Below are 57,089 nucleotides of genomic sequence, written 5' to 3' on the forward strand. Positions count from 1 at the left end.
CGTGGGCCGCGAATTGGCCAAGTATGGCATGAGCGAGTTCGTCAACAAGAAACTCATCCGCACCCCACTTTCATAGCCACAAAAGAGCAGCGGCCCCACTCCCGGAAGGGGAGTGGGGCCGCTGCTCTTTTGCCATGCTGAGTACTACAACGCCGTTGTCGCCAACCTTGGACTGGTCCATCAGCGAGTGAAGAACCTGGCCGGGCATGACTCCACCAATATGAAGGACATTGTTCCCACAGTCATGCTGTTTGTCCCCTCTGTGGATGGCATCTCCCACAACGAACATGAGTACACGCATGACGCGGACATCGTCTCCGGTCTCCCCATGCTCACGGATGTAGTGGGTCGCCTGGCCGAAGGTGAACTTAGCTAGGCTGCGACTTATGGCCGCCGGCTCTCTTCCAATGGGCAAAGCGTTGATGTGGATATGCCTTCTGGTGTGGCACGGTGGATGTCGTCTCAGGACCATTGCGGGAAAAACTCCGGAGAAACTGACACCCACGTTTTCTTCGTGGAACTCAAGGAGCCGGCCCGGGACCCGTTTCAGGTCCCAGGCGACTCTTTGGGTCCGCAGAGAACCTGAAGGGAGCCAGGTTTACCTTGGCATGAGTGCCCGGATGCATCCATCGTCGGGTTAAGGTCTTAGCTGAGGTAGGAGAAGACGCCCATCATGCCACGTTCGGCATGGTAGGCGTTGTGGCAGTGGAAGAGCCATTGCCCGGGATTGTCGGCGTCGAATTGGACGGTCACGGTTGTCATGGGGCGGACGATGACGGTGTCCTTGCGGGCGCCTTCGGTCCCGATTTGGAACGTGTGGCCGTGGATGTGCAGGGGGTGCCACATCATAGTTTCGTTGATGAATTTCACCTCAACGCGTTCACCGTCTTTGAGGTCGAACGCGTTCGCAAAGGGTTTAGTCATGTCAAAGCGGTGGCCGTTGATGCCCCAGTCGTACTTCATCATTCCACCACTAAGCCGCACTTCATGGACCCTGTAAGGGTTCTTCGCGGGCAAAGTCACGGACGGATCTGCGGTGAGCTGGCCGCCGTCGACCACTGTTCCGGTCAGGGCGGTTGGCAGGCTCTCCCGTGCCGGCGCAGTCCCGGTTCCGGTGGAGATGAGCCCGTAAGTCATCTGGCTTTTCCCTTCGGCTAGGGCCAGCAACGGCGTGTAGCCGTCCTGGACGGTCAGGAGCGCGTCGATGCGTTCGCCCATTCCCAGTACGACGGCGTCGACCTTGGTGTGCTGGACGGGGAACCCATCGGTGTGGGTCAGGGTTAGCTGCTGGCCCGGGACACCGATCCGGTAGGCGGTGTCACCGGCCGCGTTGATGATGCGCAGCCGGATTTTCTCGCCCGGTTTGGCTGTGAACGTTTCCGGATTTCCCGGGTCCTTGCCATTGAAGAGATGGAAGGGGTAAGCGACGTCCCCGGCGTCACCGCCCAAAAAGTCGCTGGAAGCACCCATGGCATGTGGCCCATGGGCATGGCGCCGTCCTGGCTGGTGTTGCCGTGGTCCATGCCCTTCATTCCGCCCCCTCCCATGTTGCCTATGCCTTGGGAGAGTTCCTTCAAGACGTCCGTTGGTGTGCCGTTGATGCCGTCGAGCCAGTCGTCAAGGACGATCACCCACTCCTTGTCATAGACGAGAGCCTCGTTCGGGTCCTCGATGATGAGCGCTCCATAGAGGGCCTGTTCGCGTTGCATTTCCACATGCGAGTGGTACCAGTACGTGCCCGGGTGGGGGAGCTTGAAGTTGTAGCCGTTCTGGGAGCCGGATGGGAAAGCGTCCTGCGTGAGGCCGGGAACGCCGTCGTCATTGTTGCGCAGAGCCAAACCGTGCCAGTGCACACTGGTGGCGTCGCTGAGTTTGTTGGCAATAGTGACGTTGAACTGATCGCCCACCGTACCGCGCAGGGTTGGTGCCATGAGGGAGCCGTTGTAGCCGGCAGTCGTGATCGTTTTGCCTGACAGCGTGGTGGTCAGCGGTGCCGGTGTCAGGGTGGTCGTGATGGTTTTCCCCGTGGCGGCCCGGCTGGCTTCGACGTCCGCGATCAACGGATCCGTGGGCTTGATGCGATTCTGGCCGGATGCTGCTGATGGGGGAGTGCAGGCGGCTAGGGCCGTCATGGTCGCAGCGGCCACGGACAATCCCAGGAAGGAACGCCGGGTGGGTGTGTTGGTCATAATGAAATCCTTTGTTGGTGGCCTGTTGGACCGTCGGCGGCGTTGGTGGTGGACTGTTCTCGGATATCCACGGCGTTAGGGTGTGGCCGGGGCGAAGGAGGCTCCGCCGTCGGACGAGCTCTGGACGCCAGCGGCCGTGGCCACCCAGATCTTGGGTTTGCCAGCCGTGCCAGCTACGGCGGTCACGGCCTGGACCTGTCCCTCAACCTTTCCTGCTGCCGTCCACGTCAGCCCGGCATCAAGAGAGACATGGACATCGCCTGCAGGGGTGACGCCGACTACCTGCGTGGGGGCAGGCCCCGCCTCCGGCGTTCCGGCGGCGAAGGACACTAACTGCATCAGTGGGGCGCCCGGGACTGGTTGCCACGTTTTCCCGCTGTCGGTGGAACGCTGCAGTCCTTCTTGAGTGGTGGCCAAAACGACGGACGTGGCCGGGTTTCCCGCCACGGTTGCCGGGCTGAAGCTGGCCGTAGACGCTACCCAGGTGACGGCGTCGTTGCTGGTACTCAGCTTCCCATCGAAGCCGATCAGACCGTGGTCGGTGGAGGTTAGTGCGTGGAAATCTGACTGGCCGCCACGTGAGATCGGTTCCCATGTTTTGCCAGCATCCGAGGAACGGATCAAACCCATGGGCTCAGGCAGCGAAGATTCGGGGCCGGGGTGGCCGGAGGCGTAAAACACTTTCGGATCGGCAGTTGCGGTGAATCCCATCAGGTCAATGGTCTCGGTGCCGACTTTGGTCATGGTGGGGCCGGTGGCGTCGTAAAGGCCGTCGTGGGTGGCAAGGAGGATCTGCGTTGATACAGGATCCACAAAGATCCCGTGGACATGCGCGGCTGTAGCTGGCACTGCTTCGGGAGAAACTGCAGCAGTTGTTGCTGGTGTGCAGCCGAGCAGAGCCAGTGGGAGGAGCAGGGCTGAGCCGAGCAGCGGAAAACGGGTACGCAAAAAGAGGGTTCGAGGGGTCATCAAGGTTCTCCAAGGGAAAGAGGGAAAGAGGGGAAGGCAGAGATCGGTGGCGGCCCAAAGCTGGGTTCGCCACCGATCATGAGAGCAGTCGGCTTTTTACAGAGTTGCCAGGAGCTCTGTCATGGCCTTGATTTCAGCTTCTTGGCTGGAAACAATTGACTTGGCCAACGTGACGGCTTCGGCATTCTTGCCGCCGCTGACTTCGATCTTCGCCATTTCCAGAGCGCCTTCGTGATGGGCGGTCATCTGCGTCAGGAACATTTTTGCGGCTTCGGTTCCCTGGCTTGCCTTGAGCTTGTCCAAATCCGTGCCGGCCAGCATGCCAGCCATGCTGTGATTGCCGGTCATGGTGGTGGATTCACCCCAGGAGTTGAGGAAGTTCGTCATCGTGGTGATTTCAGGTCCCTGGGCGGCTTTGATGTCCTTGGCCAGGGATACAATTTTTGCGTCCATGCCGGGCTTTGCCAGCATGATATCGCTCATTTCAACGGCTTGGGAGTGGTGCGGCAGCATCGATTGGGCAAACATCGCATCCGCGGCGTTGTGGTCGGCGCCGGTTTCAGTACCGACGTTGGTTGGCGGCGCGGTGGACATGGCCGAGCTGCCGTGGTCCATGCCCGGCATTGAGCTGCCATTGGTGTCCGTGGAGCAACCGGACAGGGCAATTAGGGCGGCCAGGGCAGTGGCGGAAAGGGGCAGAATCTTTTTCACAGTAAACAGTCCTCAACTCAAAATTTTCACGATAGGTGGACGTCACCCTTTTTATGGGGTGCGTTAACGAGGACCCGTCACACGGTGACAGGTCAGGATCGTTGGTTTACGTCCGGCTGATGGAAAGTTGAGTCAAGGACGGCGGGTCCAGGAGACGCCCGATGAACTTGTATCCTGCACGGTCCGATGAGGTGGGACCGGCGGAGGGATCGGGGGCAAGCCCTGGTTGTGGGGCCGCTGGTGTTGCAGCCCCAACGGCAGGGATACAGGACCCGTGACTGGCCATAAGCATCTCGCAGCCCGAGGGCGAACACGCACATACCGTGGCGCTGTCCAAATGATTTGATGCATCCGGAACTTTCGCATGGTCCGCGATTGACATAGCTGGTTGCGTTGCGCGGTGTGCCTGTGATGCCGGTGCCATTGATGACGCCGGTGACGCCTGTGCCATCGGTGCCATCGGTGACGCCTGTGCCATCGGTGCCATCGGCGACGCCTGCGCCATCGGTGACATTGATGCCGCCTGTGCACCGCCGATCATGTGCATGCCCAGAAGGCCGGCCATAATGACAAGACTGAGGGTGAGCAGCCCGGCCCAGTGCGGAAAGAATCCCGGTAGTCGCAACGTGCTTGATGTGTTCATGGCGGGATCCTTTCTGGTGGTTTGTCGGTGCCGGTCGCTGTGTAGTGTACCGGAGCGCACTGGGAGGTACGGGTGTGCTGGTGCTTAGCTCACTTCAGCTGGGTTGAGCTTGAGCCGGCGCAGCAGTTGGGCATTTAGTGCCACGACGATGGTGGACAGAGACATGAGCACAGCCCCCGCCGCGGGTGAGAGCACGAAGCCGACGCCGGCCAGAACTCCGGCAGCCAGTGGGACAGAGATGATGTTGTAGCCGGTGGCCCAGATTAGGTTTTGCCACATCTTGCGGTAGCTGGCTTTGGAGAGGTCCACAGTGGAGAGGACCGCGCGGGGGTCGTTACCTGCCAGGACTACCCCTGCAGATTCCATGGCGACGTCCGTACCGGCGCCGATGGCGATGCCGACTTCTGCCCTGGCAAGTGCGGGTGCGTCATTGACGCCGTCGCCGACCATGGCAACTTTCATTCCACGGCCCTGGAGTTCAGCAACTTTTTGATCCTTATCTTGGGGCAGGACTTCGGCAAAGACCTCATCGATGCCGAGTTCGGTGGCCACAGTGGCCGCGACCTGATGGGCGTCACCGGTGATCATGGCAACTTTGATGCCATGGGCCTGCAAGGCGTGGACTGCCTGCCGGGATTCCGCACGGATTTCGTCTTCCAAGGCGACGGCGCCAATCACGGCGCCATCTTTGATGACGTGAAGCACTGAAGCTCCTCGGCTCATCCATCCGGTAGTCGCTGAAGAGACCCGCTCCGGTTCGCTCAGATCAAGTTCCTTCAGTAGCGCCGGACCGCCGACGGCCACGGTGGAACCATCAATGGTGGCTTGAACTCCCCGCCCGGTCATCGACTGGAAACCGGTTGCTGCCATGGCCGGTGCACCGGTCTTTTGTGCAGCTGCAATGATGGCGCGGGCCACGGGGTGTTCGCTGTCGGATTCCACGGCGGAAGCCAGTGCCAGCAGCTCATCCGCGCTCACACCTTCAATGGCAGCGACGTCGGTGAGAGCGGGCTCTCCCTTGGTCAAGGTGCCGGTTTTGTCGAAGAGGACGACGTCGATGGTGCGCATCCGCTCCAAAGCCATCCGGTCCTTGATCAATACCCCTGCCTTGGCTGCGCGTTCGGTGGAGATGGCAATGACCAATGGAATGGCTAGACCCAGTGCGTGCGGGCAGGCGATGACGAGCACTGTGACCGTGCGTGTGACGGCATCGGGAATGCTGCCCAAGAGCGACCATACGATGAAGGTGATGACGCCGGAGCCAGCGGCGAAGTAGAACAGGAATGCCGCAGCCCGATCAGCCAGTGCCTGTGCCCGGGACGTGGAGGATTGGGCCTCGGACACCAGCCGCTGAATGCCCGCCAAAGCTGTGTCATCTCCGACGGCCGTGACTTTCACCCGCAGGGAGTTATCCGTGGAAACTGTACCCGCCACCACGGAGTCTCCGACCGTACGGGAGACGGTCTTGGACTCGCCGGTGATCATGGACTCGTCCACTTCCGAGGAGCCGTCGGTAATCACGCCGTCGGCCGGCAGCCTGGCGCCTGGCCGGACCAGGACAATGTCGCCGGGGTTCAGCTGCGCGATGCTGATGGTTTCGGTGCCTTCATCGACAACCCGCTCGGCCTCATCGGGCAACAGGGCAGCGAGGGCATCGAGCGCACCCCTCGCCGAACCGAGTGCGCGCATTTCGATCCAGTGCCCCAGCAACATGATGGCCACCAGCAAGGCCAGTTCCCACCAGAAATCCAGGTCGAAGCCGCCAATGCCCAAGCTCGTCACCCAGGAAGCGATAAAGGCGACCGTGATGGCCATGGAGATCAGCAACATCATGGCTGGCTGGCGGGACTTGATTTCCTGCCACCCACCCTTGAGGAACGGCTGGCCGCCGTAGAAGAAGATCACGGTGCCCAGCAGCGGCGGGATCCAGGCCGAGCCCGGGAACTGGGGCGAGGTGTAGCCCAAGAGGTGCCCGAACATGGGGCTGAAGAACACGACAGGGATGGATAGGAGCAGGGTCAGCCAGAAGCGGTTCTTGAACATGGCGGTGCTGTGCCCTGCGTGCTGGCCCTCGCTGTGCACGGCATGGTCATCATGGTCCATGCCGGTTGGACCCATCGCCGGGTGACCCGTCATGGGATGCTTTGTGGTCGAGTGCGCTCCGGGAAGCGCCTGCTTCGGTGCGGTGTCGGTGGGGTTGCTGTGCTTGTCCATCTCACTCCTTGCTGGGCCGTGCAGAAATAACCGGTAGCTGGTTAGCTTCGGGTCAGGGTGTAGCCTGCTTGTTCGACGGCGGACTGTACCGTTTCCCGGCTGGCACTACCGATGATGGAGAGCTGCGAGACGCCGCCGGCCACCAGTTCAACGGTGGCTGATTCCACTTCCGGAAGGGCTGAGAGCGCCGTTTCCACGGTTTTCACGCAATGCCCGCACGTTAGGCCCTCCATGCCGTACCCCACGCCAGCGGCTTGGGCTGGGGCAGTGGGGGTCCGGGCAGTGGGGGTCCGGACAGTGGGGGTCGAGACTGCGGCGTTCGAGCCGGTTGAGGCCGAGTCGGTGGAGCAGCACGCGCAGCTGCTGTCGGCTACCGGTGTCAGGTTGAGGTCTTTGCGGGTGTCGGTTCCACACATGTCAGTTGACTCCTTTTAATGAGGATGAAGGGTGCGTTGGGGTTGAACGGCAGTGGCGGCCGGAATGCTCCTCAGCCGGGACAAACTACTTCATTGACAACAAACCAAATATACCCCCTAGGGGTATCCATGGTCAAGGTGATATGAAACTCATCCTCCACTCTGCATGCGGCTGGATCCCGGCCGGGTTGAGGACCTTCGACTCTGTTCTGCCAGGCGACGGAAGCCATACACTCCACTCAAAGGCCGCACAGCACACAAGGACGGGATGAAGTCATGATGTATGGATGGGACGGAATCGGCTGGGGTGCAGGTGCCTGGGTGGCGATGATCGTGATGATGTTGGTGTTTTGGGGAGGTGTGGTGACAGTCGTAATTCTTCTGCTTCGACGTACTCATCCGCATCAAGGCCCTGACCCTGTGCGGCCTCCGCACTTCGATGCGGAGCGGATTCTGCACGAACGGTTTGCCAGGGGTGAGATCGACGAACCAGAATTCACTGCACGACGCTCCGCGCTCCGGCGTCAGGATTGAAAGCGATCTCGCATCGCATCGCATGCAAGTCACTTTCGGCGGCAAGGCTGTGATGGGAGAGTCCCTGCAGTCCGATACGTCCTGCAGCGCTGTTTACGCTCTATTCAGAATAAGAGTGGTCTGCATCCCAGCCCATCGCTAAAAGTTACTGATTAAGCACTGGCCAGGTCGACGCCGTCGACTGTGCCGCAGCCAAATCTAGCAACTTAGCCCGCGCCTCATGACTTCGGTACGCAGAAGGGCAATTGTGAGAGCAGTTTGGTCCGCTAGCCCAGAATCATTGAACGGAACTTCGGGAGATGGGCGGGCATCGCCAGTCTTGGTGAATTTCTCTTCAAACATGAGTAGGTTTTCCAGCGCATTGAGAAGCTCCCCATCTTCCATAGCGGAGAGTTCCTTGGAGGACAGCGCTGCAGAAGCTGAGCGCCTCCGCGAGAACCAAACCCAGCCGCCGATCAAAACGGCCAATGCCACGACGATGGCTAGGCTGACAAATGGAAGCCAGCCTGTCTCGGCAGCAAAAGTCGCTGGCTTTAATCCTGATGCAATCATTGGGAGCGATTATTCCACGTCATGGATCAGCTACAAGCTCAGAGACCATGGCGACAGATACCGCAGGCCGGACCCTGCCCAGTGGATCGCCCACGAGATCTGACGCCAGGCCAGCACCAGGCCAGCACCAGGCCAGCGCCGGACCAGCGCCGGACCAGCGCCAGGCCGGGACGTGAGTCAGCGCCAGCATATGGCCAGCACATGGCCCCCACACCAAGGATTCCAACTTGCGGGGAATTGATGATGGGAGTGTCAAACAATGCTCCCACCGATCCAATGTTGGTGATGGAGAAGGTGCCACCGCTGAGCTCGTCGGCCTTGATGGTTCCATTGCGGGTGCGGGTGCGGGTGCGGGTGCGGGACGCGACGTCGGAGATACCTGCATCCAGTCCGGCCAGGCTCAACGTTCCGGCGTCACGGACCACCGGAACCAGCAGCCCTTTGCGCGAGTCGACGGCAAAGGCTAGATGCTCGGCGTCGTGGTAGGTGATGGTGCCGGCGGCCTCATCAAAGGACGCGTTCAGCATGGAATACGCCTTGAGCGCCTCGGCAACTGCCAATGCAATGAAGGGCAAATACGTCAGATTCACCCCATTGGTGGCAACAACTGACGCCTTTGTACGCGCACGCAATCGCACAATTGCACTGACATCCACCTCGTGAACCTGCGTGAGCTGGGTGGAAGTATCCAGCGATTCACGCATTCGAGCGGCATTAACCGAACGGATCCGATGGGCTTTCACGGTGGTTCAGCGCAGAGTTGCCGAAGATGGAGCGCTAGCTGGCGCAGGAGGCACGACGCCGGACCGCGCTGGGTCTCTAACTGAGAGGCCCTGCCGGAGGCAGCAACAATATGGAGCTTGTTCTCTGATCCCCATCAAATACGCCACCTTAAAGGGTCGGTGCTTTCGCAAGTTGCACATGGTGTTATCACGCCAGTACTAGTTGGAGAGCATTCCGTCCAAAAGGTCAGCCGACCTTGCTGCGATCTGCATCGCCGCAGCGGCGGAGTCTTCGTCGTAGCTTCCCGCGGCATCCAGGAAGTTAATGGATCCGATAGTCAGGCCATTCTTGACCACTGGGACATTGACAATGGCGCCGCAGCCCAACGACTCTATGGTTTCGTGATCGTAAAAGAAGGACTTCACCGCAGCTTCATCCTTACCAAGAAAGGGTCGGTGTCCTTCAACAACTTGTTCTAGCCAGACCGGGTTGGTGTCCGCGGCGAAGGTCTTTTTACCTCCCACCGGGTACACGTCTGGGTGCGTCGTGTACACGCGCGCCATACTGGTACCACCATCAGCAATCAGCGAAACGGTAAACAAGCGCGCACCGATACTGGTTTGAACATAGGCGAAAACGTCTTCAAGTGAGGTGAATTGTTCCATTATGGGGGTCTTTCTGCTCGGTGGTAGAACCTTGAAGGGTTCTTTTCAATACGGTGAGAATGAGGTGCAAGGGTAGGATCTGCTCCGGTTCGTCAAGGATTATGCCCACGTCCCTGATCCTGTTGATCCTTTGCTGCAAGGTGTTTCTGTGGATATTGAGTGCCTTGGCTGCCAGCGTCATGGAGTTTTGATGCTCGAGGAAGGCGAGGGTGTCTCGGATAATCTGTTCCCGATCCGGAGCTGCCATAAGTGCTGGAAGCGTCAAACCGGCTACCAAGGAAATGGCGGCGTCGTCCATGTAGGCGGTCACCGCGCCCATGCCAAGGTCCCCAAAGGACGTGACGGTGCCCGGAGCGATCCGAATGCCGTAGTCGGCAGCCACGCGCGCTTGCTGGGCCAGGGCAGGCAAATTATTAACTCCGGACTGCCGCATTGAAGTCCCGACGGAAAATCCGAGCTCGGCCAAAGAGGAACTGACTTTCTCGCCAATACGTGATGGCAGTTGGCCAGGATCTTCACTCTCATCAACCGGGATCAGAGAAAGCCAACCGCCGCGCACTTCTGCCAGTGGTCGCCGGGCAGCCACTTTTCGCCACAGCAACCGAAGGATCGCCGTTCTTCCCATTGAGTGCTGCTGGTGAGCCGGGTGAGCAATCCAGACGGCTTGATAGCTGTGCTCGGAATGCCACCCTAGCTTGGCCAAGAGGTTGGGACGAGCCTTGTCAGCCAGCTGGGCATCAACTTGTAGGCAATCACTGACGTCTGTAAGTGCTAGGGTGGGGGCGCTCGCAGCGGAATCGTTGATCTCCCCGGCCATCCACACCGACTGGATGGATGGGACTGCCACCTCTAAATACGTTCTCACATCCAAAGCGTTCAGTTCGGTGGTCTTTGGCCCGCTGGCACTGAGTTTCAGCTGCCCCCAGTTAGCCGCCGACGGTAACTCGAGCTGGACAGTTGGCCCACCGTCAGCGGCAGGGCCGGCAGCTGCTAGAACGATTCCATCGTGTTCTAGAGTCAACCGGAAACCCCCTAGTCGGATGGAAATGGTCTTCAAAATGGTAGTGACCGTAGTTTCCTTCGTCACCGCCCTGGCAAACTGGGCCAGATCTACTTCTGCCAAAGACTTCACGGCACCGATTTCGGCGGCCAATGCCAGCGCGATGATCGATGGGTCTTGTTCGGCAGCCATCAAGTTGATATCAAGCCGTTCAGCCAAACTGATCACCGATTCTGCATAGGTGCTTTGGGCGATAATCACGGCACTAGCCCGCCGTTCCCACGCGTGGCGCAGAGCGGCGGAGACTTGCCAACCGCCGGATCCCACATGAGTGGAGAGGACCACAACTGTGTTCGGTGGCACTCTCTTGATGGTCTCCAGATCAGAGACAATGACCACACCGTCGATCACCGCATTGGTGGAGGCGGCATAGAGCATGGTTACAGTACTCAGCGCACCATGAGCCACAACTCCGGCCACGTCCAGGCGTATTGCTTTGCTTGGGCTAGGCATGACACCTCGGATGTTGCAGCTGCAGACCGAAGGCTGGCGGTCCGGCCAAATTCAGTCCGGCTTCCGTGTACCAGATCGGTGCCGCCGGTGTGAGGAAGATGTCGATCAGCTGCCCCACCCTGACGTCATCTAAGTTCACTACCTGACCCAGGTCAGCGCTGAGCAAGGTGATGATGTCGGGAACCGCGGCAGCCACGGCGCCGTCGACGAGCACGAGGAGAATCTCATTTCCGATTTCAAGACGAATAATTTGCCCGGTTTGTTCCGCGACGAGCGTCAAGCTGGTGGTTTGTGTCGGTAAGCCCAACGCCTTGTCTCGGGAGAAACTCTCCATGTGCTTGACTCGGGCCCGGGCCACCCGGGTAGCGTTAAGTAAGCGCATCAGCTGCACATATTTGCTCTCCACGGGCTCTTCAGCACCCAAAATCTCACCGATTTTTATCATTCTGGTCATCGTTCCGTGAATGCCGTGCTCCGCTAGTTGCTGGCCTGTGCACGGATACATGGCAGTTGCTGCCCACCCTCCCAGTTCAATGACGAGGGAGCGTACCAGCGTCTCTGCCCTCTGGGGGTCCTCGACATCCAAAGTCGAGTGCTCGCCCGTCACTCCCGTAACTGCGATGGGACTGATACGGACACCGCCAAGAGTAAGCGTGGTCTGACTGATCAGCGGTAGTACGCGTCCCATGGGGTCGGAATCGACGATCGGAAGGCCCGTCTGCAGGCCCGTCATCAACGGCAAAATACCATTGATGTTCCCTGCTGCCAAGGAATATAGCGCCGAAACCTTGCGCCCCAATCGTTGCTCAATCGCCTGAATGCAACGGACAAATTCGTCCCCCACAGGTGGCATATCGGCGATAGCGAGGCCCTGAGTGACGAAGCCGAGCGCTACCACCAGATCATTGGGATCGAGTTCGTCGATGTTTATCAGCCGGACATCGCCGGTGGGAAGCGCCTGAACAATCATTTCTTCATAGGCGAAGACGGCGGCAGGGTCGATGTGGCAAGCAAGGAAGTTTGCCCCTTTACTGAAGTGCCGAACGTCTTCGCTGTTCAAGGTTCTCATGCCTTGACCCGCTGCTGGCAGTCGGCTGGCAGGGCAGTGATTCCCGGCTCTGAATTATCCGCAGCCTGGACGCGTACCCGGACAATCCCCGGATTGCCGTACGGCAAGGCGTAAGAATTTGCTTCCATCACTCGTGTCAATACCGGGCTTCCACCCGACTGGACGACGATCGACTTGGCATCCTCTTCGGCTATCCGCTGAACGCGTTGGAGGTCCTCCTTGGAGGCGACGTTTTCGAGTCGATCGATCCATGCAGTCCACGGCGCTGTTGCACAACCGATCAGCGCAGCGTCGTCCTGCGTGCTAAAGCTTGGCTCCAGTCCGAAGGGAAGCGGCCCGTCACGGTCTAGGCGAAGGTCGACCACGGTAGTCGGGGTAAGTGGCTGTACAGGATGGTAGGCGGTGTACTTTTCAATGGCCGCAGCATTGGTCGCCAGGCTTGCTTCGTACACGTTTCGTAGGAGACTTGTGGACGTGGGGAGACCGTCCCGCGTGGTGCCCGCTCTGACTGAGTGTTCGCTTCCCACAATGATTTCACCATCGGCTTGGCCGGACAGAAGGGCCAAACCTACCAATTGAGATGCCGGTTCCGGATGCAGCGCATGTACTGGCCTCACCGCGAGGTGGCTTATGCTTGCGCGGCCGCCGTCGTTCTTCACGAAGGAAACCTTGGCGCCCGGAAAATATCGGTGACCAAGCTGTTCAAGGCATACCGCAAGATATTCTCCTGTCTCCATCAGCGCACTGTTGAGGGTTGTTGTGAAGTCGCGATCACGGAACGCATTGGCAAAAAAATCGTGCGAAATGCTAATTCGCACATCACTATCATGGGCCAAAATGGCGTCGGCAATGCGGGCTTCGTGCTCATCGGTGGAGTTGGCGCCTAGCGCCGTGATCGCCACATTCCGGTGGCCCTGAACAAGGGACGCGACATTTCTTTCGAAAGTGGCCAAATCAAGCTTGGCCAGCTCGTGAGCTCTGATGTCATGGCCGCCGCGCACATGCATGATCCGGGTGGCGATCCCTTCCACAATCCTGGGGAGCTTGGAGGTGTGGAAGACATCCGCGGGGGGCCGAGGTGAAATTCGGATGACGGCGACGTTGGACAAAGGCCGAGAAGAAAGAACCCGCCCCACGTCCACAATGATCTCACCCACGTTGGCTCCCATGGTTGTGCTGAGCGCATTGAGTGTTTGTTCCGCAGCGTCGCTCAGCGAAGCAGCGTCCCGCGTGGAGACCTCCGCAACCTTGGTCTGACCGGCCATCATCACCCCTTGGCAGGCGCCATCTTCGACTCTCAGCCCTATGCGCATGCTTCGATACTCCCTTGCAGCGTCACTACCCTTAGCTTTCGCGAGTTCATAGTCAAAACCAATAATTGCTCATTTACTCCGTTTTCGGAACAAGCCGTCCGCCGCGACAGCCGCCAAAATTAGCGCTCCCGTGACAACCTGCTGGTAGGTGGTGTCCCAATGAAGAAGGTTGAAGCCGTTTCCAATGACAGTGAGAACCATAACTCCCACGAAGGCCCGCCACATGGCTCCCTGCCCGCCAAGGATACTGGTGCCACCGATGACAACGGCGGCAATGGCCGTGAGCTCAACGCCGAGTGCCATGGATGGCTGTGCAGAGCCAGCCCGGGACGCCAGAATCATACCCGCCATGGCCGAGCACAGACCACTGATGGCGAACACTGCGACATGGATGGACCCTGTGCGAATACCGCTAAGCCTTGCCGCTTCCTGATTACCTCCGACGGCGTAAATACGGCGGCCGAAAGTGGTCCGCCACAGGACTATACCCAGAACTATGGTTGTGACGAGCATGAGGAGCGAACCGGCGGTGAGCCCGAATAGGCTCGGCCAGGTCCACGTTTGAAAAGCAAAGATCTGATCGGCTCTGGGGGAAACGATGGCCCCGCCGGTCAAAACTATCGCCAATCCGCGGTAAATGATGCTGATGGCCAGGGTGCCGATGAAAGAATTAACCTTCGTTCCCACAACCACTAGACCGGTGATCGTGCCAAGAACTAGGCCTGCCAGCAGCGCGCCGAAGAAGCCGGCGGCGACACCGAAACGTTCTGTCACCATGACGCCGATGATCGCGGAGGATGCCAGCGTTGCCGTTGAGGAAAGATCGAACACGCCACTAATGATGCAGAGGGCTGCGGCAGCGGACAGGAGTCCGACTACGGCTGCTTGGTCAAAAAGGTTGATGAAGTTCTGACCCGTGAGGAACGTGGTGGTGTTCAGGGCCAGGAATAGCATGATGGCTGCCAGTCCGAAAGTGACACCAAAATCTCTGAGATTTGGCCTGAACCTGCGTTTTTCCGACGGTTCAGATGAGGTTCTGGGTGCGGTGGCTGTTTTTAATGTCATGTGATTTACCTATTTCAAAAATGCTGACGTCATGACGTCATCGCGGGAGGCATTGCGGTCAAATTCGGCAACTATCCGGCCACGGCGCATCACGTTGATTCGGTGTGAGAGGCCAATGACTTCTTCGAGTTCGGAACTGACAACGACCACGGCCGTACCTTTCGCGGCCAAGTCGATGATCATCTTGTGGATGCGAGTCTTTGCTGCCACGTCGACTCCTCGCGTGGGTTCATCGACCAGCAGTACAGCGGGTGGATGGATCAACCATTTGGCAAAGAGGGCTTTTTGTTGGTTTCCTCCGGACAAGCCTTCAATGGGTGAGCCTGGCCGGGCACCCCTTAAATCAACGGCCGTGCTCATAAGTGCCACCGCCTTCTTTTCGGCAGCGCCACGAACGAAGCCAGCGCGCGAGCGGATGTGCAACGTCGCCAGCGCGATGTTTTCCACCACTGATCGTGACATGACCAGTCCCTGGTCCTTTCGAGATTCCGGAACAAGAGCGATCCCTGCCTTGATCGCGTCACGAATGGAATTGGCTCGGATGCGCTGTCCGTTGACCGCGACACTTCCCGCGCTCACTTTCTCCGCACCAAACACGGCAAGAAGTGTTTCGCTGCGCCCGCTGCCAACGAGTCCGGCCAAACCCAGGATCTCTCCCCGACGCACAGTAAGCGAGATGTCCTGTACAGTGCTGCTGCAGATACCTTGCACCTCTAAGACTGTGGCAGCCCCCGTTGTAACGGGAGGGAGATCAGGCACGAGATAGTCCACTTCGCGCCCCACCATGAGTGATACGAGGGAGGCTGGTGTGTGCTCGGAGGCGTCAGCGGTAGAAATATGGGCGCCGTCCCGCAAGATGGTGACGCGGGTGCAAACTTCCAAGACCTCTTCCAGGTAATGAGAAACCAAGATGATCGTTGTACCTGCGGCGGAAAGCCTGCGGATGACCCGCAACAAGTTTGCCTTTTCCATTTCGTTCAAGACTGCCGTCGGCTCGTCCATGCAGAGGATAGTGGCTCCCCGTGCCAACGCCTTGAGGATTTCAACCTGCTGCGCGTGCCCAATTGACAGCTGGGAGACCACCGTATCGGGATCCAGCTCGAAACCGGTTTCTCGAATCAGTGTCGTGAAGTGATCCCGGTCCCGGCGTCCCGTCACCAAACCGGCCGTATTGGCCCAACGGCCCAAAAAGACGTTTTCCAGAACTGTCCGATTGGGGATGAGAGAGAGTTCTTGCGAGATCAAGGATATCCCGTGGGCTATTGAATCCCGAGGTGTAGCAATCTTGACTTTCTTGCCGTTCAAGCAGATTGAGCCAGAGTCTGCCGTTACGGCTCCACCGATAATTTTCAATAAAGTGCTTTTGCCGGCACCATTTTCGCCGAGTATTCCGTGAATCTCGCCTTCGGCGATCGTGAGGTTAATGTCGTTTAGGACAGGAACACCCGCGTATCGCTTTCCAGTTCCCGCTACGGAGATTCCCCGAGGAAGCTCCGTTGCGTCCCCAGATTTTGCACCACCGTCTGCCATCAACGTGTTCATAGCTTTGCCGACTTCTGTAGTTGTCCATGAAATGAGGAATTTTTGCGATCCCGGTTGCCTGGCCCGACGGGCTTTGCGGATTACTTTGGCTTCGCGGAGCCAGGCAACTGATCACATGTCGTGCTAGGAGTTTCCGTTAGTCGCTGTACGCAGAAACGTAGTTGATTTTGTCCAGCACCTCTTTGGTTCCAATGGCATTGTTGGGGGCCAGCGTCGCTTCGTTGATGGCTGTCTCTACCTTTTGTCCCCTGGCTTTAGCCAGACCCAACTCAGTAGCTTTCACCCCGTCCTTGACGGTGTCATTGATGTAAATGCCGAACCACTTGCCGGACCGGACAGCTTCCACGTTGGACTTGGAAGCGCCGTTGCCGATGAACTTGATGTCGGTCTGGCCTGCCGCCTGGGCTGCACCACTGATGGCCTGGGAAGACCCGATCACCACGTTTAGTCCTGGATTTGCCTGAGATACGTCTTGGAACGCCTTCCTGCCTTCGTCCGCTGTGTAGCCGCCTTCAACACTGGCCACGAGCTTAATCTTGGGGTCGGTGGCAAGCTCAGCTTTAGCGGCGTCAGTGCGCGCGTTATCCAGGGGAAGTGATTTGAAGCCTTCCAGATAAGCGACCTGGCAGATGTCCGCAGTAACCGTTGCACAGGCCTGTTTGGCCATTTCGCCAAGAGCCTTCCCATTGCTGGTTGGCATGTCCACGATGCTGATCGTGCCCGGGATTTGGGGCTCGAAGGTATCGAATTTGTTCCCGACGATTGAAAACTCTGTCACTACTGTGATGCCGGCCTTGACGGCCTGTGTCAGCGGTGCGACCAGTGCTTGATTATCGTTTGCCTGGACCACCATGACATCAAACTGATGCGAGGTGATGGCATCCTGAACCTGCTGTACTTGAGTTTGGGCATTGAAATTCGAGTCGACGAAAGTTGCCTCAGCGTTGTTAGCCTTGGCAGCTTGCTGTACGCCGAGAAATACTCCCTGGGCAAAGGCATTCGACTTTGCGAAACCGAAGAAGCCGACGTTCAAAGTCTTGGCGGGGTCGACGGCGACATTGGCGTCGGAGCTTGCCGGTTGTGTCGGTGGCGAGCACGCTGACATGAGCAAGCTGAGACTGACAAGGGCGGCGGCGACGGCGGGGCGTGTATTTTTTTTCACGATGTGCTCTTTCTGGTTAGGGGGTTAGTAGCCGTAGTGGGATCTGGCGAAATCTTCTGTGATGTAGCCGTTGTCGATATCGTTTGTGATGTCTTTGCGCGACCGTTTGGATACGTCACCAAATCCGCCGCCGCCTCCCACTGCAAGGCGGACGATGTCTCCTGCTTTCACTTTTCGGGCGTTTGCCTTCAACGTCGCAAACTCATCCGTGCGGCCAGGATTAATGACCACTTCGGGGCCTTGGGCATCGGACCCTCCGAAGAGGCCCCAAGCTGGAGAAATGGAACGTTCGAACCAGAGGCCCACCGCGCAGTCTGCGAGGAACTCGTACTCACGCACCACGCCATTGCCACCGCGCCATTGGCCCTGCCCGCCGGAGTTGGGCCGGAATGAGTATTCATTGATCCGGAAGGGGTAGCGCGTTTCGAGCATTTCAATTGGAAGGTCCTTCAAGGAACCGTTGACGTTGTTGATCATCGCGGATTCGCCGTCGCTACCGCCCCAGGCGCCCCAGCCACCCAGCGTGGCTTCCATGGTGACAAAGTTGCGGCCAAACCGAGGGTCAAACCCTGCGGTGGTGATGATCATGGAGTCACCATGACTGGCGGCGGTAACCCGTTCTGGCATGGCGACGGCCATGGCCTTGGAGACCAGATCAATCAAGAGGCCCAGGTGGGAGAAATACCACTGGCAAGGCGCTGGCGCCATGGCTCCAAGGACCGACCCTTCCCGAACCTGTGTCGTCATGGGGCGGAAAGATCCGCCATTGGAGTTGGAATGGGGGCTGATGAGAAGTTTGTAACCGACACGCAGCCCGGAGACTGCCTGGGCTATCCCGCAGTTCACCGGACCGACCGTCTGGTCCGAGGAGTCCCTGACATCGAAGTCAATAGTGTCGCCGGCCACCGTGATGGTCAATTTGATCGGAATAGGCATGTCCAGATTGATTCCATCGTTGTCCAGGACGCCCTCGGCCTTGTAGACCCCGTCTGGAATACTGCGCACTGCCTCGCGTTCGATCACCTCTGTCTGGCGAAAAATTTCGTCCCTGGCCGCGTTAAGCTGCTCCAGACCGAATCTGCGCACCAATTCTGTGATGCGCGTTTTTCCCATCCGCAGCGCAGCGATCATGGCGTGCATGTCTCCGATGGTCTGGTAGGGGAAGCGCACATTGGTGCGGATAAGATCCACCACCGAGGTTTCTACACCAGCTTCAAGTAGCTTTACCGGCCCCATCCTGAAACCTTCTTGGAAAATATCGATCGAGTCCATTGACCCGCCAACATCTTTGGAGCCCATGTCCATCCAGTGGGCACGGGTCGCAGCGAATCCGACCACGGCGCCGTCGTCGAAGATGGGGGCAAATATGGTCACATCGTTCAGGTGCGTGCCGCCCAAATAGGAGTCATTGAGCACCCAAATATCGCCATCTTTCCAAACTTCCCGACCATATTTCTCCTCAACGGCGAGCGAACAGGTCTCCAGGTTCCCCAAAAAGAGGGGAAGCCCTGCGGATTGGCCCAGAACCCGGTGCTCCGGGTCCAGGAGGGCAACCACGCAATCGCCACCTTCATAGATGATGGGCGAGTAGGCGGAACGGATGAGGGTTGCATTCATGTCGTCAGCGGCACTTGTCAGTGCATTTCGGATGATTTCTACGGTCACTGGGTCAAGTGTTTTGACTGCCTGAAGTGTCATTTCAATTCCTTAGTTCTCAACTGCGTCGTCGGTACGGATGACTAGGGATCCAAATTCGTCAACAACCACGGTGAAGCCGGGCGGGACCACCGTCGTTGCGGTTTCTTCGACGATGATGGCGGGTCCACTGAAAGCGTGGCCAGCCGCCAAATCGTCACGACGGACAACAATTGTCTGATGATTGTCGTGGTCAAAGATCACGGAACGGACCTGGTGTTTGAACTTGGCGCTCGTTGCCGACGCAAAGCGAGGTGCGCTCAGAGTACCCAAGTCTCCTTCGGCCTTCGTGCGGAGAGTAACGATTTCGATGGGGGCACCCAGGTTGGAGTGACCGTAGCGTTCCTTGTACATCACGGAGAATCGGATGCCTAGATCTTCTAAGAAGTTCGGCGACTCGGGCTCTTCTGCAGTGAGCAGCGGAACATTGAGGGTGAATTCCTGGGACTCGTAACGGACATCCACGGAGGCGACCGTGGCCCGGCTCTCCGGTGGGACCCCTTCCGAGGCCAATGATTCAAGTCCATCCAATTCCATGTCGCGCAGCACGTTGGACATGTCTGCGAAATCGATGTCCTGATCCAGGAAATAATACGGCTCGGAGAAGTCCTTGCGGATATTGGTTTGCAGCATGCCCCACGCCGAGAATGCGCCTGGGAAGCGGGGAACCACTGTCTCAGGGATACCCAGTTCTTTGGCCAGAAATACCGCGTGCATCGGGCCCGCACCTCCAAAAGCCACCAAGGAGAAGTCTCTTGGTTCGATGCCTCGGGAGATGGTTATAGTCCGGATGGCCTGCGCCATCTGAGAATTGGCTACATCGCAAATGCCTTCCGCCATGGCTATGGGATCAAGCCCTAGCTGGTCACCAACGGTCCGCATCGACTCAAGTGCGGCGTCCTTATCCAATGAGACCTGGCCTCCTGCAAACCAGTCCGGATCGACGCGTCCCAAGACCAAGTTCGCATCCGTCACCGTTGGTTCGGTTCCGCCTCGGCCGTAGCAGGCCGGGCCGGGATTGGCGCCCGCGGAGCGGGGGCCGACTCGCAGTCCGCCGGCCTCGAGCCAAGCTACGGATCCGCCACCAGCTCCGACGGTATGGATATTGACGACGCTCATCAACATTGGCAGACCTTCGAGCATTGCCTCTGTTGCGACGTCGGGCTTGCCGTCAACCACCAGTGAAACGTCGAAGGAAGTCCCGCCCATATCGACGCCGATCAGGTTCCCTCGTCCTGACGCTTCCGCCAACTCCACGCCACCCATCGCCCCGCCTACGGGCCCCGACAACAACGTCTGAAGGGGTCGTTTGCGAGCCGATTCCGCGGTGAGTACGCCACCGGAGGACTGCATGATGTGCAGAGGAGCCTCAACACCACGCTGGTCAAGCTTCTTCTCAAGATCGTAGAGATAGTTCCGAACTACAGGTCCCGTATAGGCCTCAACGACGGCGGAGGAGGTGCGTTCGTACTCGCGCCATTCCTTGGCGGCCTCGTGTGACAGGGAGACAGTGAAATCCGCACCCAGCTCCTCGAGTAAAATCTCGCGAGCCCGGAGCTCATGAGAGGGGTTTTTGTAGCTGAAGAGGAACGCGACGGCCACAGCGCCGTAGCCGTCCTCGGCGGCTCTGCGAGCAGCGCGACGCAAAGCCACCTCGTCTAGTCCCCGGATCTCACGTCCCTGATCGTCCAGACGTCCACCGATCCCGACTACGTCCTTGCGCTCAGTGAGAGGCTTGGGCTTGCGGTATTGGGCGTTGTAAAGTTCAGTGCGAGGGCCACGGGCAATGTGGTAAACGTCCTCGAGGCCTGCCGTAGCAAGGAGCAATACCGGGACGCCCCGACGCTCCAAGAACGCGTTCAGCCCTTGGGTCGTGCCATGTACAAGAAAATCAATGTCGGAAAGATTCGGGACGATTGACTCCAGACCTGCGATCACCCCGGCGCTGAGGTTCCCAGGCGTGGTTGATGCTTTCGCTGCCGAGTACGAACCATCATCTTGGTCGTACGCCACGATGTCCGTAAATGTTCCGCCAATGTCCATCGACACTCTATAACGTGTCATCCGTATCTCCTTGTTGTTCGACTGAGAACCTGTGTCGGAGATCACGTTACAATTTGCGGTTTGAATAGAGTGTGCGGTTTGCACAGTCGGGTGGTCGGGAAAAGTGCACTATGCATTGTTTTCTAGCTGGCTGGTATTCCACTTTCAACTCTTTTGGGCATAGCGCCTTCTGCCATGACGCTAAACGGGGCGTTTCAAAGCGAGTGGCTGGTTCTACGTTCACCGAGAGTACGATCACGTTAAAGCGATCGGATGCCGCTGGAGGATTTCCCGCAGCTGGCTTCCCGGTGCAGTGAAAGCTACGAAGGAGCGTCTGATGACTGAGCCGACAATGATGGTAAGCGCCGTTCTGCACACTTCAGGGGCGGCGCGCCCATACACGGACAGCGGCCCTCTAGTCCTCGAACGCATAACTATCCCAACACCGCGCGCTGGGGAAGTGCTAGTCAAAGTGGAAAGAGCCAGCCTGTGTCACTCCGATTTATCGGTGATCAACGGCTCCCGGATCCGCCCCTTACCAATGGCATTGGGTCACGAGGCCAGCGGCACCGTGGCAGCTATTGGACCGGAGGTTGATGGAGTCGCTGTGGGTGAGCGGGTAGTCCTCGTATTTGTTCCCAGCTGTGGGCACTGCCGGGCCTGTACCTCCGGACGACCGGCGCTGTGCCACCGTGGAGCTGAATCCAACGGCACAGGCGATCTTCTACACGGGGAAGCACTTTTACGCTCGGCCACCGGAGAACGGATCAACCATCACCTCGGCGTGTCAGCCTTCTCGGAGTACATAGTGGTCGCCCGGGAGTCAGTTGTGGTGATTGATGATGACGTCCCCTTCGACATCGCTGCAATGTTTGGGTGCGCGGCACTCACGGGCATCGGTGCTGTGGTCCACACAGCACATGTCACACCGGGCCAGTCGGTCATCGTTTTTGGCCTGGGTGCCGTGGGACTGGCAGCCGTCATGGGGGCCGCACAAATTTCTGGAACCACCGTCATTGCCATTGATCCGATTGCCGAAAAACAAGACTTGGCTCTTCGGTGTGGCGCAAACTTCGCAGGCTTGCCGGAAGACGCAGCGCAACTGGTTGCTGACCACGCCGGAGACGGAGTGGACGTTGCCATAGAAGCGGTGGGCAGTGCAAAGGTCATGGAAATTTGTCTAGGCTTGTTGACCCGAGGCGGCGCTCTGGTGTCCGTAGGTTTGCCCCACCCAGACCAGAAAATCCAAATCCAGGCACTTCAATTTGCTGGGATGGGAAAGCGGCTGCTGGGCTCATACATGGGAGATGCTGATCCCGCCCGTGACATTCCCAGCTACATTCAGCTCTGGCGCGATGGGCAACTTCCCATCCAACTACTCCACACGGACACGAAACCACTGGCGCAGATCAATGAAGGTCTGGACGCGCTCGCCGACGGCCACGTGGTCCGTCGTCTCTTTAGCTTCGACGCCGTGTAGGCGCAGCCACCGAGGATGACTTGGCCGATCCGTGACTAATTGATGACGCGGAAAGCCCAGTATCTTCAATTCAGACACCTCACAGGATGAACCACGAGAGTCTCGGAACCAACTGGCGCGGGGAGTCAAGACTGCGAGGCTGATCGCCAAGTATTGGGGCGGTGGCACCACCAGTGATGCTCACAACTGGCGCCGCGGGGTTGGTGAGTGTGTTGGTGGTGAGGGTGATTGCGCTGGTGTGGGTGAGGGCGCGGCCGGTGATGTTGGTGTTGGCGCCTAGGGTGATTGCTCCTTGGGCGAGGATGGTGCCTGCGAATGTGGAGGATGCGCCGGTTCCTGCTGCGCCGAGGACTTGCCAGAAGACGTTGTTGGCTTGGGCGCCGTTGGTGAGTTGGATGGTGCTGGCGGCTGCTGTGTTTAGTGCGGCATCGACTTGGAAGATGAAGACGGCGTTGGGGTCCCCGCCTGCGTCGAGTGTCAGTGTTCCTGTTAGGGCGAATGCGGCTGCTGTGTGATAGACGCCGGGGGTGAGGGTTTTGCCGTTTTGGTCTCCTGCGAAGTTCGGGGCGGTGGGGGTGCGTGCTGCGGCGTCGTTGTAGGCGGTGAGGGAGTCTGTTTGTGCTTGGGTGGCTGCTGCGTCGCCGGTGTGGGTGGTTCCGGCCACGATGCCTGGGGGGAATCCTACGATTGCGCTCCCTGGGCCTACTCCGATGTCCCCGCCTACCGACGTCGTGCCGGTGCTGGTGATACCTCCGCCGCCCAAGACCAGATACGAACCGGCAGAACCCAACGCCACCGGTGATGTATGTGGCCCTCCGGCGCCCGCCGTGACCGCAATGGTTGCTGTGCTACTTTGCTGCCATTGCGCCGCGGCAATGCCACCTACGCTCAGTAGCATCACTAAGAAAAACGCTATGATCGCAACTTTGAAACCTGGGAGGCGACGCAGCGTTGATAGCCAGCTCTGTGACTGAGGGGCAGGGGTGCCACCGGGCGATTCCGTGCTGATCATTGTGGTGCTTTCCGCTTATTAAAGCTCAACCTAATGGTCACTACGGAGCCGCCAACGAACAATTTTTGTTCACGATACGCATGAGTGGTTGCAACGATACGCTGTTTGGGTCCTGGTGGGAATTACGACTTTTGGGATGTGGGGAAATGGTCTTCTTTGTGACGTACCTGCACCCAGTTCTGGAACTCAATCGGCAAGGGACATTCTCTTAAGCTATGGACATTAGCTAAAAAGGTAACTAATATAGCTACTATGACTTTACGCAAAGAAAACGCACCAAACGCAAACACGTCAGTCTCCTCGACTCAGTATCTGGATCGTGAGGAAGGGAAAATTGGCTACGACGTCCAGGGTAGTGGTCCGTTGCTGGTCCTGGTGCCCGGAATGGGAGAGCTGCGCTCCTCCTACCGGTTTCTGGCTCCCATCCTCTGCCAAGCTGGCTATCGAGTCGCCACGACGGATCTTCGCGGGCACGGTGACAGCGACACCTCGTTTTCCAGCTATGGGGATGTAGAGACCGCCGGAGACATTAGGGCGCTGATCGAGAAGCTGGGCGGTCCCGCCGTGATCATCGGCAACTCCATGGCCAGTGGGTCCGGAGTCATTGTCGCGGCCGAGCACCCGGAGCAGGTCACGGCGCTGGTGCTGGTGGGACCCTACGTCCGCAATCCTAAAGTCAACGCCATAATGTTGGCCCTGTTCAAGGCGATGATGGCACCTCTTTGGGTAGCGAGCGCCTGGAAGGCGTATATGCCGACCCTGTATGCCGGAGCGAAGCCGGTTGACTTCGCGGATTACCGCGCCGCCGTCTACGCACACCTTCGCCAACCTGCCTATGGCAAAGCGTTCTCTTTGACCACTCAGACCGACCATGCACCTGCCGAGGCGCGGCTTCCCGAGGTTAGCGCGCCAGTTCTGGTCATCATGGGTGAGAAGGATCCCGACTTTAAAGACCCCGACGCCGAAGCCCGCTGGATCGGTGGCGTCCTGCACGGCGAAGTAATCATGGTCCCCGACGCCGGCCACTACCCGCAATCTCAGCAGCCAGAGATCACCTCCGCCGCCGTCCTCGGCTTCTTGAAGGCGGTGTTCCACCGTGCCTAGGGTTGGTCTGACGCGAGAACGCGTAGTGGAAGAAGCTGCTGTGCTGGCCGATGAAGTAGGCCTGGGACAACTCACCCTCGCTGCCCTCGCCGAACGGTTGGGCGTCCGTCAGCCGTCCCTGTATAAACACATCGAGTCTTTGGCGGGATTGCGTCGCAATATCTCCATTCAGGCGAAAGGCGAGCTGGGAAACGTACTCCTCCGGGCCGCCGTCGGCCGCTCTGGAGCGGACGCCATTCACTCGATGTCCCGCGCCTACCGTACCTGGGCACTTGAGCACCCGGCTCGCTATGCCGCAGCGCAGATCGTAGCCGGTCCGCATGATGAGGAAGACGCAGCGGCGTCGCTGGCCGCCATTGCGATTATCACTGACGTCCTGATCGCGTATGAGCTAGAAGGAGATGACGCCATCGACGCTATTCGGGCGTTTCGCTCCACGCTGCACGGATTTGTCGCTCTTGAGGCAGAGGGTTCTTTTGGTTTGGACGTGGACATTGAGCGTAGCTTTGAGCGCATGATCCGAGGTTTCGTAACAGCTCTCACCAACTGGACGGAAACCATCGCCACGCACGACGGCGGTCGCTAAGGAAAGATGGGCAGGGGCACGACGGCGGCCATCAGTGTGGTGCCGAGGGCGGCAACCCCGCAGGCGGCAACGCGGCAGGTGACAGCCCAGCAGGTGACAGTGGCGCATTCGCAGCAAAGGCCAGCCGCGCGAATCGTTCACCCATCAAGCGGTGCGTTGCCTGGTCCGGATGTAAGGCGTCAGGCAGCGGAAGTTCGGCATAGTCAGCCTCTCCATAGAGCTCCAACCCGTCAAGGTAGTGCAGCTTCGGATCAGACTTTGAACGCTCGCGAACGATGCGATCCAACTCCTCCCGGATCACGCGAAGGGTGAGCTTTCCGCTGGCACTCTCGGCGGGGTCCCCGGTGGCACGGAACCGAAGTTCGCCAGCCGCCAGGGATTCAAGGTCAAAAGCGCCGGGGCCGGGAGTGTCTTCATGGATCGGGCAATAAATGGCAGACACCAGCAAAAGAGGTGTCTCGGGGTGCCCCTCGCGGATGGTGTCAAGGAAACCGTGGATGGCCGGGCCCAATGCACGCAAGCGCATCAGATCGAGATTGACCAAGTTGATACCAATTTTCAAGCTGATCACATCCGCCGCCATGTCACGGATGGCGCGGGCCGTGAACGGATCAAGGAGCGCACTTCCGCCAAAGCCTAAGTTGGTCAGTTCGACGCCACCTAAGCGAGCCGCAATTGCCGGCCAAATCGCCGTCGGCGACGTTGCATTTGACCCGTGGCTGATGGAACTACCGTGGTGGACCCAGACGGGTAGTCCCGTGAGCGCAGTGGGCTCCAGGGGAGCGTTGGTGCGCAGGGCAATGAGCTCGATTCTTTCGTTATGAGGCAACCATAGCTCGATGTCATGAGTGCCCTCGGGAAGATCATCAAAGCGAATCGTCCATGTGCCATCAGCCACTTCACTGAGAGTTCCCGTGGCCATGTCGATCGTCGTGGTCTTGCCACCACCGGTCGCCGAGCTGTCGTGTACCTGGCCATCGACAACAAGATCGACGGCCCCGTCCGGGCGCGGGCGAAGTCCGGAGAACGTGGTTCGTGAGCGTATGAGCTCCAGTTCCAGGGCGCTGGCCCGGCTCCGGAAGGCCAGCCGCACACCTGAGGGTTGGGACTCTGCCATGAGAAGTTGTGGGTCAGTGGTCTGCGCGCGGGCGCTCGCTGGCAGGCGATGGGGGAGGGTTCCTTGGCCCGTTGTTTCAAGTTCGACGGCGCCCCTAAAGTAGTCTTCCGGGATAGGCGCTGTAGTGATCCATTTTTCCATTGTCAGGGCCTCGTAATTCCTCGTGATTCACAGCGCATATTCGGTGCACTTACCAGTTTTCTAACAGGACATTCAGTCCGTGGACGATGTGTTTCCAGCTCTCACCGGAGGAAGGCTCGCTGTGGCTAAAACTCCCGCTGAGCTCCAGACTGACGTAGCCGCGCAAGACGCTGCCAATGAGACGGATGGCGTGCGTTTGGTCTGCCTCGTTGAGCTGGTAGCCGTCCAGGATTGCCCGCATAAGGCGGACGTGCCGAGGGCCCGCGCTCTGGGCGGCCGTCTGCGGGTCAAGCTGGCGTTGCATGGCGGCGAAACGGCCGGGATGTGCGTGGGCGTAATTTCGAAATGAGTTTCCCAGCGCAGTCAGAGCTGGCTCTCCGGAGCGTCCGGCCACCGCCTCCGCAGTACTATCCGCCAGTTCGGTCAGTGCCAGCAAGGTGATGCGGGTTTTGAGGTCGGCGGAACTCTCAACGTGTGAATACAGGCTGGCCGGTTTCACGTTGAAGTGACGTGCCAACTTAGCGACGCTTACGTTCTCAAAGCCGATCTGATCGGCAAGGTCCGCCCCGGCTAACGCCAGACGGTCAGCGCTTAGTCCTGCTCGCGCCACAGCGAGGCTCCTTCCCATGTCAAGGTCACGGTGGATTCATATCTAAAACTAATTATAGCAGGTAGTTACCTAATGATCGTAGGTAGCTTGAGTGATTGAGACAACGCGGGCCTCCATCCCCAGTCCGAAGTTGGGCTGGGGACGGAGGCCCGAATAATGGTTTAGAGGCGGCTGATTACTGACTAATTGTTTGTGTCACGGAGAGGTCACTGACGTTCAGTTTGGCAATCGAGAGATCCTTGTTCAAGACATACGCGGTACTTTGATCCTTGTTGAAGACAATGGCTTGGCGAGGCTCCTTGAATCCATCAATCGTTTTCACAACCGAATTGTCGCTGGCATTGATGACACTGATGGTGTTATCCACCTTGTTGCTTGCCAAGAGAAGCTTGCCGTCCGGGGACAAAGATGCACCATAGGGATCATTACCTACCGCGATGTCCTGGCTAATGGCCCCCGTCGCAGTATCAACCACGGAAACGCTGTTGCGCCCGCTATTGGCAGCATAGAGGGTACCCCCATCCGGGGAGACGGAGATTCCTCGGATCTTGGAGAATCCGCTGATTTCGCGAACGATTTTCCAGCTGGCTACGTCGATCACTGTGACCTTGTCGCCTTGGAAATTGGTGACAAAGACCTGCTTGCCGTCCGGAGAAGCTTGGATACCCTGGCGCGGCTGGGAGAACCCGGTGAGGACATCAACAGCTCTGCGGGCTGCGATATCGACGCGGGTCACGGAACTGTGTGCCTCATTGTTTACGTAAAGAGTTTTGCCATCCGGGCTCACTGACGTTCCGAACGCACCGGGCCCTACTACCACCTCATCTTTGAAGCTGGAATCATTAGTGTTGTAAAAGCGGAGGGTCCCAAGGGTGCTGTCAGAAACTACAAATTCTGAACCCTCGTTGACGAAAGCGATATCGCGCGGAGTGCCGAAGCCTTCGATCTTCTTACGCAGTTTGCCGTCGGTGAGGTCGTAGATAAGAATCGATTTTTCGCGGCTGTCAGAAACCACCGCGGTTTTCTCATCTGGGCTCACAGCCAGAGAGTTGTTGGTTATGTCGCCATCGAATGCGGCGATGGCCTTTGCCGGGGGCGAACTGACCACAGGTGTTTCGGAGGAAGCGGCGGGAGTACTCGGGGCGCTACAGCCAGAGAGAACTAGCGCCCCCAAGGTTAGCGTTGTCACTGAAATTGAGGTCATGGTGGCGTGTAAACGTTTGATCAATTAAATCTGATTCCTCAAAGGTCTACCGCGACGGCGATTGACGGGCGTGCCGTTGCAGTCAGGGTCTGCGGCGGGGTTCCGCCGTTGCGCTCTAAAACGCGGCTGGCGAGAAGTATGAATCACCCGTCTGTGGCTACCTCGCCACTGCGAGCCTATAAGGGCAAACTGGCGGCTTCCTGTTAGCTCGGAAAGGCCCCTTTAGGCGCCAATAACTCCCGAATTTTCACGGGGTGTTGCGGCCATCACGACGAAACGTCCCAAGACGTAACTGCATCTGGGCGTAGGGAGTAGCGGTTGGTGCCAGCGCGCCGTCGCGCAGGGCAATTGCAGCATTTACACCGGCATCTACGGCGCATCGATAAGGCAGCGAACCGGAACTGACGCGCTGCACGCCAAGTTGCCCCAACTCGGCCACGCTCAGGGTGGGGTGAGCCAACACATTGACCGGCAACTTGAGTTGTGTAGTTATGGCGCGGATGTCTTGCGAGGAGCTGACGCTGGGGACAAAAATTCCGTCAGCGCCGGCTTGAGTATAGGTGTGGGCACGCAGCAAAATGGCGTCCACGGTAGCCTGCTCACCAATCCACATATTATCTACCCGGGCATTGATGAAGATGTCCGGGGAGCTCTTTTTGATGGCGTCGATCTTCGCGGCAGCAATTGAAGGATCTATCAGCTGACCCTCAGTACTGTCCTCAAGGTTAATCCCGGCTACTCCCATGGCCGCCAGTTCCGCAACGAAGCTTGCCACCTCTACCGCGTTGCTGGAGTACCCGTCCTCGATGTCCGCGGTGATGTGCACGGGCAAGCGGACCAGTTCCGCCAGCAAAGCGAGCGTTGCCGCCTGGCTGGAACGGTCGCCGTCGGGCTTTCCGGCACTAGCGGCAATCCCAAAACTGGTGGTCCCAATAGCGGAGAATCCTGCTGTAGCAAAGGCTAAAGCCGAGCCCATGTCCCAGGCATTCGGCAGGAGCAGTGGCGCATTAGCGTGATGAAGTTCGCGAAAAGTAGCCATTGATATTCCATTCCGAAGCGGCAAAAAGTTGATCTTCTTCTTGCAGCCTACAAGCGGGGCGGAAAGCGCTGGCGCGAATGCAAGTGGAGCGCTCGCTGGAACGCTGCGGGAGCGCTCGCGGGAGCGCCGCCCAAAAATGCGCAGCTAGATCGGCTGCTGTGTGCGTTTATGCGCACACACTCTGCGCGAAAGAACGTTGAAGTTGCGTCGGAGCACTGCAATACTCAAGAAAACCATCATTGTGTGCTGCGCATCACATGTCGTGCCCGGTGATGGATTCATTTGTCAACGAGGACACGCGCGCTACGGCGCGCAGGGGAGAACGCAATGAATCAACGCGCTGATTCGAATCAATCAGTCAAGGACTCCGGTCTGCGGAAAGTGGTGGCCGCCTCTATGGCCGGCACCGTAGTGGAATGGTATGAGTTTTTCCTCTATGCCACTGCCGTCAGTTTGGTGTTTGGCAAGATGTTCTTCCCCAACGCCGGCTCGGTGCTGGACGGGATTATGGCGGGCTTCTTGACGTACGCAGTGGGCTTCGTCGCCCGTCCCATTGGTGGGATTGTGTTCGGCCACTTTGGTGACAAGTTCGGCCGCAAAAAACTGCTGCAACTGAGCATCATCTTGGTCGGTATTTCCACCTTCCTCATGGGTTGCCTGCCAGGATTCAACCAAGTGGGTTACTGGGCGCCGGCCATGCTGGTGGCCCTGCGATTCATTCAGGGCTTCGCCGTCGGTGGGGAATGGGGTGGCGCCGTTTTGCTGGTGGCCGAACATAGTCCCAACGAATCCCGCGGGTTCTGGTCCTCATGGCCGCAGTCCGCCGTGCCCCTCGGAAACCTGCTTGCCACGACAGTGCTGCTGTTCCTTTCCTCAACTCTTAGCGACACCGCATTCCTGAGCTGGGGCTGGCGCGTTGCCTTCTGGCTCTCCGCAGTGATTGTGCTCATTGGCTACTACATCCGCACCAAGGTCAACGACGCCCCCATCTTCTTGAAGGCGCAGGAAGAATTAGAGAATAATCCCAGCGCCGGCTATGGCGTGATGGAGGTCTTCCGGCGCTACCCCCGCGGCGTCTTCACTGCCATGGGCTTACGCTTTGCCGAAAACATCCTGTATTACCTGGTCGTCACGTTCTCCATCACGTATTTGAAGGTCATTGTTAACATCGATACCTCCCGGATACTGCTTCTGCTTCTGATAGCTCACGGCATCCACTTCTGCGTGGTACCTCTAGTCGGCAAGCTCTCCGACGCCATTGGCCGTAAACCCACGTACATGCTTGGCGCCATAACAGGGGCAAGCTGGGGCTTCTTCGCCTTCCCCATGATGGACAGCAAGAACGATTTTCTGATCCTGGCATCCGTGACCATCGGTTTGATGTTCCATGCGCTGATGTACGCTGGCCAGCCGTCCATCATGGCGGAAATGTTCCCCACTCGCATGCGCTACTCGGGTGTTTCCTTGGGCTACCAAGTGACCTCGATCGTGGCAGGTTCCATCGCTCCGTTCATCGCTACGGCGCTGGTTCAGCACTATCATTCCTCGGTACCGGTAGCCATCTACCTGCTTGGCGCCTGCGCCGTGACGGCAGTGGCCGTGCTGTTCTTGAAGGAAACCAGGGGAGTTTCCCTGCAGGACATTGACGACGCCGATGCTGCCGGAACGCTGGCCCTGAGCCTTGCCGCTTCGGGGAAGGCCCCGGCGTCGGCCGCAGAGAAGATAGGTTGATCCAATGGCTGAGGCAACGCAGGAACCACAGGTAGAGCAGATTCCGGTTGGCCCTTCGCCGGCTGGGACCGAAGCGCAGACCGGTGCGCCCGCACTGGCTGGCGAGGTGGAACGTGCGCTAGCAGACGTGGTGGGAGGTGCCAGTCTTGCTGGGAAACGTGCTCTTGTTACCGGTGGTGCCAGCGGGCTAGGTGCCGCCTGTGCGCGTGCGCTCGCCGCCCAGGGCGCCTACGTGATCGTGGCAGACCGCGACGGCGCCGGTGCAGCCGCCGTCGCGGCTGATGTGGGCGGCGAAGCATGGGAAGTGGACCTGCTAGACACCTCTGCCTTGGAATCGCTGAAGCTGCAGGTGGACATCCTGATCAACAACGCTGGCATTCAAACCATTAGTTCCATCGTGGACTTTGAGCCAGCCGCATTCCGGCGCATCATCACGCTCATGCTGGAGGCACCATTTTTGTTGATCCGTGCAGCCCTTCCGCATATGTACGAACAAAACTATGGGCGCATTATCAATATGTCCTCCGTCCACGGCTTGCGGGCGTCATCGTTCAAGTCTGCGTATGTGGCGGCCAAACATGGTTTGGAGGGGCTCTCAAAAGTTACTGCCCGCGAGGGAGGTGCCCATGGCGTGACGAGCAACTGCGTGAACCCCGGGTACGTGCGCACCCCGCTGGTCGAGGGACAAATTGCCGATCAGGCCCGCATTCACGGCATCCCCGCGGAGGAAGTACTCACCGAGGTGATGCTGGCTAAGAACGCGATCAAGCGTCTGGTTGAACCGGAAGAGATTGCCAATTTGGTGGCGTGGCTAGCGTCCGATCAAGCGGCCATGGTCACGGGCAGCTCCTACGGCATGGATGGCGGCTGGTCTGCATAGCGCGACGACGGTCCATAGCTTGGCGGGGCTAGTTGCGTTTCGTTAGTTATGTTGGGCTAGTGGGCTGACTGAAGTTGCAGGGCTCATGTTGCCACTGGGTCCTCCGGCAGAAGCTCCCGACGCCGGTGATGGGTCTCTTGCAACAAGGCGGTAATGACTGCCTGCACCGAGGGGGAGCGCAGGGATTCCGGCCGCGCAGCCGCCCAATACTGCACTTTTTGGGCCACCTCGCCAGGCAGCACGCGGACAAAGCCGAGCTGCCCGTCCACCATAAAGGCGGGCAACATGCCGATCCCGGCATTGGCGCGGACGGCTTCGATCTGGCCAAAAACGCTTGTGGACTGGAACTCGGCTGGCTCGCTAGTCAGTGTTCTGTGTTGGCGCGCCAACTCCGTCACTTGGAGCGTGGACTCCACATAGGAGACAAAACGGTGGCCCGCCAGTTCGGTGGCGGATTCTGGGAGACCAAAAACGTCTGCATAGCCAGTGCCCGCGTATAAACGCAAGGTGTAATCGGTGAGCAAGATGGTCTCGGCGCGGCCCGCGTCCACGCTGCCGGCCACCACTTCAATGTCCACCCCGGACCTGTTTTGACTGAGCCGGCGGGTAGCGCTGAGCAATTCCACGCGCAGGAGCGGGTGCTGTTTTTGCAGTCGGACCAGTGCCGGGGTGGCGATGAGAGCTCCGAAACCGTCGGAGGTGTTCAAGCGCACCACCCCGGAGACTACGTCAACTCCGTTCTCCAGCCCCGAGGTGAGAGAACTGAGACTTCTTTCAATACCCTCAGCGGCAGTGACAGCCGTGCGGCCCAGTTGCGTCAACTCCCACCCCTGGGGCGTCCGTTCAAGTGTGCGGCCACCCAACTGCTTATCCAGAGCCAAAATCCGCCGTGAAACGGTGGTGTGAGTGGTATTCAGGGCATCGGCCACAGCCGTAAAACGTCCTAGCCTGGCCACCGTGAGCAGGATCAGCAGGTCATCCGGGCTTGGCAGTTTCTTAAATTCCATTCGAAGCTTTCCTTGCTATTAGCGAGGTGCAAAAATGCACAGTCTGTCTGCCCTTTTCGGTCTTGTTTGCACTCTAGCAGCATGTGATGCTGGTCATAGGCGCCCCGTGTCTGATGCACGGGACATAATGGCAATGTAAGCAAAGGGGCTTTTATCATGGCAACAGTGGCGTGGATTGGTTTGGGAAACATGGGTGGGCCCATGACAGCGAACATGGTAGCGGCTGGCCACACGGTCAACGGTTTCGATCTCAGTGCCGACGCTCTTGCGGCCGGTGTCGCCAGCGGTGTCACGGCAACGTCGTCAGTGGCGGAGGCCGTCCAGGGCGCCGACGTCGTCTTCACCATGCTCCCCAAAGGCGACCACGTCCGCAGCGTGTACTTCGGTGATGCTGGCATCTTGGCCCACGCCGCCAAGGAGACGCTCTTGATCGATTCCTCAACCATTGATATTGAATCTGCTCAAGCCGTGCACGACGCCGCTGCTGCCGCCGGATTCCGCTTTGTCGATGCCCCGGTCTCGGGAGGCATGAGCGGCGCGGCCGCCGGAACCCTCACCTTCATGATTGGCGGGGAAAGCGGCGCAGTGAAGGACGCATCGGCATTTATTTCACCGATGTCCGCCAACATCATCCCCACTGGGGGAGCCACCACGGGTCAGGCTGCGAAGATCTGCAACAACTTGATGCTGTTCATCAACTTGGCCTCCACTTCGGAAGGCGCAGTGCTCGCCGACCGTCTCGGCTTAGATAAAAAGGTGTTCTGGGACATTGCCTCCGTTTCCTCTGGCGACAGCTGGGCGCTGCGCACCTGGTATCCCATCGCAGGGGTGGTGCCGAACGCCGCTTCCAACCACGACTTTGCTCCCACATTTACCGCCGAACTGGCCAACAAGGACATCAATCTGGCGATTGCCGCAGCTCGGAGCACCGACACACCCTTGGAAATTGGCGAGCACGTCCAGCAAATGTTCCAGCGTCTCATCGATGGTGGACAGGGCGGCAAGGACTGCACCATGATTGTTTCCCTCGTGGATGGAAGCCTTCCCGGCGCAGCAGGAAATAATGATGCAGAGACAAACGCGGCAGCGATCAACGGAAAAGGAAAGTAACAACCATGAGCGAAGTTTCAACAGAGACGGTTGTCCGGGACTGGCCCATGTGGATCGGCGGCGAAGAGACTGCCTCCCTTGGCTCGCAATGGCGCGACGTCCACAACCCTGCACGCCGTGAAACTGTAATTGCTCGGGTCCCCGCCGGCACCGTGGAAGATGTGGATAGGGCTGTGAGCGCTGCCCGGGCTGCCTTCCCTGCGTGGCGTGCCCAGCACTTCACCGGCCGCGCAGCTGCCTTGCTGGCAATCGCTGATGAACTCGAACGCCGCAGTGAGGAATTTGCCAGGCTCACCGCCTTGGACACCGGAAACGCGCTGCGCACTCAGGCCCGCCCGGAATCCACCACCATGGTGGCCATGTTCCGTTACTTCGCCGGAATTGCCGGTGAGGTCAAGGGCACCACTCTCCCGGCTGGCGACAACCAGCTCCAGTACACGCGTCTAGAACCTCTTGGTGTGGTGGCGTGCATCTTGCCGTGGAACTCGCCCCTGATGATCGCCGCCTTCAAGATTCCGGCGGCTCTGGCCGCAGGAAACACCGTCATCATGAAGGCTGCTGACGACGCGCCGCTGACCATCTTGCTCCTCGCACAAGTGTGCAACAAACACTTGCCGGCGGGAGTCGTCAATGCCATGACTGGCCGCGGCGCAGTGATCGGCAGCGCGTTGGCCAACCACCCCGGCGTAGATAAAGTCTCCTTCACCGGCTCCACCGAGGTAGGCCGGGAAGTCGCGGGGGAGGCCGGTGCCCGCCTGGCCCACATGTCACTGGAACTTGGTGGGAAAAACCCGTCCATCGTCTTCCCGGATGCTGTGGACGACGAACTCATTGACGGCCTGCTCCTTGCTTCGCGCTTCACACGGCAGGGACAAAGCTGTACGGCCGGCTCACGCCTGTTCCTGCACGAAGACATCCACGATGAAGTGCTGTCCCGACTCAGTGCCAAGCTGGGTGCCCTCAAAGTGGGCGATCCCTTGGATGAAGCTTCCGACATGGGCGCCATCATCAACGCCAAACAGCATTCGGCGATCGCCAATTATCTTGACGAGGGGCGTACCACGTCTGGGATGAAGGCTGTGCTGGGCGGGGACACCCCGGATTCCGGGCCGCTGACCGAGGGCTACTACCATCTGCCCACCGTCTTTAGCGGGGTGCGCAATGAATTCCGCCTAGCGCAAGAAGAGATCTTTGGTCCCGTCTTGGTTGCCATTCCGTGGCGTTCAGTGGATGAAGTGGTGGCCATGGCCAACGACACCAACTACGGGCTGGCCGCGTACGTGTGGAGCCACAACCTGGATGACGCCCTTAATACTGCACACCGGATCGACGCTGGCTGGATTCAAGTCAACCAAGGTGGCGGCCAGGTTCCCGGGCAGTCGTATGGTGGCTACAAGCAAAGCGGCATGGGCCGTGAAGTATCCCTCGAAGGCATGCTGGCTGGCTTCACCCAGACGAAGCAGATCAATGTCCGGCTCCGTGGGACCTCCAATGGATAAGCAATCCGGCCTACCGCTGGAGGGAATCCGCGTCTTGGATCTGAGCCGGGCACTGGCCGGCCCGTACGCCACTGCGCTGCTCAGTGACTTGGGCGCTCAGATCATAAAGACAGAGAGCATCAAAGGTGGTGACTCAAGCCGGTCGTGGCCACCCTTTGAAAACGAGCACAGCCTGTACTTCGACTCTGCCAACCGTGGCAAACAGTCGATTGCCATCGACTTCTACAGCCAGGAGGGCCGGGACCTGCTGTGGCAGCTGGCCGTCAGCTCCGACGTCGTCGTTGAAAACTTCCGCCCCGGCGTGCTGGCCACCATGGGCCTTGACCCCGACGCGCTCCGCGAAACAAAACCAGAAATCGTCATTGCGTCCGTGAGTGGATTCGGAGCAACCGGACCGCTGGCACAGGCGCCCGGACTGGACCAAGTAGCGCAGGGAATGACGGGGCTGATGTCCGTGACGGGGGCTGACGCCGCGAACATGTACCGGGTCGGCGTGCCAATTATCGACATGGTCTCGGGCATCAACACGGCACTGGGCATCGTTGCCGCTTTGGTCGGGCGGAACCGGACGGGGACGGGGATGGAAGTCTCGACGTCGCTCCTGGAAACCGGGCTTGCCCTGGCAGCATTCCAGGGTCAAAAGTATCTCAGCACCGGTGAAGTGCCGGTTCCTGCGGGCAATAACCACCCAGTTCTCTCACCCTATGGAGTGTTTAGCACCGGCGATATTCCGGTCATCATCGCGGTGGGCAACCAAACTCACTGGCGAGTGCTGTGCGAACTTCTCGGGGCCCCGGAACTGACGGACCACCCGGAGTACGCCACTGGCAAACTGCGCAACGTCAATCGGCATGCCTTGAAAGTGGTGTTGGAAGAGTTACTGGCCAGTGGCAGTGCCGAACACTGGCTGGGTGAACTTCGCACCGCGAAGATCCCGGCCGGGCCCATCTACAACTACGAACAGGCTTTCGCCGATCCGCAGGTCAAAGCCTTGGGAATGGTGCAAACGGTGCAGCGCCGCGACGGTAGCGAACTCCCGCTGGTCCGGGGACCCATCTCCGTGAACAGGACAGCGCCGCGCATTACGACGGCGCCTCCCGTGCTAGGACAAGACACCTTGGACGTCCTGGCGGAGTTGAACCTCAGCCCGGAGCAAATCAGCGGACTGGTTCAGGCCGGGATCGTTTTGGCAGCGCCGGATGTGAATGTTGGCGGCTCCGCCGGTTCCGCTGCCCATCTTGGAGGGGCTGGGGTCAGGGCATGAGTACGTCGGCAACTTCTACACCGGCACGGGCAGGCCTGCTGCGGGTTGAGCAGCACGGGCCCGTGGCGACACTTGTCATGGACAATCCCACTATGCGCAATGCGCTCACACAGGCGATGTGGCAGCAGTTCGCGGCAGTGCTGGACAAACTCGACTCTGACGATTCAGTCAAAGTGGTGGTGGTCCGGGGCGAAGGTGCCCATTTTAGCGCCGGAGCAGATATTGCCACGGTTGAAAGAATTCTGCACGATCCAGCAACCGGCCAGCACGACGGCGGCGACATCACAGTGGCCGAGACAGCACTGGCCACATTCCGCAAGCCCACCATCGCCGCAATCGACGGTTACTGCGTGGGCGGAGGCTGGCAGATCGCCGGAGCCTGCGACATCCGTTTGGCCTCGGAGAACGCCGTCTTTGGCATCACCCCGGCAAAGATCGGGATCGTCTACCCCCTTTCCGGGATCCGCCGGCTGGTTCAGTTGGCAGGACCAGCCACCGCCAAGTACCTGCTGTTCACCGGTGATTTCGTCAATGCGCAGGAGGCTGTGCAGCTTGGCCTGGCGGCGAAGATCATGGAAGCGTCCTCTCTATGGGAGGACGTCCACGCATTTGCGCTCAACCTTGCCGGGCGCTCGCAGTTTTCCGTGCAATCACAAAAGGATCTGGTCAACGCCATCAGCGAAGGGATACCTGAGGACGCGCTAGCGAACTTGAACGTGTTCTGGCAACAGGAAATGGCGGCAAGTGATGATCCTCGGATTGGCGTTGCCGCATTCCTGGCTAAGGAGACACCACAGTTCACCTGGCTCCGCCCCTCCACCTAATACTCCGCCTGTCCAACTGGCCGTCCCCAAACTGGCCGTCCCCAAACTGGCCGTCCCCCCCAACTGGCCCGCAATTGATGTCGAGAAATCGTGGAAAACCACGATTTCTCGACATCAATTGCGGGCCAGTTGTCGATTGGCTAGAAGTTTGCGTCAACAGTGACCAAGAACATGCTCGAATGCAAAGTTTGCACTTGTGCAATCTATGCATGAGTACATAAACTGTAGTTATGCAAAAAACTGCCGTCCCGTTGCGTGAGCGTAATCGACTGGATACCTGGGCGTTGATTCACGGTGCCGCGTCGACCATGGCGCTCTCCGATGGCTTGAACCACACCACCGTGGAAGCCATCTCCGAATCCGCTGGCATTTCAAAGCGCACGTTCTTCAACTACTTCCCCACGAAGGAGGACGCCATTTTGGGCGTCCAGGAACCCGTGCTCAACGATGACGCCGTCACTGCCTTTCGCGCCAACAGCTCCGCCGACCTCTTCGGCAGCACCGTACGCCTGATGACCTCCGTGGTGCGCACCATGTTCCCAGAAGAACCGGTGCTGCCTCGGCGCAAGGAGTTGATGGAGCAGTGCCCGGAACTGCGTAAGCGGATGTTCGCACACGTTAATACGGCGGAAACGCTGGTGGAATCGGTGCTTACCGAGCGTTACTCCGAGGGTGGATCCGCCAGCTCAGGGGTGACGTTAGACAGCGACGGGGCCACGGCTCTGCTCTTGCTGGCCGGCACCGTTATGCGCTTCACCTACCGGCGTGATCCGTCCGCCGCCTTTTCCGACGGAAGTGCAGCGGTCGATGAATCCATTGAAATCTTTCGAGAGGCAATTCAAGCAACCTTATGAGTACCCCACAAACCCTTGACGCATCGGTTGATCCCGGTGAGAAACGTAAAATAGTCTTGCTCTTCGCCGGCCTCATGGTCACCATGCTGTTGGCGTCCTTGAATCAGACGGTTCTCTCAAGCGCGCTCCCCACGATGGTGGGCGAGCTCAACGGCGTCGAACATATGGCATGGGCCATCACGGCCTTCATCCTCGCCTCTACCATCATGATGCCGGTGTACGGCAAGCTAGGTGACCTTTTGGGCCGCAAGCCCATGCTGTTATTTGCGATCTCCATCTTTACGGTGGGTTCCGTGGTTGGCGCGTTGGCCCCCGATATGACAACACTGATCGGGGCCCGCGTCATTCAAGGCTTGGGTGGCGGAGGTTTGATGATCCTCTCACAGGCCACGATTGCCGACGTCGTTCCTGCCCGCGAACGTGGCAAATACATGGGCATCATGGGTGGCGTCTTCGCCTTCTCCTCGGTGGCTGGACCGCTCATTGGCGGCGGGTTGACTGAGGGTCCCGGCTGGCGCTGGACGTTTTGGATGAACGTTCCGCTGGCAGCTTTGGCCATTCTTGCCACCGTGTTTTTGCTGCACATACCGAAGGTTGTTCACTCGGTCCGGCCCAAAATCGACTACCTGGGCATGATGCTGATTGCCCTTGCGACCACCGCGCTGGTGTTGGTGGGAACTTGGGGCGGTTCGCAGTACGCCTGGATGTCTCCAGAAATCATGACCCTGGCGTTCGTTGCCGTAGTGACCGGCGCTCTCTTTGTGTTCGTAGAGAGCCGTGCTGAGGAACCGGTGATGCCGCTAATGTTGTTCAAGAGCCGCAACTTCAACTTGACTACTCTGGCGGGCCTACTGACCGGTATAGCCATGTTCGGCGCCATCGGTTACATGCCCACGTACATGCAGATGGCCACGGGCTACTCGGCTACTCAAGCCGGACTTCTCATGATCCCCATGATGGCGTGCATGCTGGTGGTCTCGGTGATTATTGGCCGACGAGTCTCCACGACTGGCCGCTACAAGGTGGCTCCGATTGTGGGCTCAGTGATCCTCGGTGCGGCGCTTTTACTGCTGGCCACCATTCACGCCGATTCACCGGTCTACCTCATCTGCATCTACTTGGGACTCATGGGCATAGGACTGGGAGCCAGCATGCAGATCCTCACACTGGTCGCGCAGAATTCGTTCCCGCTGAAGTTCGTGGGCACTGCTACTGCCGGGCAGAACTATTTCCGTCAGGTGGGAGCCACGCTGGGTTCCGCCGTCGTCGGTGCCGTCTTTGCCAGCCGCCTCAAGGATCTCATTAGTGAAAAGCTGCCTGCGGGGGCCGGTGGCGGTAGCAATTCTTTCACACCACATTTGGTTAGCACTTTGCCTGGGCCCATCAAAAAGATCGTGATTGAGTCCTACAATGAGGCCCTGATCCCACTGTTCCTCTGGATGGTTCCGTTGGCTGTGCTCGCGGCAATCGTGCTGTGTTTTGTGAAAGAAGTGCCGTTGGCGACCAAGATCGACCGCGAAACGATTGTGGATATCGCTCCGGGCACCCTAGCCGAGTTCGAGCAGGAGATCTTGGTGGAGGAAATAGTGCTGCACGACGCCGAGCACGAAAGTGAGCTTGAAACTGCCGGTTCCGCTTCGCGAAGGTAGTCGGCAACTGACCCGCAATTGATGTCGTCGATCAACCTATATCGGTTGATGAAACTACAACAATTGCGGGTCAGTTGTTTATAGCGTCAGCTTTCCATGGGACGGCCGTGCGTGGGCTGTGAGAATTCGGGCCGGTAGACTGGGACGGGAAAAGACAACAACGTAATTGAGGGTCCCTTGCCAGAATTTACCGCCCGATTTGCCACCGCCGCTGAAACCGACCAGTGGGACATCTTGGTCACAGCAAACCCCAATGGCGGCAATTTGCTCCAGTCCGCAGCCTTTGCTGCCGTGAAGAAAAACTATGGATGGACACCGCAATTTGTGGTGATCGAGGGTGCTGGCTATGTCAGTTATAACCTGGTCCTGGAAAAGTCATACCCCCTTCTAGGGCGCTTGTGGTACCTGGTCAAAGGTCCCGACACCACGGTCCTAGCGGACATTCCTGCCATGACACAAGCCCTGCGCGTCTTTAGCAAGCGTGCCGGTCTCAACGTCTTCGCCGTGAAGATTGAACCAGACATTATTGCCTGCGATGAAGCCACTACTGTGCTTTCTGGCGCCGGGTTCATCAAAATGCCTAATCTGCAACCCAACGACAGCACGGCTTTGCTGGATATTTCCCCCGAGCCACAACAGTTGTTGCGAAACCTCCAATCCCGTGGCCGCAACGCCGTCCGCCGAGCCATCCGCGAAGAGGTTGAGGTGGTTCGCATGGAACCAGACGAAACCACCATGCGGACAATGTACGAGCTGATGCTCGGCACCATCGCTGCCAAATCAAACACCCAGGCGCGCAAGTACGAATACTACAAACAGTTCTGGAGCGAGTTTGCTAGCCGGGGGCAGGGCAGGTTCTATTTTGTGTTTGAAGACGGTGTGGCCTCAGTGGGTGCCTTCGTGGTCAACTACGGCAGGAAGGCAACGTATAAGGACGGCGGATCGCTGCAGAAACGTTCACAATACGGGGACTCGCACCTGGTCCAATGGGTGGCCATCAACGATATGAAGGAACTGGGCGCTCTTGAGTACGACCTCTGCGGCACCCCGCCGGCTGACCAGCTGAAAGACACCACGCATCCGTACCATGGGTTGGGTTTGTTCAAAACGAGTTTCTCAAAAACTGTGACGGACTTTGTGGGGTGCTGGGAGCTACCCTTCGCCCCGTTGCGATACAAGATCTGGACCACCGTGGCAGAACGAATAGCCCGCCAAGTGTATGTCCGGCGCACAGGGGACAGGTTCTATTAGAAGCTTCCTGGCACCCATGACTGACGCGAGGAGTGCGCAAAAGAGACGGTGTGGCCTATTCAACGGTCAGACTTACTCAAGGTCCATGGGATAGAAGTTAGGGTAGTGAAGAAAGTTCGTCAGAGATCCGTCGGGTAGCTGACGGGGCTGGGCCGACTGGCTGCCCGGTCGACGTTATTGAGCAGTTGAGGAAGTCATCAGGTGGCAGAAGATCCATGGAACCCTCCGGCAAGGGCACTGCCCAAGATCGAGCCTAAAATACAGCCACGATCACTGCCGCGGGTCGAAGTTGAGAGCTCACCGGCGCCCAAACCTGTGCCCAAGGTTACGTCAATGCCGGCGCCCAAACCTGTGCCCTAGGTTACGTCTATGCCGGCGCCCAAACCTGTGCCCTAGGTTACGTCTATGCCGGCGCCCAAACCTGTGCCCTAGGTTACGTCTATGCCGGCGCCCAAACCTGTGCCCAAGGTTACGTCTATGCCGGCGCCCAAACCTGTGCCCAAGGTTTCGTCCAAGCCTGCGCCCACGACGGCGGCCAAGCCTGCGCTCAAGTCGCAAGCTAAAACCCAGCCCAAGATTAGTGCCAAGGCGCAAGCCAAATCTCAAGCGAAAGTGCATGCCAAAGCCCAGCCTCTGACTCCCGCGCAGGCGCGGGCTAACGAGTCTGCGCGCAGAGTTTTGCGCCGATTAGTCCAGGGCGAAGCGCCACCTACGGCGCCGATGAACATTGTGGATCGGCTGGCTGGTAGCCCGTATGCGAATCCCATGATCCAGGTGGGGCAAGCCGATGAATCAGCCCGGAAAACAATCGACTTTGCGCTGCGTCTGGCGGAAACCATGTTCCGTTACGGGGCTGGAGCTTTGGAAGTGGAGACGTCTATCATCGCTGTGACGGCGGCTTTCGGGCTGCGGAACATCGAAGTAGATATCACCAACCAGTCAGTAATTATCAACTATGCCCACCGCGACGGCGTTCCGATCACCGTGCTGCGCGTTGTCCGGTCTTGGACTAACAACTATGCGGGCTTGGTGGAGGTGCATGAGCTGGTCACTGACATTGTGGGTGGCGGGTTGCCACGTTCCGACGCCTATCACCGCTTAGATGTGATCATCAAGCGACCCAAGCCCTTTCCCCGGTGGATGGTGGCGTGGGCTGAAGCTGTTTTTGCCGCGGCAGTGGTGGGGGTCATCGGCGGGACAATATTTGGCATGCTCGTGGCTCTGCTGACCATCTTGATGGCCGGTCAAGTGGCCCGGGTGATGGGCAAATGGCGAGTACCGGACTTCTTTGTCACGGCCATCAGCTCCTTCATTGTCACTGCCGTGGCCGTGCTGTGTTTCATGTTCCATGCGCCCTTAAGTCCCTCAGTGGTGGTGGCCGGTGGAATCTTGCTCATGTTGCCGTCAGGGCGGCTGGTTTCCGCGGTGCAGGATGCCATCAACGGCTTTCCAGTCACGGCTGCTGGTCGGTTCCTCTCGGCATTTTTGACGTTTGGTGCCATCGTGGCCGGAATCGCTGTGGCCCTTGTGACCAGTGCCTTGTTTGGTGCAAGCCGTCTCGATGTCGCCGAGCCAATCGTCGGGAGCTGGCCACTGTATGTTGTGGTGCCTCTCGTTGCTGTGGCCACAGTGGCAATCTGCATCGCCGAACAAACGTCGGTGAAGCTCCTTCTGCCCACCATGGGCGTAGCCCTGGCAGGCTATTTGTCTTACTACGTGGGCATGGAATTTGGCCTTGGCGGCCGGTTTGCCCCGGCGGTGGCAGCGATCGTAGTCGGGGTGTTATCTCGAGTGATTGCCCTGCGCATGCGCGCCCCGCAACTGGTGGTGGCCGTGCCGTCAATCATCTTCTTGTTGGTGGGCTTGTCTATCTTCCGGGCCATGTTTGTTATGACCCTTACGCCGGAAGATTCCGTGACGGGTGCTGTTGGCATCTTCAACGCGTTGGTGGTGATCTTGGCCGTGGCGGCCGGCGTCGTCCTAGGAGATAACATTGCCCGCCCGCTCACCCGCACCAACGGTAATAAGGACAGGCGACGTAACCGCAGACGGTGAGAGGTGCGCGTGGGGGCTAGAGAATCTTTCCGATGGGTTCCTTCTTTTCGGCCTGGAAGCGGTCCTCGCTGCGCCCGTAAGCCCAATAGCCGGACAACGAGACCTGGGAACGTTCTAGCCCGCGCTGCTTGAACAAGATGTCACGCAAGGCCTTGATGGACTCACGTTCACCGTGCACAAAAGCATCCACCCGCCCGGATAGCCACGGACCGGTTGCGACGGCATCGATCAATGCGGTGCTTGCGGCAGGTGTGGCGCCGTCTCGGAACAACCACGTTAGTTCGACGCCGGGGGGTGCTGTGAGGGTGAGGACGTCCGCCGGAGTATCTACCTCGAAGTAGGCGTGACCGCGTGCATCGGAGTCGAGGGACTCAAGTGCAGCGGCGATGGCCGGAAGGGCAGATTCATCACCCGCAAATAAGTACCAGTCGGCGTCGGGGTTGGGGCGGTAGGCCCCTCCTGGCCCGGAGAAGATGATGCGATCTCCTGGCTTCGACGCCGCAGCCCACGGGCCGGCGAGTCCGGAGTCACCGTGCAAGACGAAGTCGATGGCAACTTCACCGGCGTCCATATTTATCCAGCGCAGCGTGTAGGTCCGAGTGAGCGGCCACTGCTCGCGGGGCAAGTCCTCGCGGAGGGCAAAGACGTCCACTGGTTCGGCATACTCCACGCCGGGCTGTAAGAAGTGGATCTTGACGTACATGTCCGTGGCATCCTTGGGCACAAAACGAGCCAGATCGCCTCCTCCAGCCACAATCCGCACCATATGCTCACCCAGTCGTTCCTTGCGCAGCACGCTCAACGTAAATTGGGTGCGCGGCTTGACGGCGGGGGCTACGAATGGCTCGGTGCTGGTGGGGGCGTGGTTCACAAAATCTCCTGGATCGTGGTGGCTCGCGAACGTAAAAAGTTAGGTAATCCTAAGAATATCAGGCTGGAGTTGCGGGCAAAGCCCAGTTGACGGGCGAGGCGCCCTGGGACGTTAGAAGCTCATTGACGTGGCTGAACGGCTTAGAGCCGAAGAACCCGCGTGAGGCGGATAAAGGACTGGGGTGGGCTGATTCTATGACGGCTGTGCCTTCTAGCTTGGGCGCCATTTTTTGGGCGTCTTTGCCCCAGAGGACACTGACCAAGGGTTGCGTTCGCGCTACCAGAGCTGCAATTACGGCGTCGGTCACTTCTTCCCAACCTCGACGCCGGTGGGAGCCTGTCGCCCCTGGTGCAACAGTCAGGACGCGGTTGAGTAAGAGCACGCCCTGGTTTGCCCAGGAGCTGAGGTCACCGTGATGAGCTGGCGGGATACCCAGATCAGTTTCGAGCTCTCGGTAAATGTTTTTCAGGCTCCGTGGCAGGGGCCTAGTGATGCCAGAGACAGCGAAGGCTAGCCCTACCGAGTGCCCGGGTGTGGGGTAGGGGTCCTGGCCAACTATCAGTACCTTCACCCCGGATAGTGGCGCTGTCAACGCGCGTAGCACCCGGGTGGGCGGTGGCAGGCAGGGGGACCCGGCGTCGTACTCCGTCGCCAACATTGTCCCCAGCGAGCGCAGCGTTGACTCCACGGGAGCGAGTGCCACCGCCCACTCGGGGTCGACCAGGGAGAGCGGTGCCGTGGACAGCGTTCTCAGCGCTGCAATCTCACTGGCGTCCCGGGCAGGCAAATGTGGTTCGAAAAGACCGGGTGCAGAATCCATATCTCTATTCTGACCCGTCCGGAGCCTGAAAGAGTCCTCCACAGGGTGGGCCACGGAGTTATGCGTCCACAGAAGAGCAAATGACATGGCTGTCATTCCCCCTTATCATGGAGGAACGGGTTGCAGTGCTTGAGGCTTGAGTGCTTGGTGCTGCCGTTCGTAAAAAATGATCGCGATGAAGTCCCCGCAACGAAGTCAGGAGTGTGCTGTGAGTCAAAGCGCCAAGTCGATGCAGATGGATCAACCCTTCGCTGTGGACAATGACCAGTCCACTTGCAAGGACACGGATCTGGCGCTGAGTGAGCGCGATGTGGAAATACTGGCGCTTGAACGGCAGTGGTGGAAGTATGCCGGTGCCAAGGAACAAGCCATCCGGGACATGTTCGACTTATCTGCCACGCACTACTACCAAATCCTCAATGCGTTGATCGACACGGAAGCCGCGCTGGCCCAAGACCCCATGCTGGTCAAACGGTTGCGTAGACTACGTACGTCGCGTCAACAAGCCCGCACTGCACGTCGGACCCACTGAGAGACGCGCGCCCCTACTGCCTCACCCACAAGGACATCACTGCACCATGAGTAATTACCCTCGGGATGAATTTGACCGTGTTCTTGAGAACTCCGCCCGCCACGGCGTGCATCGGTCGTCTCTGGAAACCACAAAGCGCAGTCTTGTCCCGTTAATGGTTTTCGGTGCTGCAGCCTTGTGCATCGGTCTACTGGCCTTCCTGATTGTGCCCAATCTTGGGACCAATAAGACGGACACCACACCTATTGCTGCGGTTCAGACCACGGCATCCGCGTCACCCACCACGTCCAGTGCCCCCACGACGACGGCAGCACCCACACCGGTACAGACACCGTCTGCCGCACCCACGGCCGTGCCAACACCAGATTCAGTAGTGAACAAAACCACGCCCCTGTCGATCTACAACGCAACAGGGGTCAGCGGTCTAGCAGCCAAGTACTCGGCCACCGTGACAGCGGATGGCTGGACTGTAGCCCAGGCGGCCAACTGGGCCGGGGCCGTCCAAGGAACATCCTCCATCATTTATAACGGGGTAGCGCAAAAAGCCAACGCCGAAGCCCTGAGCAAGCTTCTCGGGATTGCGACCTTGATTGACTCAGCGGAAATGGGTCAGCCATTGGTCGTCATCCTTGGACCGGGAGCGAAGTAACGTCCGTTTGCAATAAATAGGGCCAAAGAGGAGGCCACCAACCCATTGGGTTGGTGGCCTCCTCTTTGGCCCTATACGCCTGTAACTAGTCCTTCAGCGGGACGCCTTGAGCGTCGGTGCGGTAGCTTTCATGACCAATGAGGATCAAGATGCCCTCAATCAGTCCCCAAACCGCCATGAATGGGGCAAGGATGCCGAAGCTGATCACAGACACGAGGAGCTGAATCAATGCGATTTTGGTTTTACCCAAGTAGAAATTGTGGATACCGAAGGCCCCGAGGAGGATGCCAAGGATTCCGGCAACTACCTTGGATTTTTGCTCACCGCCCTGCTGATAACCCTGCTGGTATCCCTGCGGACTACCGGGCTGCTGGTAACCCTGCTGGTTTCCCTGCTGCTGAGGCTGATAGGCCGGGGGCGCCTGGTAAGCCGGGGTTTGAACATCGGCTTGCTGATAAGGGGCTGGTTGCTCAAAGGACCCGAAATCGGGCAACTCGGCGCCTGCCGGCTTGTCAAGTGTTATCGGGTCCTGCTGCTCAAAACTTGGAGAAGACGACGGGGCCGCAGGAGCGGGAACAGCCTGTGCGGGCTGGCCGGCTAGGTCTGCGGGCTGATCAGGGGTTTGGTTCTCACTCACGGTGACTCCTTGTATGAGGCGCTTGGCAGAGACGACTCTGTGCGCCGGGTGCAGGGTGGTTGATGAATCTGTACGGCTTCCACGCTAGTCGGTTACTTGTACTAGTGGAAGCGTGCACATGCCGAAGATGCGGTTTGTTTTAGGTTGATGCCCGACGGCGCGCCGCACCGTGTGCCGTTCGCCCGCAGCACACAATGCCGTTAGCGCTTGCACTCTTAGGTGTCGAGTGCTAATTATTGAGTTAGCACTCTGAGGTGGTGACTGCCAGTTTTTGGTAAGACCGCCGCCGTCGGAGGTAATTCTTTCTCCAAATGGTGAGGGATGCGGAACGGGCGTAAAGAGATCGCTCGGGCCAATTCCCGTCCGTCGCGGGCACCATCGCGGGGAATCCAAGTCCATAATGACTGTCCCGAAAGGACTGAAGCCTACATGGCCAAGATCATTGCATTTGATGAAGAGGCACGCCGCGGCCTTGAGCGCGGGTTGAACATCCTCGCCGACGCCGTCAAGGTCACCCTGGGCCCGCGCGGTCGCAACGTTGTTCTTGAAAAGAAGTGGGGTGCCCCCACGATCACCAATGACGGCGTTTCCATCGCCAAGGAGATCGAGCTGGACGATCCCTACGAGAAGATCGGCGCCGAGCTGGTTAAGGAAGTCGCCAAGAAGACTGACGACATCGCAGGCGACGGTACGACGACGGCCACCGTGCTGGCACAGGCACTGGTCAAGGAAGGCCTGCGCAACGTAGCTGCCGGAGCCGATCCGCTGTCACTTAAGCGTGGCATCGAGAAGGCTGTTGCAGCCGTCATCGAGCAGCTGCTGGCTTCCGCTAAGGAAATTGAGACGAAGGAAGAGATCGCGGCTACTGCCTCAATCTCGGCCGGCGACACCGAAATCGGTGCACTCATTGCCGAAGCACTGGACAAGGTTGGCAAGGAAGGTGTTATCACCGTCGAGGAGTCCAACACCTTCGGCTTGGAGCTCGAGCTCACCGAAGGCATGCGCTTCGACAAGGGCTACATCTCCGCATACTTCGTCACCGACACCGAACGCCAGGAAACGGTTCTTGAAGACCCGTACATCTTGATCGTGAACTCCAAGATCTCCAACGTCAAGGACCTCGTTGCGGTTCTGGAGAAGGTCATGGCGTCTAACAAGCCGCTGCTGATCATCGCAGAAGACGTCGAAGGCGAGGCCCTGGCCACGTTGATCGTCAACAAGATCCGCGGCCTGTTCAAGTCCGTTGCCGTCAAGGCTCCGGGCTTCGGCGACCGCCGCAAGGCTCAGCTCGCTGACATCGCCATCCTCACCGGTGGCCAGGTCATCGCCGAGGAAGTCGGCCTCAAGCTGGAGAACACGACTCTGGACCTCTTGGGCAAGGCTCGCAAGGTTGTTGTCACCAAGGACGAGACCACCATTATTGAAGGTGCCGGCGAAGCTGACGCCATCGCAGGTCGCGTAGCCCAGATCCGTGCCGAGATCGAAAACTCCGATTCGGACTACGACCGCGAGAAGCTGCAGGAGCGCCTGGCCAAGCTGGCCGGTGGCGTTGCAGTGATCAAGGCCGGTGCCGCAACCGAAGTTGAGCTCAAGGAGCGCAAGCACCGCATTGAGGACGCTGTCCGCAATGCTAAGGCTGCAGTCGAGGAAGGAATCGTCCCCGGTGGTGGCGTTGCCCTGATCCAGGCTGGCGTGAAGGCCTTTGCCGGCCTGAACCTGACTGGTGACGAAGCAACTGGTGCCAACATCGTCAAGGTTGCCATCGACGCTCCGCTGAAGCAGATTGCTTTCAATGCAGGCATGGAGCCCGGCGTAGTTGTGGACAAGGTTCGCGGCTTGCCCGTTGGCCACGGCCTCAACGCTGCTACCGGCGTGTACGAAGACCTGCTGGCTGCTGGCGTCAATGACCCGGTAAAGGTGACCCGTTCCGCATTGCAGAACGCGGCCTCCATTGCAGGGCTGTTCCTGACCACCGAAGCAGTTGTCGCTGACAAGCCCGAAAAGGCTGCACCGGCCGGTGGCGGAGACGACATGGGCGGAATGGGTGGAATGGGCGGCTTCTAGTCCCCAGCACTAACGTCAAAAGGCGTCCTTGCCCTGCGGGCAGTAAGATTTCGCGAAATGCGTGCGAAATCCATCCCCGCTTTGGGCGAGGACGCCTTTTGTTTGTCTGTTGCAAGGTGTCCTTGCCCCGCGGGCAGTAAGATTTCGCGAAATGCGTGCGAAATCCATCCCCGCTTCGGGCGAGGACGCCTTTTGTTTGTCTGTTGCAAGGTGTCCTTGCCCCGCGTTACTGGTGCTCATGAGTAAGGAAATCTGAAAGTATGGACCCATGACGATTGTTGCAGCAGCCGATGGCTCGGCACTAGGTAATCCGGGACCCGCTGGCTGGGCTTGGTATGTGGATGACTCCTGCTGGAGAGCTGGTGGCTGGCCGCACGGCACTAACAATATGGGTGAGCTCATGGCGGTGCTGGATTTGTTTCGTTGCACGGCTCATCTGCCCGAAGAGCCGCTGCATATCCTGTGCGATAGCCAATACGTCATCAACGCCGTCACGAAATGGATGCCGGGCTGGAAACGCAAGGGTTGGCGCAAGGCAGATGGTAAGCCAGTGCTCAATGTGGACTTGCTCAAAGATATTGACGCAGCCATTGCGGGCCGTAAATACAAATTTGAGTGGGTCAAAGGTCATGCCGGACATGACCTCAACGAGGCAGCAGACGATCGTGCCCGTGCCGCAGCCACCGCCTACCAAGCTAAACAGGCACCACCTGAGGGCCCCGGATTTCCTGGAGCTGAGCTGGGTGCGTCAGCCACCGCAACGTCAGCCGCCGTAACGTCAGCCACCGCAACGTCAGACGTCGTAACATCTGACGGCCCAGCATCTGACACAGGCCTTCCTCTGCGGTCGGAACAGAAAAAACTGGCTGAGGATAGCGAGCAGTTGGATCTATTCTCGATGCTAGAAGATGACGCTGACCCCGCCTTCAGCCAAACGCAGGACGCAGGGCTTGAAACATTGGTGGAGTTGGAACGGGAGCTTCTGGACCCGACCGTGCGGGCAGATACCATCCGTACCGGGGAACTTCTGCATGCCAACTTTGAAGAAATAAGTGCGTCTGGTCGCCGCTGGACCCGCCCAGAGATCCTGACGAAGTTGAGCGAGGAGGAACAACGGGAGACCTCTCTTGAATTGCTCTCGCTCAACCGTCTGGATACTGCAGCGGTGTTGCTGACTTACCGCAGCATGGCTGCTGGGGTAAGCGCGCTGCGCAGTTCCATCTGGTTACGGGAAAATGGCCGGTGGCAGCTGCGTTTCCACCAGGGGACACCGGAGGTGTAGGCCGGCTTTGAGGCGTCTGGGTCCAGATCAACCTTTCCTTGTCAGCGCGTGGTAAACATCCTGGTGTTGGCGTCCTCGGCCTGCGCATATTGGGTTGCAGCCATGGACAGAGCTGAATTGATGCTCTCCAAGGACGCCTCCACTTTGATTTGGGTGGCATGCCATTCCTGAAGCAGTGCTTGGAAGTTGGTCGCTGCCGCTCCAGTCCACGTGCTTTCCAAATCCAATAGGTTGCGCTTCATGGCATCAACCTCCATTCGGATCCGATCCACTGATCCTTTGACTGCGGCGCTTTTGAGTGTCAGGTCTTCGCTGTTGACATTGAACTGTGCCATAGTGGCTCTCCTTGGTGGGCCTCACCTCATGGCTATTGCTAGAGGTGTTTCCACCGTAGAACTGTGCTGCCCTCTTGCGTTGCTAGCGGCTGGTGAATGTGGACGGCTCAGTCCTGTGGGTCCTCTGTGGAGGAATCAATGTCGTCGTCCGGTGTTTGGAATGGAAGCTCGATCGCCAAGGTGGCGCCACCTCCTGGCGTCTGTTCAACCCGGACAGTGCCATTGTGCGATGCCACAATGGCTGCGACGATGGCCAAACCAAGTCCGCTGCCCCCGGTGTTGCGGTCTCGTGATGAGTCGGCCCGGTAAAAACGTTCAAAGATACGTGGAGCCTCCTCCTCGGGAACTCCAGGACCGTGGTCACGGATCTTAATGACGGCTGTTTTCTGCTCGCCGTCCCCCCGGGATCCCACCATGATCTCCACCGGTGAGCCCTCTGGCGTATAGCGAAGCGCATTGCCCATCAGGTTGTTCACCACTTGACGCAATTTTGCTTCATCGCCGATGGTGGGTGCGGAAGTTCCAGTTCCGCCGTCGAGCCCCACAACAGTGAACGTCCGCTCGCGCGCAGAAGCCCTGGCATCCACCACGGCGTCATGGCCAATGAGCAGAAGATCCAGGGGCCGGAGCTGCAGAGGTCGTTGTTCGTCGATCCGCGCGAGCATGAGCAAGTCCTCCACCAGCGAGCCCATGCGCTTGGATTCGCTTTCAATCCGGCCCATGGCGGTGCCCACGTCGTCCGGGGTTTGCAGGGCGCCGTGGCGGTACAACTCGGAGAATCCCCGAATAGTGACCAGGGGCGTGCGGAGCTCGTGTGATGCATCAGCGACGAAGCGGCGCATTCGCTTCTCCGAGGCCGTACGCGCGGCAAAAGCATGCTCGATGTGAGCCAGCATGGTGTTCAGTGACTCTGACAACCGGCCGACCTCCGTGGCCGGGTTTTCAATGTCAACACGGCGTGAGAGATCTCCGGCAGCAATCGCGGCAGCAGTTTTCTCCACCCTCCCTAATGGTCTAAAGGAGCGGCTCACCGTCCAGTACGCGATCATTGTGCCGAGGGTGATAGCCAAGATGGCAACGCCAGCAATAACCACGGCCAGGCGTTCCATGGTGTTGTTGAGGTTTTCATAGGGCAAGCCCACCACGACGTAACCGCTATATTCAGGAGCGCTACCCACCAGATTGGCCGGGCCGTAGGTGAAGGACACGGGTGCGATCACTGTGACGCGCCAGGGTGCCCCGCCGTCAGTACTGGGGAGCGTGAATTTCTTCCCATTGAGGGCACCGGCCTGCGCCATCGTATAGCTAGGGTAGACAGGCTTGTCCTTGCCGGACCGGTTTTGATCTGCCAGCGTGGAATCGCTGAAATGGTAGCCGACGTAGTAATCAAAGCCGAAAGGCGACTGACCGGTGCTCTGAGAGTCGACCGTGCCATAGCCCACGATCGACTTTTGGAAGGTGGTCAGCTGCGAATCCATCTGATCTTCCAGAAAAGAGTGCAGCAATAAGAACGTTGTGGCTCCCAGTGCCAGGAGCGAAAGTGTCAGCAGGGCACTGGTGATGGCCACCAGCTGTGAACGCAATGATGCGTTCTTCCACAACGTAATCAATGTACTGGCGGGGGGCTAGCGCTTGTCGTTCGTCCGCAGCACATAGCCCACGCCGCGCTTGGTCTGGATCAGTGCCGGGAGCGTAGTGTCAGTGTCCACCTTGCGGCGCAGGTAGGAAATGTAGGATTCAACGATTGACGCGTCGCCGTTGAAGTCGTACTCCCATACGTGGTCAAGGATTTGAGCCTTAGAGAGGACCCTGTTGGGATTGAGCATCAGGTAGCGCAGCAACTTGAATTCTGTGGGGGAGAGTTCCACAGTGGTTCCAGCGCGGCGTACCTCATGGGCGTCGTCGTCGAGCTCCAGATCACCCACGCGCAAGACGGCGTCATCGTCCTCGGTGGGTTGGGTGCGGCGCAACACGGCGCGGATCCGGGCCACTACCTCATCCAGGCTAAATGGCTTGGTGACGTAATCGTCCCCGCCGACGGTCAGGCCCGTCACCTTGTCCTCGGTGTCGTCGCGAGCGGTTAGGAACAGGACAGGAAAATGGCGTCCCGCGGCCCTTAGCCGGCGTGTAACGGTAAACCCGTCCATGTCCGGGAGCATGACGTCAAGGACGGCAAGGTCAGGGTTGTACTCTTCAGCGGCGGCCAGTGCCTCGCGGCCATTGGCTGCTGCCACCACTTCGAATCCGGCGAACCGGAGGGAAGTTGAGAGTAGTTCGCGAATATTGGGCTCGTCGTCAACGACGAGCAGCTTTGCTTCAGGTCCGGTCTTCTTCACCATTTAAGTCTCCGACCATTGGCTGGGAATTTGCTGAGTATTCTATGGGCAATAACTGTCAGCCTACGCTCAGGCAGTTCACAGCGGCTAGTAGGGAAGGGTAAAAATCTCTTTCCGGATATGTGCGGGTGCCGACATTGGAAGGACTAATCTTTTCAGAAAGGACGTATCGCGGCTTTCCAGCGCCCAGTTCAGCAAGTGCTCACGCATTTCCTCTAGGACCTCAGCAAACGAGTCCTCCACCGCCAGGTTGCGTTGTTCTCCAGGATCAGCGCGGAGCTGGTGCAGTTGCTCCCGATTCAGGCCCCAGCTGTACACAGTGTATTTCCACGCCCCGCAAAGAAGGGATCGGCCGGAGGTTCGTGGCCCGGGGCGCGCCCCGTCACTGAAAACTGTCTGCACCACCACTGGACTCGGGTCCGGTTGCAGCACCGAAACCCCAGCGATTCCATCGGGAGCCGGAATGCCGGCAACGTCGCACAGCGTCGGAAGCAGGTTCAGCACCGCGGCTACCGGCGTATCAATGGTGGCCGCGGCCACCCCGGGGACGTGCAGCAGGAACGGGACTCGAATACATTCTTCGTACAGAGCGGTCTTTTGGTTCCAACCGTGCGAGGCATCCCCGTCGCCGTGATCACTGACGAAGACGACGGCGGTCTCCGCAAGATCGACGCTGTCCATGAGTTTGCCGATCTTTTCGTCAACTCGTGTGACGAGCGTTGCGTAAGCTGCCCGGTACGCCCTCCAGTCGTCGCTCGTGTAGTCCCGGGTTCCGTAGACGCGCTGGGCGGAATCTACTTCGACGGCAAGCGCCGACGGCGCGTAGGGGGAGGGAGAGAAATTCGCCGGCAGCGGAGGCGCCGAACCGACCGGTACGCGCGGAACATCGCCGTAAGGGAGAGGCTGCGAACGGGCGTACTCGCAAATGGTGTGAGGATCGTCAAAAGAGGCTACCAACATGAACGGGCGCTTCGAAGGGCGCTTGGACAGCCATTCCTTGCAGGCCTCCACCAGTCCTTCGTCGCCAAACGGATGGACGGCGGTGAAGCCGTCCTCCACCGAGGCGCTTGCCTGCTGAGCATGCCATTTTCCGGCATAGGCGCAGTCGTAACCGGCTACGCGAAACCAATGCCCCAGCGAAGCTGGATCGCGGCCAGGTTCCTCACCGTCCGCGGTATTGGAGCCGATGCCCAATTCATGCGGGTAGCGGCCCGTCACCATGGAGCTTCTGGCCGGTACGCACAGCGGAAAAGGCGTATATGCATGGGTGAAGGACAGGGAAGCCGCTGCCAGACGGTCCAAGTGTGGGGTGCGGAAATGGGAGTCAGTATCACGTGTCCGGTGCAGCGCATGGGCGGAGAACTGGTCCGCCATGATCAGCAGGATGTTCATCGGCCCTCGGCCAGTGCCGCGAGGGCAGCTTCCCCTGGCCAAGTCTGTGAGGCGTGGGCCAGCTTGGTTTGTAACGCCACGGCGTGGATCCGAATCCGTTCAGGGTCACTGACACTCACCAGTTCAAAGGGGTCCACAGCCAGGTCATAGAGGGTGGTGGAGAGTCCGTCGCGCTCATTGAAGCGGGCAATGAACTTGTCCGTGGCCGTGCGCAGGCCGCGTACATGATGTTCGGTTTCGTCTCGGGGGTAATAAAAGTACAAGGCAGAGTACGACGGCGGTGCGTCCTGCCCGGCGTCGTTGGTCCCGCCCTGTAAAAGAGCTCCGGAGACGTCCGCGCCCTGCATTTCGGAGGGCACCTGGCCGCCGTAACCCAGTAAGCCCAGGAGAGTCGGGGCGATGTCCACGCTGCACAGGCCCACGCTGCCGGCCATTGCCGGGTCGCGGCGCAGCTTGCCTGGCCACTTCAGAATGAAAGGGATCCGCATGGACTCCTCAAACGGCACGTTCTTGTACAGGAGCTCGTGGCTGCCCATTTGCTGACCATGATCGGACGTGAAAATCACCAAGGTGTCCGCGGTGAGGTTCAACTCGTCCAGGGTCTGCATGAGCCGACCTACTTGGGTATCAATGGCGCTGACTGCTGCATAGTACAGGGGCGCGATGGTGGCAGCTTCACGGCCTATAGTCGAGTCCAGCTCGACGTTGGGCCGTGTCAGTAGCTCGGCGGGGGACATCGCGGCATAGCTGGCGTCATGGCCGTCCGGGAGCTGGTCAAAGGGCTGGTGTGGCGGGTTCCACGACACCGCCAAAGCAAACGGAGCACGGTTCGCACCCGCGGCCCGGTGCAGAAAGTCAATTGCCATGTCAGTCTCATGGGCAGCGGACCACCCAGTTACGTCGACGCGTTGGTGCCGGGCGGCGTCGCCGGTCCAGTAGTGCGGGGAGAGGTGATCGTCGCAACAGCCGTAGGAGTACCAAAAATCAAAGCCGTGGCGCCGGTCAAGAGGGGAATAGGCATCCCAATAGCGCCCATCCTCCAGGGGGCCGCGGCCATGGATGGCGTCTTCGGACACGGGTGCTTCGAGATGCCATTTGCCGATGTAGCCAGTGTTGTATCCGGCATCCCTGAGCACTCCAGCCCATGAAGGGGCATCGGGGCGCAGGCCAACGCCCCACTCCGCGGTTTCAGAATTCACGTTATACGTCACCCCGTTGAAGGACGGGTACTGCCCGCTCATCATCATGGCCCGGTGCGGGCTGCACACGGGATAGTTGCTGACAGCGTTAGCCAAGGACACGCCGTCGGACGCCATGGCATCTAAGAAAGGGGTGGAAACAGCGTCGCCGCCCAGTTCCACGCACATGGCCCGGAACTGGTCGGCGACGATGAAGAGCAGGTTAGGCGTCTTTGCCATGATATTTACTATTTGCCCATGCCCAGGGTTAGGCCCTCTGTAAGGCGCCGACCCAGCCAAATATAGATGACCAGCATGGGCAGGATCACGATGCACAGGCCTGCGAACAGTCCACCCCAGTCGGCGCCGGAGTAAGTTTGCTGCTGTACGAAGGAGATCAGGGCGACCGGCAGTGTGTACTTGTCGGAGCTCTGGAGCAGGGTCAACGCGAGCAGGGTTTCATTCCAGCTACCTACCACCAGCAGCACAAAGGCGGTGAGGATGCCGCCCTTGGCCAGAGGCAGGGTGACCTGGACAAAGGTGCGCAGAGCGGACGCTCCGTCGAGGGCAGCCGCTTCCTCCATTTCAAGAGGGAGACTGCGGAAGAAGGCCGTCAACAAGAAAACGGTGAACGGCAGCGACAAACCAATGTAGACCAGGTTCAAGCCGATCAAGCTGTTGGTCAGGTGCACCTTGTCCAGCATGACAAAGAGCGGGATCAAGATGACCTGGGCTGGGATGCCCAGTCCAAGGATGAAGTACAGGCTCAGGCCATCGGTGAGACGGTTTTCCACCCGGCTGAGATAGTAGGCGGCAGGTGCGGCAACGGCCACGCACACGAACGAGGACACCGCCGTGGTCAAAATACTGTTAAGTGTGGCCAAGGCGAAACCACTGACATTCCAGGCCGTGGCGAAGTTGTCGAAGTTGAACGACGTTGGCAGACCCCATGGGCTTTCCAGGATTGCATGGGTGTCGCGGAAGGCCTGAAGCACGATCCAGACGAGCATGGCGATGAATAGCACCACCACTGCCCACAGAATAAAGACTCCGATGCTGCGGACCCAGTTGTGATCGGCCTGCAGGGCGGGACTGACGCCGCCACGGTTTCTTTTGCGACGGACCGGCGGTGGACCGGCTTGCTCGGACGGAGACGAGGTAAGGGCTGTCATGAGGATTCCTTAGAACTCAATGGCGTCACGGCGCATGGCACGGCGCAGGAGCACCACCAATACGGTAACCAAGGCCAAAGAAATGATGGCTGATGCTGTGGCGGCACCATAGGCCGGGGTGGACATGCCGGAGAATGCTGTGACATAGGTGTACACGGCCACGGACCAGGTTTGGGTGGGTGGCAGGCCTGCGCCGCTGCTGCCGCCAAAGACCCAGATGATTTCGAAGATCTTGACGGAGGAGATGGTCCACAGCACGGCACACGTGCCGAAAACGTCCCAGGTCAGTGGCAGAATGACGTACCGAAGGCGCTGGAGCGCCGTTGCACCGGCAAGAGCGCAGTCCTCATAGAAGTACGGCGGGATCCTGTCTACTCCGGCCATGA

53 protein-coding genes and 2 pseudogenes (1 of these 55 running past the window's edge) are annotated in these 57,089 nt (G+C 59.0%); 20 read left to right on the top strand and 35 right to left on the bottom strand.

Annotated features, from left to right (window positions below):
- Window positions 1-154: 154 nt before the first annotated feature.
- A pseudogene (locus LOH53_RS00205) lies at window positions 155-376 on the top strand (M20/M25/M40 family metallo-hydrolase); the annotation flags it as partial.
- A 269-nt stretch (window positions 377-645) separates the two neighbouring features.
- Here LOH53_RS00205 and LOH53_RS00210 read toward each other — a convergent pair.
- Window positions 646-1,470 carry a multicopper oxidase family protein gene (locus tag LOH53_RS00210; protein ID WP_230065710.1) on the bottom strand — a complete coding sequence of 275 codons (825 nt, stop codon included), beginning with the start codon at window positions 1,468-1,470 and terminating at the stop codon, window positions 646-648.
- A 248-nt stretch (window positions 1,471-1,718) separates the two neighbouring features.
- Window positions 1,719-1,931: pseudogene (locus LOH53_RS00215) on the bottom strand (multicopper oxidase domain-containing protein); the annotation flags it as partial.
- A gap of 25 nt (window positions 1,932-1,956) precedes the next feature.
- Between LOH53_RS00215 and LOH53_RS00220 the strand changes: the two are divergent.
- On the top strand, window positions 1,957-2,268 hold the full coding sequence (locus tag LOH53_RS00220; RefSeq protein WP_230065711.1) for a hypothetical protein: 312 nt from the start codon (window positions 1,957-1,959) through the stop codon (window positions 2,266-2,268).
- Here the strand turns inward: LOH53_RS00220 and LOH53_RS00225 are convergent.
- The 5 genes from LOH53_RS00225 to LOH53_RS00245 all read right to left on the bottom strand — a co-directional run bounded on the left by LOH53_RS00225 (window position 2,265) and on the right by LOH53_RS00245 (window position 7,142).
- Entirely contained in the window at window positions 2,265-3,158 is an 894-nt protein-coding gene (locus LOH53_RS00225; RefSeq protein WP_230065712.1) for a F510_1955 family glycosylhydrolase, read from the bottom strand. The two genes, LOH53_RS00220 and LOH53_RS00225, sit on opposite strands and share 4 nt — an antisense overlap.
- A gap of 96 nt (window positions 3,159-3,254) precedes the next feature.
- On the bottom strand, window positions 3,255-3,869 hold the full coding sequence (locus LOH53_RS00230; RefSeq protein WP_230065713.1) for a DUF305 domain-containing protein: 615 nt from the start codon (window positions 3,867-3,869) through the stop codon (window positions 3,255-3,257).
- 106 nt (window positions 3,870-3,975) lie between these two features.
- Entirely contained in the window at window positions 3,976-4,512 is a 537-nt protein-coding gene (locus tag LOH53_RS00235) for a hypothetical protein (protein WP_230065714.1), read from the bottom strand.
- A gap of 84 nt (window positions 4,513-4,596) precedes the next feature.
- A complete protein-coding gene (locus LOH53_RS00240; protein ID WP_376992008.1) occupies window positions 4,597-6,726 on the bottom strand; it encodes a copper-translocating P-type ATPase in 2,130 nt (709 codons plus the stop codon).
- 41 nt (window positions 6,727-6,767) lie between these two features.
- Complete coding sequence (locus LOH53_RS00245; protein ID WP_230065715.1) at window positions 6,768-7,142, bottom strand: heavy-metal-associated domain-containing protein; 375 nt, start codon at window positions 7,140-7,142, stop codon at window positions 6,768-6,770.
- Between the two features lie 276 nt (window positions 7,143-7,418).
- Between LOH53_RS00245 and LOH53_RS00250 the strand changes: the two genes are divergently transcribed.
- Window positions 7,419-7,676: an SHOCT domain-containing protein gene (locus LOH53_RS00250; RefSeq protein WP_230065716.1), complete on the top strand. Its 258-nt coding sequence runs from the start codon at window positions 7,419-7,421 to the stop codon at window positions 7,674-7,676.
- A 198-nt stretch (window positions 7,677-7,874) separates the two neighbouring features.
- Here the strand turns inward: LOH53_RS00250 and LOH53_RS00255 are convergent, their stop codons facing one another.
- The 11 genes from LOH53_RS00255 to LOH53_RS00305 all read right to left on the bottom strand — a co-directional run bounded on the left by LOH53_RS00255 (window position 7,875) and on the right by LOH53_RS00305 (window position 21,039).
- Complete coding sequence (locus tag LOH53_RS00255; protein WP_230065717.1) at window positions 7,875-8,228, bottom strand: hypothetical protein; 354 nt, start codon at window positions 8,226-8,228, stop codon at window positions 7,875-7,877.
- A 38-nt stretch (window positions 8,229-8,266) separates the two neighbouring features.
- On the bottom strand, window positions 8,267-8,971 hold the full coding sequence (locus tag LOH53_RS00260) for a 2-oxo acid dehydrogenase subunit E2 (RefSeq protein WP_376992003.1): 705 nt from the start codon (window positions 8,969-8,971) through the stop codon (window positions 8,267-8,269).
- 198 nt (window positions 8,972-9,169) lie between these two features.
- Window positions 9,170-9,616, bottom strand: coding sequence for a GAF domain-containing protein (locus tag LOH53_RS00265; RefSeq protein ID WP_230065718.1), 447 nt, complete (start codon window positions 9,614-9,616; stop codon window positions 9,170-9,172).
- Entirely contained in the window at window positions 9,594-11,129 is a 1,536-nt protein-coding gene (locus tag LOH53_RS00270) for a PucR family transcriptional regulator (protein ID WP_230065719.1), read from the bottom strand. The genes LOH53_RS00265 and LOH53_RS00270 overlap by 23 nt, the downstream gene beginning before the upstream one ends.
- Window positions 11,122-12,198: a DUF917 domain-containing protein gene (locus tag LOH53_RS00275; protein ID WP_230065720.1), complete on the bottom strand. Its 1,077-nt coding sequence runs from the start codon at window positions 12,196-12,198 to the stop codon at window positions 11,122-11,124. Before LOH53_RS00275 ends, LOH53_RS00270 begins: the two co-directional genes overlap by 8 nt.
- Complete coding sequence (locus LOH53_RS00280) at window positions 12,195-13,511, bottom strand: hydantoinase/oxoprolinase family protein (RefSeq protein ID WP_230065721.1); 1,317 nt, start codon at window positions 13,509-13,511, stop codon at window positions 12,195-12,197. Before LOH53_RS00280 ends, LOH53_RS00275 begins: the two co-directional genes overlap by 4 nt.
- Before the next feature lie 69 nt (window positions 13,512-13,580).
- Window positions 13,581-14,576, bottom strand: coding sequence for an ABC transporter permease (locus LOH53_RS00285; protein ID WP_230065722.1), 996 nt, complete (start codon window positions 14,574-14,576; stop codon window positions 13,581-13,583).
- 9 nt (window positions 14,577-14,585) lie between these two features.
- Window positions 14,586-16,118 carry a sugar ABC transporter ATP-binding protein gene (locus LOH53_RS00290; RefSeq protein ID WP_230065723.1) on the bottom strand — a complete coding sequence of 511 codons (1,533 nt, stop codon included), beginning with the start codon at window positions 16,116-16,118 and terminating at the stop codon, window positions 14,586-14,588.
- Window positions 16,119-16,254: 136 nt separating this feature from the next.
- Window positions 16,255-17,280, bottom strand: a complete 1,026-nt coding sequence (locus LOH53_RS00295) for a sugar ABC transporter substrate-binding protein (RefSeq protein ID WP_230065724.1) — start codon at window positions 17,278-17,280, stop codon at window positions 16,255-16,257.
- Window positions 17,281-17,304: 24 nt separating this feature from the next.
- Window positions 17,305-18,978, bottom strand: coding sequence for a hydantoinase B/oxoprolinase family protein (locus LOH53_RS00300; RefSeq protein ID WP_230065725.1), 1,674 nt, complete (start codon window positions 18,976-18,978; stop codon window positions 17,305-17,307).
- Window positions 18,979-18,987: 9 nt separating this feature from the next.
- Window positions 18,988-21,039, bottom strand: a complete 2,052-nt coding sequence (locus LOH53_RS00305; protein WP_230065726.1) for a hydantoinase/oxoprolinase family protein — start codon at window positions 21,037-21,039, stop codon at window positions 18,988-18,990.
- 334 nt (window positions 21,040-21,373) lie between these two features.
- Between LOH53_RS00305 and LOH53_RS00310 the strand changes: the two genes are divergently transcribed.
- On the top strand, window positions 21,374-22,498 hold the full coding sequence (locus LOH53_RS00310; protein ID WP_230066207.1) for an alcohol dehydrogenase catalytic domain-containing protein: 1,125 nt from the start codon (window positions 21,374-21,376) through the stop codon (window positions 22,496-22,498).
- Between the two features lie 79 nt (window positions 22,499-22,577).
- On the opposite strand, the gene LOH53_RS00315 is transcribed toward LOH53_RS00310, so the two are convergent.
- Window positions 22,578-23,510, bottom strand: coding sequence for an ice-binding family protein (locus LOH53_RS00315; protein WP_230065727.1), 933 nt, complete (start codon window positions 23,508-23,510; stop codon window positions 22,578-22,580).
- A 252-nt stretch (window positions 23,511-23,762) separates the two neighbouring features.
- Here LOH53_RS00315 and LOH53_RS00320 point away from each other — a divergent pair, with 252 nt between their 5' ends.
- Entirely contained in the window at window positions 23,763-24,614 is an 852-nt protein-coding gene (locus LOH53_RS00320) for an alpha/beta fold hydrolase (protein ID WP_230065728.1), read from the top strand.
- On the top strand, window positions 24,607-25,200 hold the full coding sequence (locus LOH53_RS00325; RefSeq protein WP_230065729.1) for a TetR/AcrR family transcriptional regulator: 594 nt from the start codon (window positions 24,607-24,609) through the stop codon (window positions 25,198-25,200). Before LOH53_RS00320 ends, LOH53_RS00325 begins: the two co-directional genes overlap by 8 nt.
- A 31-nt stretch (window positions 25,201-25,231) precedes the next feature.
- On the opposite strand, the gene LOH53_RS00330 is transcribed toward LOH53_RS00325, so the two are convergent.
- The 4 genes from LOH53_RS00330 to LOH53_RS00345 all read right to left on the bottom strand — a co-directional run bounded on the left by LOH53_RS00330 (window position 25,232) and on the right by LOH53_RS00345 (window position 29,311).
- Window positions 25,232-26,458, bottom strand: coding sequence for an SGNH/GDSL hydrolase family protein (locus LOH53_RS00330; RefSeq protein ID WP_230065730.1), 1,227 nt, complete (start codon window positions 26,456-26,458; stop codon window positions 25,232-25,234).
- A gap of 49 nt (window positions 26,459-26,507) precedes the next feature.
- A complete protein-coding gene (locus LOH53_RS00335) occupies window positions 26,508-27,068 on the bottom strand; it encodes a TetR/AcrR family transcriptional regulator (protein ID WP_230065731.1) in 561 nt (186 codons plus the stop codon).
- Between the two features lie 175 nt (window positions 27,069-27,243).
- Complete coding sequence (locus tag LOH53_RS00340; RefSeq protein ID WP_230065732.1) at window positions 27,244-28,272, bottom strand: YVTN family beta-propeller repeat protein; 1,029 nt, start codon at window positions 28,270-28,272, stop codon at window positions 27,244-27,246.
- Between the two features lie 247 nt (window positions 28,273-28,519).
- Complete coding sequence (locus tag LOH53_RS00345) at window positions 28,520-29,311, bottom strand: isocitrate lyase/PEP mutase family protein (RefSeq protein WP_230065733.1); 792 nt, start codon at window positions 29,309-29,311, stop codon at window positions 28,520-28,522.
- 327 nt (window positions 29,312-29,638) lie between these two features.
- Here LOH53_RS00345 and LOH53_RS00350 point away from each other — a divergent pair, with 327 nt between their 5' ends.
- Window positions 29,639-31,042, top strand: a complete 1,404-nt coding sequence (locus tag LOH53_RS00350; RefSeq protein ID WP_230065734.1) for an MFS transporter — start codon at window positions 29,639-29,641, stop codon at window positions 31,040-31,042.
- A gap of 4 nt (window positions 31,043-31,046) precedes the next feature.
- Window positions 31,047-31,922, top strand: a complete 876-nt coding sequence (locus LOH53_RS00355; protein WP_230065735.1) for a 3-hydroxybutyrate dehydrogenase — start codon at window positions 31,047-31,049, stop codon at window positions 31,920-31,922.
- An 83-nt stretch (window positions 31,923-32,005) separates the two neighbouring features.
- On the opposite strand, the gene LOH53_RS00360 is transcribed toward LOH53_RS00355, so the two are convergent.
- Window positions 32,006-32,929, bottom strand: a complete 924-nt coding sequence (locus LOH53_RS00360) for a LysR family transcriptional regulator (RefSeq protein WP_230065736.1) — start codon at window positions 32,927-32,929, stop codon at window positions 32,006-32,008.
- 156 nt (window positions 32,930-33,085) lie between these two features.
- Between LOH53_RS00360 and mmsB the strand changes: the two genes are divergently transcribed.
- The 7 genes from mmsB to LOH53_RS00395 all read left to right on the top strand — a co-directional run bounded on the left by mmsB (window position 33,086) and on the right by LOH53_RS00395 (window position 41,380).
- Complete coding sequence (gene mmsB / locus LOH53_RS00365) at window positions 33,086-34,039, top strand: 3-hydroxyisobutyrate dehydrogenase (protein WP_230065737.1); 954 nt, start codon at window positions 33,086-33,088, stop codon at window positions 34,037-34,039.
- A 5-nt stretch (window positions 34,040-34,044) separates the two neighbouring features.
- Window positions 34,045-35,538, top strand: coding sequence for an aldehyde dehydrogenase family protein (locus LOH53_RS00370; RefSeq protein ID WP_230065738.1), 1,494 nt, complete (start codon window positions 34,045-34,047; stop codon window positions 35,536-35,538).
- Window positions 35,531-36,802 (top strand): CaiB/BaiF CoA transferase family protein, encoded by a 1,272-nt coding sequence (locus LOH53_RS00375; RefSeq protein ID WP_230065739.1) that lies wholly within the window; start codon window positions 35,531-35,533, stop codon window positions 36,800-36,802. The genes LOH53_RS00370 and LOH53_RS00375 overlap by 8 nt, the downstream gene beginning before the upstream one ends.
- A complete protein-coding gene (locus LOH53_RS00380) occupies window positions 36,799-37,626 on the top strand; it encodes an enoyl-CoA hydratase/isomerase family protein (protein ID WP_230065740.1) in 828 nt (275 codons plus the stop codon). Before LOH53_RS00375 ends, LOH53_RS00380 begins: the two co-directional genes overlap by 4 nt.
- A gap of 230 nt (window positions 37,627-37,856) precedes the next feature.
- Window positions 37,857-38,480 carry a TetR/AcrR family transcriptional regulator gene (locus tag LOH53_RS00385; RefSeq protein ID WP_230065741.1) on the top strand — a complete coding sequence of 208 codons (624 nt, stop codon included), beginning with the start codon at window positions 37,857-37,859 and terminating at the stop codon, window positions 38,478-38,480.
- On the top strand, window positions 38,477-40,129 hold the full coding sequence (locus LOH53_RS00390) for an MDR family MFS transporter (RefSeq protein WP_230065742.1): 1,653 nt from the start codon (window positions 38,477-38,479) through the stop codon (window positions 40,127-40,129). The genes LOH53_RS00385 and LOH53_RS00390 overlap by 4 nt, the downstream gene beginning before the upstream one ends.
- 177 nt (window positions 40,130-40,306) lie before the next feature.
- The gene (locus LOH53_RS00395; RefSeq protein ID WP_230065743.1) at window positions 40,307-41,380 is read left to right on the top strand and encodes a lipid II:glycine glycyltransferase FemX; all 1,074 of its coding nucleotides are present in this window, start codon (window positions 40,307-40,309) and stop codon (window positions 41,378-41,380) included.
- A gap of 197 nt (window positions 41,381-41,577) precedes the next feature.
- On the opposite strand, the gene LOH53_RS00400 is transcribed toward LOH53_RS00395, so the two are convergent.
- A complete protein-coding gene (locus tag LOH53_RS00400; RefSeq protein ID WP_230065744.1) occupies window positions 41,578-41,727 on the bottom strand; it encodes a hypothetical protein in 150 nt (49 codons plus the stop codon).
- A 130-nt stretch (window positions 41,728-41,857) separates the two neighbouring features.
- Between LOH53_RS00400 and LOH53_RS00405 the strand changes: the two genes are divergently transcribed.
- Window positions 41,858-43,435, top strand: a complete 1,578-nt coding sequence (locus LOH53_RS00405) for a threonine/serine exporter family protein (RefSeq protein WP_230065745.1) — start codon at window positions 41,858-41,860, stop codon at window positions 43,433-43,435.
- A gap of 16 nt (window positions 43,436-43,451) precedes the next feature.
- Here the strand turns inward: LOH53_RS00405 and LOH53_RS00410 are convergent, their stop codons facing one another.
- Window positions 43,452-44,306 (bottom strand): siderophore-interacting protein, encoded by an 855-nt coding sequence (locus LOH53_RS00410; RefSeq protein ID WP_376991992.1) that lies wholly within the window; start codon window positions 44,304-44,306, stop codon window positions 43,452-43,454.
- Between the two features lie 58 nt (window positions 44,307-44,364).
- On the bottom strand, window positions 44,365-45,126 hold the full coding sequence (locus LOH53_RS00415) for a uracil-DNA glycosylase (RefSeq protein ID WP_230065746.1): 762 nt from the start codon (window positions 45,124-45,126) through the stop codon (window positions 44,365-44,367).
- A gap of 235 nt (window positions 45,127-45,361) precedes the next feature.
- Between LOH53_RS00415 and LOH53_RS00420 the strand changes: the two genes are divergently transcribed.
- Both LOH53_RS00420 and LOH53_RS00425 read left to right on the top strand, forming a co-directional pair.
- Window positions 45,362-45,658: a DUF3263 domain-containing protein gene (locus LOH53_RS00420; RefSeq protein ID WP_230066209.1), complete on the top strand. Its 297-nt coding sequence runs from the start codon at window positions 45,362-45,364 to the stop codon at window positions 45,656-45,658.
- Window positions 45,659-45,704: 46 nt separating this feature from the next.
- The gene (locus LOH53_RS00425; protein WP_230065747.1) at window positions 45,705-46,307 is read left to right on the top strand and encodes a LytR C-terminal domain-containing protein; all 603 of its coding nucleotides are present in this window, start codon (window positions 45,705-45,707) and stop codon (window positions 46,305-46,307) included.
- Between the two features lie 85 nt (window positions 46,308-46,392).
- On the opposite strand, the gene LOH53_RS00430 is transcribed toward LOH53_RS00425, so the two are convergent.
- Window positions 46,393-46,944 (bottom strand): TM2 domain-containing protein, encoded by a 552-nt coding sequence (locus LOH53_RS00430; RefSeq protein WP_230065748.1) that lies wholly within the window; start codon window positions 46,942-46,944, stop codon window positions 46,393-46,395.
- A gap of 429 nt (window positions 46,945-47,373) precedes the next feature.
- On the opposite strand from LOH53_RS00430, the gene groL reads away from it, so the two are divergent.
- Window positions 47,374-49,008 (top strand): chaperonin GroEL, encoded by a 1,635-nt coding sequence (groL, locus tag LOH53_RS00435; RefSeq protein ID WP_230065749.1) that lies wholly within the window; start codon window positions 47,374-47,376, stop codon window positions 49,006-49,008.
- Between the two features lie 268 nt (window positions 49,009-49,276).
- On the top strand, window positions 49,277-50,290 hold the full coding sequence (locus LOH53_RS00440; protein ID WP_230065750.1) for a ribonuclease HI family protein: 1,014 nt from the start codon (window positions 49,277-49,279) through the stop codon (window positions 50,288-50,290).
- 41 nt (window positions 50,291-50,331) lie between these two features.
- On the opposite strand, the gene LOH53_RS00445 is transcribed toward LOH53_RS00440, so the two are convergent.
- The 7 genes from LOH53_RS00445 to LOH53_RS00475 form a co-directional block, all read right to left on the bottom strand.
- A complete protein-coding gene (locus tag LOH53_RS00445) occupies window positions 50,332-50,625 on the bottom strand; it encodes a WXG100 family type VII secretion target (RefSeq protein WP_230065751.1) in 294 nt (97 codons plus the stop codon).
- 107 nt (window positions 50,626-50,732) lie between these two features.
- Window positions 50,733-52,208, bottom strand: coding sequence for a sensor histidine kinase (locus LOH53_RS00450; protein ID WP_326832714.1), 1,476 nt, complete (start codon window positions 52,206-52,208; stop codon window positions 50,733-50,735).
- Between the two features lie 42 nt (window positions 52,209-52,250).
- Window positions 52,251-52,961, bottom strand: coding sequence for a response regulator transcription factor (locus LOH53_RS00455; protein WP_326832727.1), 711 nt, complete (start codon window positions 52,959-52,961; stop codon window positions 52,251-52,253).
- An 87-nt stretch (window positions 52,962-53,048) separates the two neighbouring features.
- The gene (locus tag LOH53_RS00460; protein WP_230065754.1) at window positions 53,049-54,353 is read right to left on the bottom strand and encodes a sulfatase family protein; all 1,305 of its coding nucleotides are present in this window, start codon (window positions 54,351-54,353) and stop codon (window positions 53,049-53,051) included.
- The gene (locus tag LOH53_RS00465) at window positions 54,350-55,771 is read right to left on the bottom strand and encodes a sulfatase family protein (RefSeq protein WP_230065755.1); all 1,422 of its coding nucleotides are present in this window, start codon (window positions 55,769-55,771) and stop codon (window positions 54,350-54,352) included. Before LOH53_RS00465 ends, LOH53_RS00460 begins: the two co-directional genes overlap by 4 nt.
- Window positions 55,772-55,779: 8 nt before the next feature.
- Window positions 55,780-56,703, bottom strand: a complete 924-nt coding sequence (locus LOH53_RS00470; RefSeq protein ID WP_230065756.1) for a carbohydrate ABC transporter permease — start codon at window positions 56,701-56,703, stop codon at window positions 55,780-55,782.
- Window positions 56,704-56,712: 9 nt separating this feature from the next.
- Window positions 56,713-57,089 carry the final stretch of a carbohydrate ABC transporter permease gene (locus LOH53_RS00475; RefSeq protein ID WP_230065757.1) on the bottom strand. 589 nt of this gene lie beyond the right edge of the window, so the window shows 377 of its 966 coding nt (coding positions 590-966); its start codon lies beyond the right edge, outside the window; it ends in the stop codon at window positions 56,713-56,715.

The sequence above is a fragment of the Arthrobacter cryoconiti genome, from assembly GCF_020905375.1.
GTDB classification, from domain to species: Bacteria; Actinomycetota; Actinomycetes; order Actinomycetales; family Micrococcaceae; genus Specibacter; species Specibacter cryoconiti.

What these genes read in the sequence shown, in the direction of transcription:
- LOH53_RS00210 (WP_230065710.1), bottom strand. Translation starts at nt 1,470, where the DNA reads ATGGGTGCTTCCAGCGACTTTTTGGGCGGTGACGCCGGGGACGTCGCT.
- LOH53_RS00225 (WP_230065712.1), bottom strand. Translation starts at nt 3,158, where the DNA reads ATGACCCCTCGAACCCTCTTTTTGCGTACCCGTTTTCCGCTGCTCGGC.
- LOH53_RS00235 (WP_230065714.1), bottom strand. Translation starts at nt 4,512, where the DNA reads ATGAACACATCAAGCACGTTGCGACTACCGGGATTCTTTCCGCACTGG.
- LOH53_RS00240 (WP_376992008.1), bottom strand. Translation starts at nt 6,726, where the DNA reads ATGGACAAGCACAGCAACCCCACCGACACCGCACCGAAGCAGGCGCTT.
- LOH53_RS00245 (WP_230065715.1), bottom strand. Translation starts at nt 7,142, where the DNA reads ATGTGTGGAACCGACACCCGCAAAGACCTCAACCTGACACCGGTAGCC.
- LOH53_RS00250 (WP_230065716.1), top strand. Translation starts at nt 7,419, where the DNA reads ATGATGTATGGATGGGACGGAATCGGCTGGGGTGCAGGTGCCTGGGTG.
- LOH53_RS00255 (WP_230065717.1), bottom strand. Translation starts at nt 8,228, where the DNA reads ATGATTGCATCAGGATTAAAGCCAGCGACTTTTGCTGCCGAGACAGGC.
- LOH53_RS00265 (WP_230065718.1), bottom strand. Translation starts at nt 9,616, where the DNA reads ATGGAACAATTCACCTCACTTGAAGACGTTTTCGCCTATGTTCAAACC.
- LOH53_RS00270 (WP_230065719.1), bottom strand. Translation starts at nt 11,129, where the DNA reads ATGCCTAGCCCAAGCAAAGCAATACGCCTGGACGTGGCCGGAGTTGTG.
- LOH53_RS00275 (WP_230065720.1), bottom strand. Translation starts at nt 12,198, where the DNA reads ATGAGAACCTTGAACAGCGAAGACGTTCGGCACTTCAGTAAAGGGGCA.
- LOH53_RS00280 (WP_230065721.1), bottom strand. Translation starts at nt 13,511, where the DNA reads ATGCGCATAGGGCTGAGAGTCGAAGATGGCGCCTGCCAAGGGGTGATG.
- LOH53_RS00285 (WP_230065722.1), bottom strand. Translation starts at nt 14,576, where the DNA reads ATGACATTAAAAACAGCCACCGCACCCAGAACCTCATCTGAACCGTCG.
- LOH53_RS00290 (WP_230065723.1), bottom strand. Translation starts at nt 16,118, where the DNA reads ATGAACACGTTGATGGCAGACGGTGGTGCAAAATCTGGGGACGCAACG.
- LOH53_RS00300 (WP_230065725.1), bottom strand. Translation starts at nt 18,978, where the DNA reads ATGACACTTCAGGCAGTCAAAACACTTGACCCAGTGACCGTAGAAATC.
- LOH53_RS00305 (WP_230065726.1), bottom strand. Translation starts at nt 21,039, where the DNA reads ATGACACGTTATAGAGTGTCGATGGACATTGGCGGAACATTTACGGAC.
- LOH53_RS00310 (WP_230066207.1), top strand. Translation starts at nt 21,374, where the DNA reads ATGGTAAGCGCCGTTCTGCACACTTCAGGGGCGGCGCGCCCATACACG.
- LOH53_RS00315 (WP_230065727.1), bottom strand. Translation starts at nt 23,510, where the DNA reads ATGATCAGCACGGAATCGCCCGGTGGCACCCCTGCCCCTCAGTCACAG.
- LOH53_RS00320 (WP_230065728.1), top strand. Translation starts at nt 23,763, where the DNA reads ATGACTTTACGCAAAGAAAACGCACCAAACGCAAACACGTCAGTCTCC.
- LOH53_RS00330 (WP_230065730.1), bottom strand. Translation starts at nt 26,458, where the DNA reads ATGGAAAAATGGATCACTACAGCGCCTATCCCGGAAGACTACTTTAGG.
- LOH53_RS00340 (WP_230065732.1), bottom strand. Translation starts at nt 28,272, where the DNA reads ATGACCTCAATTTCAGTGACAACGCTAACCTTGGGGGCGCTAGTTCTC.
- LOH53_RS00345 (WP_230065733.1), bottom strand. Translation starts at nt 29,311, where the DNA reads ATGGCTACTTTTCGCGAACTTCATCACGCTAATGCGCCACTGCTCCTG.
- LOH53_RS00350 (WP_230065734.1), top strand. Translation starts at nt 29,639, where the DNA reads ATGAATCAACGCGCTGATTCGAATCAATCAGTCAAGGACTCCGGTCTG.
- LOH53_RS00355 (WP_230065735.1), top strand. Translation starts at nt 31,047, where the DNA reads ATGGCTGAGGCAACGCAGGAACCACAGGTAGAGCAGATTCCGGTTGGC.
- LOH53_RS00360 (WP_230065736.1), bottom strand. Translation starts at nt 32,929, where the DNA reads ATGGAATTTAAGAAACTGCCAAGCCCGGATGACCTGCTGATCCTGCTC.
- mmsB (WP_230065737.1), top strand. Translation starts at nt 33,086, where the DNA reads ATGGCAACAGTGGCGTGGATTGGTTTGGGAAACATGGGTGGGCCCATG.
- LOH53_RS00370 (WP_230065738.1), top strand. Translation starts at nt 34,045, where the DNA reads ATGAGCGAAGTTTCAACAGAGACGGTTGTCCGGGACTGGCCCATGTGG.
- LOH53_RS00375 (WP_230065739.1), top strand. Translation starts at nt 35,531, where the DNA reads ATGGATAAGCAATCCGGCCTACCGCTGGAGGGAATCCGCGTCTTGGAT.
- LOH53_RS00380 (WP_230065740.1), top strand. Translation starts at nt 36,799, where the DNA reads ATGAGTACGTCGGCAACTTCTACACCGGCACGGGCAGGCCTGCTGCGG.
- LOH53_RS00385 (WP_230065741.1), top strand. Translation starts at nt 37,857, where the DNA reads ATGCAAAAAACTGCCGTCCCGTTGCGTGAGCGTAATCGACTGGATACC.
- LOH53_RS00390 (WP_230065742.1), top strand. Translation starts at nt 38,477, where the DNA reads ATGAGTACCCCACAAACCCTTGACGCATCGGTTGATCCCGGTGAGAAA.
- LOH53_RS00405 (WP_230065745.1), top strand. Translation starts at nt 41,858, where the DNA reads ATGCCGGCGCCCAAACCTGTGCCCAAGGTTTCGTCCAAGCCTGCGCCC.
- LOH53_RS00415 (WP_230065746.1), bottom strand. Translation starts at nt 45,126, where the DNA reads ATGGATTCTGCACCCGGTCTTTTCGAACCACATTTGCCTGCCCGGGAC.
- LOH53_RS00420 (WP_230066209.1), top strand. Translation starts at nt 45,362, where the DNA reads ATGGATCAACCCTTCGCTGTGGACAATGACCAGTCCACTTGCAAGGAC.
- LOH53_RS00425 (WP_230065747.1), top strand. Translation starts at nt 45,705, where the DNA reads ATGAGTAATTACCCTCGGGATGAATTTGACCGTGTTCTTGAGAACTCC.
- groL (WP_230065749.1), top strand. Translation starts at nt 47,374, where the DNA reads ATGGCCAAGATCATTGCATTTGATGAAGAGGCACGCCGCGGCCTTGAG.
- LOH53_RS00440 (WP_230065750.1), top strand. Translation starts at nt 49,277, where the DNA reads ATGACGATTGTTGCAGCAGCCGATGGCTCGGCACTAGGTAATCCGGGA.
- LOH53_RS00445 (WP_230065751.1), bottom strand. Translation starts at nt 50,625, where the DNA reads ATGGCACAGTTCAATGTCAACAGCGAAGACCTGACACTCAAAAGCGCC.
- LOH53_RS00460 (WP_230065754.1), bottom strand. Translation starts at nt 54,353, where the DNA reads ATGAACATCCTGCTGATCATGGCGGACCAGTTCTCCGCCCATGCGCTG.
- LOH53_RS00465 (WP_230065755.1), bottom strand. Translation starts at nt 55,771, where the DNA reads ATGGCAAAGACGCCTAACCTGCTCTTCATCGTCGCCGACCAGTTCCGG.
- LOH53_RS00470 (WP_230065756.1), bottom strand. Translation starts at nt 56,703, where the DNA reads ATGACAGCCCTTACCTCGTCTCCGTCCGAGCAAGCCGGTCCACCGCCG.